The following is a 57,333-nucleotide window of genomic DNA, read 5'->3' on the forward strand; positions in this document are numbered from 1 at the left end:
GTCCTGCTTTGTTAAAAGAGTGGTTGGATCGCGTGCTTGGTAAAGGCTTTGCGTTTGGCGATGGTTGCGCTCTGAAAGGGAAATACTGGCGCAGCGTGATCACCACGGGCGGCAAAGAGGAAGCATTCAGTACTAAAGGCTACAACAAATATCCGTTAGAGCAGATTCTTCAGCCATTTGAGTTGACTGCGGCACTGTGTCAAATGCATTGGCTGGAACCACTGGTTCTGTATTGGTCACGAAATGTCTCCGATATTGAGCGTTATGAGCATGCAGAGCAGTATCGTCGATGGTTGGGTGATCCTTTGAAAGACTGGAACGCAGCAAACGAACAGGGAGTTCAGCATGGCAGTCACCAGTGAGTTTCTTCAAAGCAGTGTGGTGTTCCTTTCCGCCGCTGTTATCGCTGTGCCTCTCGCGCAGCGATTCGGGTTGGGATCAGTGCTGGGCTACCTGTTAGCCGGTGTCTTGATTGGCCCATGGGGGTTAGGGCTGATCAGTGATGTAGATGCCATTTTGCACTTTGCTGAGCTCGGGGTGGTATTGCTACTGTTCTTAATTGGCCTCGAATTGAACCCCAAAAAATTGTGGCAGATGCGAGGGCCGATTCTAGGACTAGGTGGCGCACAGGTTGTGGTGACCACATTTGTTATCGGCAGTATTGTCAGTTTGTTCGGGCTGAGCATGCAAGTGAGCTTGGTGATTGGGATGGGACTGGCGCTGTCTTCAACCGCTATTGCTCTGAGAGTGATTGAAGAGCAAGGGCTGAATGGCACGGAAACGGGGCAGTCAGGCTTTGCCGTTCTTCTGTTTCAGGATATTGCCGTCATCCCGATGTTGGCGATATTGCCCCTTTTAGCAGGTGGGCAGACAGGCGGTGATTGGTTGGATGTATTGACGGTGCTGGGCAGTGTGATTGCATTGCTGATTGGAGGCCACTTCTTGCTACGCCCTTTGTTTCGGTTCGTCGTCATGAGTGGCGTGCGTGAGCTATTTACCGTTGCAGCTTTATTGGTTGTTCTGGGCATTTCGGTTGTGATGCAGAAGCTGGGCTTATCGATGGCGCTTGGCACCTTTCTGGCTGGTGTACTACTGGCGGAAAGTGAATATCGTCATGAGTTAGAGATAGCTATCGAGCCTTTCAAAGGTTTGCTGCTCGGATTGTTTTTTATCGCGGTTGGAATGGCGGTGAACCTTGGCTTACTGGCGCTACAACCCTTAGAGATCCTCGCTGCGGTTGTGGCGTTGGTATCAGTGAAAGGGTTGGCTCTTTACGCACTGGCGCGTGCTGCTCGAGTGAGAACAAAAGCACGTAGCCGTATGGCGGCCATCTTGAGCCAGGGCGGTGAATTTGCCTTCGTTATTTTTACCGCTGCAAGTCAGGAAGGTATTTTATCCCAACAACAGGTCGCTTTTTTGTTGGTTGTGGTCAGCTTATCAATGGTGACCACGCCTCTACTGTTGATGGGGCAGAAGAAGTGGTTTGCTCACACGCTTAACCAAGAAGAGGAAAGTGTCACCAGTAATGTGATCGACCGCCGTCCACGGGTAATCATCGCAGGGTTTGGTCGTTTCGGTCAGGTCGTCGGGCGCTTAATGTATGCCAACAAAATTAAAGTGACCGTCTTAGAAAGTGATGCGAGCCAAATTCATCTGCTACGTAAATATGGTTACAAAGTGTTTTATGGCGATGCAACCCAGATCGATTTGCTGCGTGCAGCAGGCGCGGATAAAGCGGAAGCGCTGGTGATTTGTACTGATTCGCCAGATGAAGTCATGGCGATTGTTGACATCTGCCGGGCACATTTTCCCAAACTCAAATTGCTTGCTCGTGCCCGAAGCCGGGTTGAAGCCTACCAACTGATGAGCCATGGTGTGCAAAATTACTCGCGTGAAACCTTCTTAGGGGCACTGGACCTTGGTCGCCAGACGCTTGTAGAACTCGGTATGCACCCATATCAAGCAAAGCGGGCAGAAGCACATTTTCGTAAGTTAGATAATGCTATGCTTAAAGACTTACTGCCTCAACACAGTGAAGATAAGAAACTCGCTCAAAGAGCGAAAGAAGCTCGTAAAGAGTTGGAAGAAATTTTTGGTCGTGAAATGGAAAGCGATCATCAGTCGCCCAATCATTGGAAGTAGTACTTGAACTTAGGTTCAGGATAAGGAAATAGCGTGAAAATTAAAAAACGTTTTATTGCTGGTGCAAGTTGTCCACAGTGCAGCCAGCAAGATACCCTACGCTGGTGGATAGAGAACAACATTGAGTTGGTAGAGTGCGTTGAGTGTGATTATACAGAGCAGCGTAAACCGCAATCTGTAGAGAAAAATAAACACTCAGGGCAGGAAATGATTGGGATTTTTAAGCCGGAGTAATTGAACTTCGATAATAGATCCCCATAATACACCCTATCAACTCAGTACTTAACCCCGTTCAGGTTAAGTCAATTAATCTCTCTGGAGTTAGTATGAAAATCGAAAAGAACGTTGTTGCAAGCCTTGCATATAAAGTAATGTTGGAAGACGGTGTTGTTGTTGATCAATCAACGACTGAAGCACCTCTTGATTACCTTCACGGTCACAACAACCTAATCACAGGTCTTGAAAAAGAACTTGAAGGCAAAGTGGCAGGCGACAAGTTCTCTGCAACTGTAGCTCCTGAAGATGCTTACGGCGAGCACAACGATGCGCTTGTTCAACGCGTTCCTGCAGAAGTTTTCCAGGGTGTTGATCAAATTGAAGTGGGTATGCGTTTCCTAGCGGATACTGACCAAGGTCCAATCCCTGTAGAAGTAACAGAAGTAGACGGCGAAGAAGTAGTTGTGGATGGTAACCACATGCTTGCTGGTCAAACACTGACGTTTGAAGTTGAAGTGGTAGCAACTCGCGAAGCAACGGCAGAAGAGATCGAACACGGTCACATCCACCAAGGTGGCAGCTGTGGTCATGACCATGATCACGACCACGATCATGAAGGCGGCTGTTGTGGTGGCGGTAGCTGCGGTTCTCACTAATTCGCAGTTAACACTTTCTAGATTCTGAATAAAAAGCGCAAGTTGATCGTCAACTTGCGCTTTTTGTTTATCTGAGGTTTAGTACTGGCTAGTTAATTCAGCCGTTAGGAACGTTATGAACAAACCATTTTCCATTGCCATCCATGGTGGTGCGGGCACGATATTGCGTGAACAAATGAATGATTCACTGCAACAGGCTATTTTGACGGATTTGGAAAATGCGGCCAAAGCGGGTCATCAGATGTTGGCGAAGGGCGGAGCGTCACTTGATGCGGTCGTTGCAGCAGTAAAAGTGCTGGAAGACTCCCCTCACTTCAATGCTGGTAAAGGGTCAGTGTTAACCCACAATGAAATGGTTGAGATGGACGCTTCGATCATGGATGGCAGCAATTTGGCTGCTGGTGCGGTGGCGGGCGTAAGGCATATTAAAAATCCTATTGAGCTGGCTGGTGATGTGATGCAAAAGAGCGATCATGTTTTACTGGTTGGCGAGGGGGCTGAAATCTTTGCCTTTGAGCATGGACACCAATATACCGAACAAGATTACTTCTTTACCGACCGACGTTACGAACAGTTGATCTCGATGCGAGAGAAAGGGGAGTTTGCGCTTTCTGAGTCTCGTTTTCCGGATGATCGTAAACACGGAACGGTCGGTGCGGTTGCTTTGGATCAGCATGGTAACTTAGCGGCGGCGACCAGCACTGGTGGAGTGACGAACAAAAAATACGGTCGGATTGGTGATTCAGCGCTGATCGGCTGTGGAACCGTGGCTGAAAACGGTGTGGTTGCGGTTTCTACCACGGGCATGGGCGAGTTCTTTATTCGTAAACGCGTCGCAGAAGATGTGGCGGCTCGGATACGCTATCTCAAAGAAGATGTACATACTGCGTGTGAGGCCGTGATTCAGGGCGATCTGAAAGCCATGGGTGGGGAAGGTGGTTTGATTGCTATTGATGCCGAGGGAGAACTGCATTTTGCGATGAACAGTTCCGGCATGTACCGGGCGGGCATCAACACTCAAGGCGAGTTGAGTGTAAAAATCTATGCGGATGAATAGCCTTTGGAATAGAGCACAAAGAACAAAGCCCAGACTAGGGCTTAAATCCGCTCGCTTAACGGGCGAGCGTCATACTAAAAGTCCCCGTCATCCTGAAGAGCGACGAAGGAGCGTGATTCAGGATCTACTTACCGAGAGTGTCAGTGTTCAAGGTGCGAATTTCTGCTCATAGTGTGCAGGTAGTAGATTCCTGATGTCGCTTATGCTCCTCGGAATGACGTAGGGGACTGAAAATTTATGATTAAGTATTAGTAGTGTGGTGGTGGTGGCTCATTGGCTGGATCTTCCATATTTGATGAATCCATATTTTTCACTTTGCCTACCACGTATTTCATCTGATCTTGCATCTTAGTAATCAGCAATTGCTGCTGAGATAATGCGGCGTTCAGATCTTCAATCGTCTGTTCTTGGAACGCAGCCTGACACTCAAGGTCATTAACGCGCGCTTCCAGTTGCTGAATAAGTTTTTCTGTCATGATCCGTTCTCTAGCTGCCAAGCCTGGGCGATACCTGCAGAAGTGGCAGTAATTACACGTTGTTTGGAATCAAAGGCAGCATCATACACGACCGCACGAGGAGGGCGAGTATCTTTTTTCGGCTCGACTTCAAATCCATCAACCCGTTTACCGCTTTGAGTATCCCACACGGACACGCGACCGGATGGGCTGCCAGTGACCAGTTGCGAGCCGTTATCAGAGAACCTTGCGGTGGAGAATATCAGTTGACGGGACCAACTGCTCAACTCTGACACTTTTTCACCAGTCTCTAAATTCCAGATAATGGCTTGGTTGCCGCCATCCGAGCTCATCGCCAGTTTCCCGTCGCGTTGCAAAGCTACTCGCACCACTCGTTGTTCATGTTCAAAGGTGCGCAGAATCTGGCCTGATTCGGTATCCCAGAGAAAGGCTTTATAGTCATTTCCACCGGTCAACGCAAACCGGCCATTGGGAGATATCGCCACTGTGTTGACTTTTTCTTGATGAGCAAGGAACTCCAAACGACGCCCGGTGACTAAGTTGACATAAATCGCTTTACCGTTTGAAAGGCCAAGCAGCACTTGTTCACCATCGCTGGTGAGAGCAATGTCGCGAATCAAAGCATCTGAAATTGACCAAAGCCCTTTAGCTTGTGTCCAACCGAGATCCCAGACAGCAAAGTTCATCTGACCAGCGGTCACCGCATAACGACCATTGTCTGAGATGCGAATGTGGGAAACGACATTCGCATCAGCATCCAGTTCGCCCAGATTAGCTAACTGTTCATTTTGCTCAAGGTCCCACAATATCAAGTGATCCACATGAGAGTAGAGTAGGGCGAATCGGCCATCTCGGCTCAGTGCAAAACTGGTTGACCCTTGCGGTTCAAGGGGCCAGCGTTGCACCTCATGTTCGGTAAAAAAGCAACCATTTAACGTGGTGATGACAATTAAATATAGGAATAAATGAGAAATTCTTTGCATCACATCTAATAATCCAGTTTGTGTCTTAAGACATATAGCTAGTATATTGGTATAACGATTGTCTTCACTAGTCTCATAGAAGAATTGTGCACAACAACCAATGGCTAAGCCATTATTGGGAGAATTTAATGAAATCAGTTTTAAAAGTGTCGCTACTTGCTGCAACAGTAATGCTAGCGGTAGGCTGTCAGAAAGAAGAAACAAAAGCAGAAGAAGCTGCACCTCAAGCTGAGCAAGTTCAAGCAGAAACTGGCAAAGCAGTTCACTTTAAAACCGACGATGACAAAGCGGCGTACGCAATTGGCGTTTCATTTGCTAACTACCTAAGCACTAGCATCGAGAAACCAAGCGAAATCGGCATCGACCTAAACAAAGACCTTGTTCTTAAAGGTATTGAAGATGTATTCAAAGGCAACGCTGAGCTAAATGAAGAAGAAACTCGCGCAGCGCTAGAATCTCTGGATAAGCGTGTAGCAGACAAGATGCAAGCGCAAGCGGCTGAGAAATCGGCTGCAGCTAAGAAAGCTGGCGATGATTTCCGCGCTGAGTTTGAGAAGCAAGAAGGCGTAGTGAAAACGGAATCTGGCTTGCTTTATCAAGTGATGACGCCTGCAGAAGGCGAGAAGCCAAAAGATACTGACACCGTACAGGTTCACTACAAAGGGACACTGACTGATGGTACTCAGTTCGACAGCTCTTACGATCGTGGCGAGCCAGCAACGTTCCCGCTAAATCGTGTTATCCCGGGTTGGACAGAAGGCGTTCAGCTAATGCCAGTGGGTTCTAAATTCAAGTTCGTTATCCCGCCAGAGCTAGCTTACGGTGACCAAGACACGCCGAGCATTCCTGCTAACTCAACGCTAGTATTCGAAGTTGAGCTGCTAAAAGTAGAGAATGATAAAGCTGAGTAATCAGAACAACTCAGACTAAGTTATTGAAAAAGGTCCGTTTAACGGGCCTTTTTTGTTCTAGGTCACTAGTTGGAGAGTTTGCTAGGTTGACTTTCAAATTTTCTGATAAACTTACACCAATTTGTTGATTTTTCGCTCGAAGGCTTATGACAACTACAGAAACAATAAATGCGGAGATGTTGCTTGAAATGGAGTCCGTTAACGTGATGCCATTTACTGAGCACGATAAAATCATCTTGAGGTCTTATGAAGCGGTCGTTGATGGTATTGCCAGTCTGATTGGTCCGTTCTGTGAAATCGTTCTTCACTCTCTGGAAGATCTGAATACCTCTGCGATTAAAATTGCCAATGGTGAAAATACTGGCCGTCAGGTTGGTTCACCTATCACAGATTTAGCACTGAAAATGCTCAAAGACATTGAAGGCTCTGAGCGTAATTTCTCTCGTTCGTACTTTACGCGTGCGAAAGGCGGCGTGTTGATGAAGTCAATCACGGTCGCTATCCGTAATGGCGAGAACCGTGTTATTGGCTTGCTATGTATTAACGTCAATCTGGATGCGCCATTCTCGCAAGTGTTGCAATCTTTTATGCCAACACAAGAGGCCAAAGAGGCGGCATCATCGGTGAACTTCGCCAGTGATGTTGAAGAGCTGGTGGACCAAACGGTTGAGCGAACAATAGAAGAGATCAATGCGGACAAGTCGGTATCAAACAACACCAAGAACCGTCAGATCGTAATGGAACTGTACGACAAAGGTATTTTTGATATCAAAGATGCGATTAACCGCGTAGCAGATCGCCTGAATATCTCTAAGCACACGGTCTATTTGTACATTCGTCAGCGTAAAACTGAGGACGAAACCGAGTGAGTGGATTAACTTACACTCTGCTTGTCAATGGCCCGGTGTACGGTAGCCAGTCTGCCCGCAGCGCCTATCAATTTGCCAAAGCGGTGGTTGAGCAAGGGCATACGGTAGTGAGTGTGTTTTTCTACCAAGAGGGCGTGAGCAATGGTAGCGCACTGAGTGTACCTGCCAACGATGAATTCGATTTGAATAAAGCATGGCAAGTCTTCGCTGAGGAGCACAGCGTGCGCCTTGAAACTTGCGTGGCAGCGGCATTGCGTCGCGGCATTGTGAGTGAAGAAGAAGCCAACCAGCACGGCTTAACTCAACACAATTTAGCGCAAGGTTTTACTCAGGCAGGATTAGGCAGTTTAGCCGAAGCCATGCTAACCCAGGACCGAGTGGTGCAGTTTTGAGCCAGTTAACTTATTTATTTCGTAGCGCGCCTCACGGCCAGTCTGCTGGACGAGAGGGGGTTGATGCCCTGCTTGCCGCTTCCGCCTATTGTGAAGACATCAGCGTGATATTTATCGGCGATGGTGTTTACCAGCTTTTGCTAGGGCAAGACCCATCGGCCATTTTAAGCAAAGATTACGCACCCATGCTTAAGTTGTTTGATCTGTATGATATCGAACAAGTGTTCGTTTGCTCTGATTCACTAGCGCAGAGAGGGGTAGCACAAGCTGACCTGGTCATCGATGCACAGGCGTTAACGCTTGAACAAGTAAAACAGAAACTGCAACAAGCAGGCAAACTACTGTCATTCTGAGGGCGTCATGTTACATATCATCAAAACCGTCTCTGCCTTAGAAGGTGCTGTGACACTGCTTAGTGAGCAAGACGACGTACTACTCATTGAAGATGCCGTGTACGCTGCAAACCCGCAGCATCAAGCTTTCCACTACGTTAAGAGCGCCGCTGTCTTCGCTCTAGAGAGCGATATTCAAGCCAGAGGTCTGGGGAATCGCATCAGTCCTTCCGTTACCGTAGTGACCTATACTGGCTTCGTTGAATTGACCGTAAAACAAGATAAATCCCTTACTTGGGATTGAACGTGAATTACTGTCGATAAAGGTTTACGGACTAATTACCCCAATTGAACAAAAAAGATTCGTATATTTCTTGACACACCTCTCACTGCTGCATAGAATTTTGCGTCCCTAAATGCCAATGGCAATTAGGGCTAGATTTTTCACAAAGCTTACTTTCAAGTAAATCAGGAGCTAGTTAATGGCAACTATTAACCAGTTGGTACGTAAGCCACGTGCAAAGCAAGTTGTTAAAAGCAACGTGCCTGCACTAGAAGCGTGCCCACAAAAACGTGGTGTATGTACTCGTGTTTACACTACTACACCTAAAAAACCTAACTCAGCACTTCGTAAAGTTTGTCGTGTTCGTCTGACAAACGGTTTCGAAGTTACTTCGTACATCGGCGGTGAAGGTCACAACCTTCAAGAGCACTCAGTTGTTCTAATCCGTGGTGGTCGTGTTAAAGACCTTCCAGGTGTGCGTTACCACACTGTTCGCGGCGCACTAGACTGTGCTGGCGTAAATGACCGTAAACAAGGTCGTTCTAAGTACGGTGTGAAGCGTCCTAAGTCTTAATGCGTCTTTTCTTATAAAGAAAGCGTTAAGTAAGGCCAAACACTTATTTTCAATTTAAATTTTTTGAAAAAACTGAAAAGTTTTGGATAAAACCTGAAGAAGACAACGGAGATAAATCCATGCCACGTCGTCGCGTCATTGGTCAGCGTAAGATCCTTCCAGATCCAAAATTCAAATCTGAATTGCTGGCAAAATTCGTTAACATCCTAATGGTTGACGGTAAAAAATCTACTGCAGAGAAAATCGTTTACACTGCACTAGATGCTATGGCTGAAAAGTCTGGTAAAGACCACTTAGCTATTTTTGAAGAAGCTCTTGAAAACGTACGCCCTGCGGTAGAAGTTAAATCTCGCCGTGTTGGTGGTTCAACTTACCAAGTACCTGTAGAAGTTCGTCCGGTTCGCCGTAACGCACTTGCTATGCGTTGGTTGGTTGAAGCTGCGCGCAAGCGTGGTGAAAAATCTATGGCTCAACGCCTAGCTGCTGAAATGCTAGACGCGTCTGAGAACAAAGGTACTGCGGTTAAGAAACGTGAAGACGTTCACCGCATGGCTGACGCAAACAAAGCGTTCGCTCATTACCGCTGGTAATACCTTTTCAGTGCTGCAAGGTTCCTTGCAGCACTTTTTTAGTTCCTATGCTTATGCTAGGAACTATTGCTATATCTAAGGGATAGCAATTTTAGCTATAGCAATAGTCCCTATCGCTAATAAGAGGATTCAATCGTGGCTCGCAAAACTCCTATCGAGCGCTACCGTAACATCGGTATCTGTGCTCACGTAGATGCAGGTAAAACAACCACTACTGAACGTATTCTGTTCTACACTGGTCTGTCTCATAAAATCGGTGAAGTTCACGATGGTGCAGCAACCATGGACTGGATGGAGCAGGAGCAGGAGCGTGGTATCACTATCACTTCAGCTGCGACTACGACATTCTGGCGTGGTATGGAAGCACAATTCCCAGAGCATCGCGTAAATATCATTGATACCCCTGGACACGTTGACTTTACTATCGAAGTAGAGCGTTCTCTTCGTGTACTTGATGGTGCTGTGGTTGTGTTCTGTGGCTCTTCTGGTGTTGAACCTCAGTCTGAAACTGTATGGCGTCAAGCGGACAAATACCACGTTCCACGTATGGTGTTTGTGAACAAGATGGACCGTGCAGGCGCAGACTTCCTACGCGTTGTGGACCAAATCAAAAATCGTCTTGGTGCGAACCCTGTTCCAATCCAGCTTAACGTTGGTGCGGAAGATGAGTTCAGAGGTGTCATCGACCTTATCAAGATGAAAATGATCAACTGGAATGAAGCCGATCAAGGCACTTCGTTTACTTACGAAGACATCCCAGCTGACATGATCGAGCTTGCTGAAGAGTGGCGCAACCATATGGTTGAATCTGCTGCAGAAGCTAGCGAAGAGCTGATGGACAAGTACCTTGAAGAAGGTGAGCTGACTGAAGCTGAGATCAAACAAGCATTACGTACTCGCACACTAAATAACGAAATCGTACTGGCCACTTGTGGTAGTGCGTTTAAGAACAAAGGTGTTCAAGCGGTGCTCGATGCAGTGATCGAATTCTTGCCATCACCAGTCGATGTTCCTGCTATTAAAGGTGTCGATGAAAGAGAAAATGAAGTTGAGCGTCACGCTGACGACAACGAACCGTTCTCTGCGCTAGCGTTTAAGATCGCGACTGACCCATTTGTGGGTACGCTTACTTTCATGCGTGTTTACTCTGGTGTAGTAAACTCAGGTGATGGTGTCTACAACTCTGTAAAAGAGAAGAAAGAGCGTTTTGGTCGTATCGTGCAGATGCATGCCAACAAGCGTGAAGAAGTTAAAGAAGTTCGCGCTGGTGATATCGCCGCTGCTATTGGTCTGAAAGACGTAACCACAGGTGACACTCTGTGTGACCAGAACCACAAAGTGATTCTGGAACGCATGGAATTCCCTGAGCCAGTTATTCAGATTGCTGTAGAACCTCGTTCTAAGGCAGACCAAGAAAAAATGGGTATCGCGCTGGGTAAACTGGCTGCGGAAGATCCATCATTCCGCGTGGAAACGGACGACGAAACAGGTCAGACTCTGATCTCTGGTATGGGTGAACTTCACCTGGATATCATCGTTGACCGTATGAAACGTGAATTCAGCGTTGACTGTAACGTTGGTAAACCTCAGGTTGCTTACCGTGAAACCATTCGTGGTAAAGCGGAAGTGGAAGGTAAGTTTGTTCGCCAATCAGGTGGTCGTGGTCAATACGGTCATGTCTGGATCAAACTTGAGCCTTCAGAACCTGGTGAAGGTTTCGTATTCGTAGACGAAATCGTGGGTGGTGTGGTTCCTAAGGAATTCATCAACTCGGTATCGAAAGGTATCGAAGAGCAAATGAATAGTGGTGTTCTAGCGGGTTACCCTGTACTAGATATTAAAGCTACACTATTTGATGGTTCTTACCATGATGTAGACTCAAGTGAGATGGCGTTTAAGATCGCTGGCTCAATGGCATTCAAGAAAGGTGCACTAGAAGCGCAGCCTGTGATTCTGGAACCAATGATGAATGTCGAAGTAACCACTCCGGAAGATTGGATGGGTGACGTTGTTGGTGACCTAAACCGTCGTCGCGGTATTATCGAAGGTATGGACGAAGGTGTGGCTGGTCTGAAGATCATCCGTGCTCAAGTGCCACTGTCTGAGATGTTTGGTTATGCAACTGACCTGCGTTCTGCAACTCAAGGCCGTGCGTCTTACTCTATGGAGTTTCACGAGTACGCTGAAGTGCCGAAAAACTTCGCAGATAAAATTATTGCAGAGCGTGGTTACTAATTGACGACTGAACGGCAAAAAGTTTACGACTTTTTGCCAGATCAAGCCGTCCAAATATTGCGCTAACGGGCGTTGGCGCATAAAATAACAATTTCTGGCGCGTCGTCGATCAATAATGATCGCGGCGAATCATAACTAGGAAGGAACACGATCGTGTCTAAAGAAAAATTTGAACGTACGAAACCGCACGTTAACGTTGGTACTATCGGCCACGTTGACCACGGTAAAACAACTCTAACTGCAGCTATCTGTACTACTCTTGCTAAAGTTTACGGCGGTGTAGCTAAAGACTTCGCATCTATCGATAACGCTCCAGAAGAGCGTGAGCGCGGTATCACAATCGCAACTTCTCACGTTGAGTACGACACTCCAACTCGTCACTACGCACACGTTGACTGTCCAGGACACGCGGACTACGTTAAAAACATGATCACTGGTGCTGCTCAGATGGACGGTGGTATCCTAGTTGTTGCTGCGACTGATGGCCCAATGCCTCAAACTCGTGAGCACATCCTACTAGGCCGTCAGGTTGGTATCCCATACATCATCGTATTCATGAACAAATGTGACATGGTTGACGATGAAGAGCTACTAGAACTAGTAGAAATGGAAGTTCGTGAACTTCTATCTGAGTACGATTTCCCAGGTGATGACCTACCAGTTATCCAAGGTTCTGCACTAGGCGCACTAAACGGCGAAGAGCAGTGGGAAGCGAAAATCGTTGAACTAGCTGAAGCGCTAGATTCATACATCCCAGAACCAGAGCGTGCAGTAGACCTACCGTTCCTAATGCCTATCGAAGACGTATTCTCGATCCAAGGCCGTGGTACTGTAGTAACTGGTCGTATCGAACGTGGTATCCTAAACGTAGGTGACGAAGTTGCTATCGTAGGTATCAAAGACACCATCACTACTACATGTACTGGTGTTGAAATGTTCCGTAAGCTTCTAGACGAAGGTCGTGCGGGTGAGAACGTTGGTGCACTTCTACGTGGTACTAAGCGTGACGAAGTAGAACGTGGTCAAGTACTAGCTAAGCCAGGTTCAATCACTCCACACACTAAATTCGAATCAGAAGTATACGTACTGTCTAAAGATGAAGGTGGTCGTCACACTCCATTCTTCAAAGGCTACCGTCCACAGTTCTACTTCCGTACAACTGACGTAACTGGTGACATCACGCTACCAGAAGGCGTAGAAATGGTAATGCCAGGCGACAACGTACAAATGACTGTTGAGCTAATCGCACCAATCGCAATGGACGAAGGTCTACGTTTCGCGATCCGTGAAGGTGGCCGTACAGTAGGTGCTGGTGTTGTTGCTAAGATCTTCGACTAATTCTTAACGAATTAAACGAAATCTCGCACGTTTCTTCATTTTGAAGAAAACGCAGCAGAAAAAGGGAGGCTTTGGCTTCCCTTTTTCATATCTGCTGTTTAATTCAGTTATAAGCAGAGAAAAAACGATCAAAATTTTTCTTTCCTTAAAACAGGGCCTTACGCTGCTATCCTTATCCTCATTTCGTCGCTTAGCTCTAAGTGATTGATCCTTTCTCATTCTTCGAAGATTTATATAACCAAATGTTCTGAAATGAGCATTCAATACGACTGGTAACAAGAACCATTCTTGTTTATATTGTTTTTTCGATGGTTATTATTTGTGGGTCTTAAGTATGTTTGTATGTCTTTGTCATGGTATTTCTGACAAGAAAATTAGGAAGTTGGCTGTTGATGAAGGCATAACGGATATCAGGGGGATAAAGCGATGTACAGCGCTGGGTAGCCAATGCGGTAAGTGCATCCGACAAGCCAAAGAGATTTTAGCGGAACACTACATAGAATTAAAACAAGCCAGCTGATCACACTAATACTTCGCTGAAAGCGCTGCGCCTTTTGACACCTTCTCATTTGCTTCTACATTTATATGAAGCCTAAAAAGAGGAGGGGCTAGTCAATGAAAGGCGATCCAATCATATTACAACATCTCAACAAAGTGCTCGGCAACGAGCTTGTCGCTATCAATCAGTATTTTCTTCATGCCCGTATGTACAAAGACTGGGGTTTAAAACACCTAGCTGATAAGGAATATCACGAGTCTATTGATGAAATGAACCACGCTGACCACCTGATTGAACGAATTCTGTTTTTAGAAGGTTTACCTAACCTGCAAGATCTCGGCAAGTTGATGATCGGTGAAGATACCAGAGAGATGCTCGAATGCGATCTTAAATTGGAAATGGCGGCGATTCCCGATCTAAAAGACGCGATCGCTTATGCAGAAGATATTCGAGACTACGTTTCACGTGATTTGTTTCAGGATATTCTCGAAGATGAAGAAGAACACGTCGATTGGCTTGAGACTCAGCTTGGTTTAATCGAGATGTCTGGTATCGAGAATTATCTACAAGCGCAGTATGTCGATGAGGAATAATCTCGACTATCTCAACGTTGTGTTTAAAATCTGACTGTTACAATAGTGCACCTGACTTAAAAGTTGGGTGCTTTTCCTGACTATCTGGTCTAATCTCTTTTAATATCGATTTTTTAAGGATATTGCTCGCAATCTTACCTATGAAGATTGACCTCTATCCATTAGAATTTATTCCCCCTTACCTAAAAATAAAAAGAGAAACGCCCTCATGTCTGAAGACAAAGCAGTAACTCCAGAAGAAGAACAACGCCAACGAGCTCTTGACTATCATGCATACCCAACCCCAGGGAAGATTGCAGTCGAGCTAACAACACCTGCAGAAACCGCCGGTGATCTTGCTTTGGCCTATAGCCCTGGTGTGGCTGAGCCTGTACGCGAAATCGCGCAAAACCCTGACAATGTTTATAAATATACCGCGAAAGGTAATATGGTTGCCGTTATTTCTAACGGTACCGCTATTCTAGGTTTGGGTAACTTAGGTCCACTTGCTTCTAAACCCGTTATGGAAGGTAAAGCACTCCTGTTTAAGCGCTTTGCTGGACTTGATTCCATTGATATCGAAGTAAAGCACCGCACGATCGACGAGTTCGTTAATACCGTAGCAAGCATTGCTGATACCTTTGGTGGTATTAACCTTGAAGATATTAAAGCGCCAGACTGTTTCGAAATTGAAAAGCGTCTTATCGAGCGTTGTGATGTACCTGTATTCCACGATGACCAACACGGTACTGCAATCGTAACGGCCGCTGGCATGCTGAACGCAATTGAACTGCAAGGTAAGAAGCTTGAAGACTCTACGATCGTGTGTCTTGGTGCCGGTGCGGCTGCAGTAGCGTGTATGGAACTACTGATCAAATGTGGCGCGATGCGTGAGAAGATTTACATGTTGGATCGTAAGGGCGTGATTCATACTCGCCGTGATGATCTTAACGAGTACAAAGAGTTATTCGCCAATAACACCGACAAGCGTACTTTAGAAGATGTGATTGAAGGTGCTGATCTGTTCCTTGGCGTATCAGGTCCAAACCTGCTTCCACCTGAAGCATTAAAATTGATGGCGGATAAGCCAATTGTTTTCGCATGTTCAAACCCAGATCCTGAAATTAAGCCAGAGCTTGCACATGAAGTTCGCGATGACTTAATTATGGGTACAGGCCGTAGTGATTACCCGAACCAGGTAAACAACGTACTGTGTTTCCCATTTATTTTCCGTGGTGCGCTTGATGTGCGCGCAAGCGAAATTAATGATGAAATGAAACTTGCGGCGGTTGACGCTATCCGTCAATTGGCGAAAGAGCCAGTACCAGAATCGGTACTGAAAGCGGCAGGTGTCGATAAGCTCGAGTTCGGCACTGACTACATTATTCCAAAGCCAATGGATGCGCGCTTATTACCTCGTGTTGCCAAAGCAGTGGCTCAAGCGGCGGTTGACTCTGGTGTTGCCCGTATTGAAATGCCAGAAAACTACATGGCAGAGTAAGGCTTACACAATTAATGATGTACAAAAAATGGGACGCGATGGCGTCCCATTTTTTTATGTCATTTTCTATTCTTGGAGCCTAAATAACCGTTTGGTGTATCCAGTGCGCTCCAAATTACTCTTCGTCAAACGACTCAAATTCAATGCCCATTTCGGTCATCAGAGCTTTTGCTTCAGTCGGAATATCGTCAGGGCGATCTTTACGAAGGTCTTCGTCCGTTGGAAGTGGCTGACCCGTATACGCATGTAGGAATGCTTCGCATAAGAGTTCGCTGTTGGTTGCGTGGCGTAAGTTGTTGATCTGACGACGAGTACGTTCATCAGTTAGCACTTTTAAAACTTTCAGCGGGATAGATACAGTGATTTTTTTTACTTGTTCGCTTTTCTTTCCGTGCTCAGCATAAGGGCTAATGTATTCGCCATTCCAGTCAGCCATTGCGTACCTTCATTTATGTAATAGGTTAAAAATAATATAGGAGCTGATTTTAGCTGCATTTACTGCCATAAGCAAAGACATATAGACGTCTAGAAGTGTTGACGTCTTAATTTTTGACGAGTAAAGTGACAGGAATAGTAAGGAGTGTGCAATTCATTGAATCTGACCATTTAGATATAGCGCATTCCCATTTAGAAGTCATCACCTGTGAAAGGATACACTCATGAGCATCCGTAAGCCTGCAACTATTGCCGTACGCACTGGTATTGAGTCTGACACTCAATACCATGCTGTCGTTCCACCAATCTACCTTTCGACGAACTACGGCTTTCCTGCATTTGGGGAAGTGCCTAAGTACGACTACACACGTTCTGGCAACCCAAACCGTGGATTATTAGAAAGTGCTTTGTCTGAGCTGGAATCTGGCAAAGGAGCTGTGATCACTAACTGTGGTACTTCTGCACTGAACTTATGGGTATCTGCTTTTATTGGTCCTGATGATGTTATTGTTGCTCCGAACGACTGTTATGGTGGTACTTACCGCCTGTTTAACACTCGTGCTAACAAAGGTGATTTCAAGGTGCTGTTTGTCGATCAAACTGACGAACAAGCGCTGGATGAGGCATTAGCGCAAAAGCCAAAACTGGTTCTGCTAGAAACCCCATCTAACCCTCTGGTTCGCGTGGTGGATATTGCTGCGGTCTGTGAAAAAGCGCAGCAAGTTGGCGCATTAGTTGCTGTAGACAATACCTTTTTGACACCGGTGTACCAGAAGCCTTTAGAACTAGGTGCTGACTTTGTTATTCACTCTACAACGAAATACATCAATGGCCACTCAGATGTGATTGGTGGTGTGATTATCGCTAAAACGGAAGGGCATGCAGAAGAGTTAGCCTGGTGGGGCAACTGTATTGGTGCTACAGGCACACCGTTTGATAGCTACATGACGCTAAGAGGACTTCGTACGTTAGGTGCGCGTATGCGAGTGCATGAAGAAAGCTCACAGCAAGTTCTGGCTTATTTGCAGAAGCAAGCTTTGGTGGCAAAAATTTATCATCCAAGTCTACCAGAGCATCCTGGTCACGAAATTGCTAAAAAACAACAGTCTGGTTTTGGCTCCATGTTGAGCTTTGAGTTTGCGGGCTCATTTGAGCAGCTGAAAGTTTTTGTTAAAGAGCTTCAGCTCTTCTCACTGGCTGAATCTCTAGGCGGGGTAGAAAGTTTAATTTGTCACCCAGCATCAATGACGCATCGTGCGATGGGTGAAGAAGCCTTGGCTGAAGCAGGTGTATCACAGCAATTACTGCGCCTTTCTGTCGGGCTGGAAGATGCGCAAGATCTGATTGCCGACCTAGAACAAGCTTTCACTAAATCTGCACAGCAATAGGAGTTAATAATGACTGTACAACGTCAGCTACACAAGTTTGGTGGTAGCAGCCTGGCAAACCCAGAGTGTTACTTACGTGTAGCGGGAATTCTCAAAGAATACTCGGCAGAAAATGACTTGGTGGTGGTCTCTGCGGCAGGCAAAACAACCAACCGCCTGATTGAGTTCCTTGAAGGTTTAGAAAAAGATGGTCGAATTGCGCACGAAGCTTTGCAGAGCTTGAGACAGTTTCAAATCAGTCTCATTGAAGAGTTATTAGAGGGAGAAGCTCAAGAGCAGCTACTTGCCTCCTTACAAGATGAATTCAGTACACTGGCAGAGCTGACCTCTCCACTGACCGAAGCGCAAAAGGCAGCAGTATTAGGCCACGGAGAAGTATGGTCTTCTCGATTGCTGGCTGCTTTACTGACGCAAAAGCAACTACCTGCTGTAGCACAAGACGCACGAGCATTCCTACGCGCAGAGGCGGGTACTCAACCAGAAGTTGATCGTGCTCGTTCATACCCGCTTATCAAAGAAGCGCTGGCCCAGCATAGTCACAAACGTGTGATCATTACTGGCTTCATGGCACAAAATGATAACGGCGAAACTGTTCTGCTTGGCCGCAACGGTTCAGACTATTCTGCGACGGTGATTGGTGCGCTTGCCGAAGTGAGCACAGTGACGATTTGGAGTGATGTGGCTGGTGTTTATAGTGCAGACCCTCGTTTGGTATCAGATGCATGCTTGTTACCACTATTAAGGCTGGATGAAGCGAGTGAGCTGGCTCGTTTAGCTGCACCTGTACTACACAGTCGTACACTACAGCCTGTGGCGCAAAGCACCATGGATCTGAGCCTGAAATGTAGTTACCTTCCTGAGTCTGGTTCGACTCGTATTGAGCGAGTTCTGGCTTCTGGCCGTGGGGCGAAAATCATCACTTCACTGGATGACGTGTTATTGGTTCAGCTTTCATTTGCACACGGGCATGACTTTGAAAAAACACAGAGCGATGTGCTTGAATCTTTAAAACGCGCTCAGTTAGAGCCGCTTGCTTTTGAAGCTCAGCCTGAGCAGCAAACATTACGACTGGCGTACACGGCAGAAATTGCTGGTGGTGCGCTTAACTATTTGCAGGAGTCTGATCTGGATGCACAAATTCATCTCACTGAAGGCTACTCTCTGATTGCTGCCGTAGGTGCGGGTGTAACAACCAATGCCAATCACTGTTTTGGCTTCCAGCAAAAGTTAAAACACGCCCCGGTAGAATTTATTTCTGAGACGGAATCTGGTTTAAGTCTGGTGGCAGTACTACGTGTCACTGATACCGAAGAATTGGTACAAACGGTTCACAGCCAGTTGTTTCAGGCACAAAAGCGCGTTGCTGTCGCATTATGCGGCAAAGGCAATATTGGTTCGAGCTGGCTCAATCTATTCGCTTCTCAAAAGAGTGAACTAGAGAAACGTCATGGCATGAGCTTCGACCTTGTTGCCGTGGTTGATAGTCAAAAGTATTGGTTTGATAGTCAGGGTATTGATGCATCTGGTGTTTCAGCACGTTTCAATGACGAAAGTATTGCAAACGATGGCTCTTGGTTACCGCGTCTTGGTGCTCTACAGGACTACGATGAGGCCGTCGTCCTTGATGTTACCGCCAGTCAGGAACTCGCCAAATGCTACGTTGAGATTGCTCAGCAGGGTATTCACCTGATCTCCGCGAACAAGGTAGCGGGATCGGCAGATAGTCAGTACTACCATCAGGTACAGGATGCATTTGCTAAAATTGGACGTCACTGGTTGTATAACGCCACAGTAGGGGCAGGATTACCAATCAACCATACGGTACGTGACCTTCGCGAGAGTGGCGATGAGATTATCGCACTATCTGGCATTTTCTCCGGAACGCTTTCATGGCTCTTCCAACAGTTTGATGGCTCAGTGCCATTCAGCGAGTTAGTGGATTTAGCCTGGCAGCAAGGATTAACAGAACCAGACCCTCGCTCTGACTTAGATGGCTCTGATGTGATGCGTAAGCTGGTTATTCTGGCGCGTGAATCTGGTCTGGATATCGAACCGGGAAGCGTAAAGGTAGAGTCGTTAGTTCCTGAAGAACTGCGCGCGCTGAGCTTAGATGAGTTCTTTGATAATGCCGCGCTGCTGAGTCAGACTCTGCAAGAGCGTTTGACTAAAGCGCAGAAAAACGATCAGGTACTGCGTTATGTTGCGCGTTTAGAAAAAGATGGCAAAGCGACTGTCGGTATTGAAGCCTTGTCCCGTGAGCATGCACTAGCGAACTTACTGCCGTGTGACAATATTTTTGCAATCGAGAGTAAGTGGTATAAAGACAATCCGCTTGTTATCCGTGGCCCAGGTGCTGGACGCGAAGTTACGGCGGGGGCTATTCAGTCCGATCTAAACCGTCTTGCCGGACTGTTTTAATCTGTTCTGAGTCTCTAAAAACCTCGGAATCCATCCGGGGTTTTTTATTCCTTTCTTGGTGCCATACTTAAATTCAGAATTGTTATTAGCCTAGTATTCCAATGGATAAACATTAGCCAATAATCAACTTGAACTATCCTCATCATTAACGTGAAAAAAATTCATAATCACAAGGTTGACATTAAATCGTATTCAATACATTCTGTAGACATATAGACGTCTAAACGTCGATTTGAGAATTTGATTTCGTGGCGGGTTGCCACAGGGAGAGTAAGATGGGTTACACGCACGCAGGCCATATCGATGCCTTAAACCAGAATATCGCTGAATTGTCAGACAATATTAATGTTTCGTTTGAGTTTTTTCCGCCAAGTAATGAAAAAATGGAAGAGACGCTATGGAACTCTGTGCACCGTCTAAAAGCGCTTAAGCCTAAGTTTGTTTCTGTTACTTATGGAGCTAACTCTGGTGAGCGTGACAGAACTCATTCCATCATTAAAGAAATCAAATCAGAAACAGGCTTAGTGGCAGCACCGCACCTGACTTGTATCGATGCAACTCGTGAAGAGTTGATTGATATTGCGGATGACTACTGGAACAACGGAATCGAAAATATCGTCGCACTGCGTGGTGATATTCCACCAGGTGGCGGCGCACCTGATATGTACGCATCTGATTTGGTTGAGTTACTGAAATCTCGTCATGATTTCGATATCTCAGTGGCGGCTTTCCCAGAAGTGCACCCAGAAGCCAAAAGTGCACAGGCTGATCTGCTGAACCTCAAGCGTAAGGTGGATGCGGGTGCGAACCGAGCGATTACTCAGTTCTTTTTCGATGTGGAGTCTTACCTGCGTTTTCGTGATCGCTGTGTTGTAGCAGGCATCGACGTAGAAATCGTACCGGGTATTTTGCCAGTCTCTAACTTTAAACAGGCGTCTCGTTTTGCTGCGCAGAATAACGTAAAAGTGCCAGGCTGGATGAGAAAACAATTTGAAGGTTTGGATGATGATCCAGTTACTCGTCAATTAGTGGGTGCTAGTCAGGCAATTGATATGGTGCGGGTACTGAGCCGCGAAGGTGTGAAAGATTTCCACTTCTACACACTCAACCGAGCTGAGATGACTTACGCGCTGTGCCACACATTAGGTGTGCGCCCTCAGGTTGCAGTCTAATTGTTGATAGATATAAGAAAGGCTTGCCATCGGCAAGCCTTTTTATTTTAAGTCATGGGCTGTTTGTTATGGACTAGCCGATAACTTCAAGCTCAGTTAGCACTTCTTCTGCCCACGTAATCCATGTTTCGCGCAGCAGTAGATTACGGCGTAGTGTCAGGCGCTCCAGACGTGCTTGTTTATCCAGAGTAGACGGCGTCGCGTAGTAAGCAGCTTCAATTTCTTTGTAGTGAGAAACCAGTTTACGTGACTCTTCAACCAGTTCAGACAGTTGCTCACGGAAAGGTGCTGCAGGTTGCACTGCACAAGCCATCAGCTTCGCTGAGAACTCGTCACGTACGGTTGGGTGTGCCGTTGGCTGATCAAACCATTCACCTAGTGCACTACGGCCCGCGTCTGTAATGGAGTAAACTTTACGGTCTGGTTTTCCTTCTTGAGGCTCTAATACGCAAGTAACCAGCTCTTTCTCAGCCATTTTATTAAGCTCTCGGTAAACTTGCTGGTGGCTTGCTTTCCAGAAGTAACCAATGCTCGCTGAGAATTCTTTTGTGATATCGTAACCGGTTGCATCGCGGGTGCTAAGCACAGTTAAGATTACGTGTGGTAATGACATGTCTTCAATCCAAATGGTCAATAAACTTGTAAACAAGCTACTTATACTTTCAGCTGCGCTCTTAATGGCACTTGAGTTTTTTATGTATAAGTAGCACCAACAAATGTTGGTCCTGTCACCTTAAAGCCGTTTATCACCTAGAAAGATGGGGAGAACCCATCGAGACTGGAGCTAATATGATTGGATTTATGCGCTCTCAGTAGGCGAGTAGTATATAAATAATAAGCATGAAGTGGAATACTAGGAAAGAATAACACCAAAAAACTAATATAATACTCAGTAATGTATTTATGTAGTTATTTATTCTGATTACTTGGTTGTTTTTGGCTTTTATTTGGGGTATTTATCTGGTTAATTGCTGTTCAAATGGATTGATATAAGAAAGGCCGAGCGATTGCTCAGCCTTTTATATCATATTTTGTTACTTTCAACAGGTTAATTTAGCCTGTGTTACGCATGCCTGCCGCGATACCCGCAATAGTCACCATCAGTGCTTCTTCAAGTTCTGCTGAAGCTTCCTCATTTTGACGCGTACGATACAGTAACTCTGCTTGAAGCATGTTCAATGGCTCGACGTAGATGTTACGTAGGCGGATGGACTCTAGACCCCATGGGTCATGTTGCATCAAGTTTTCGTTGTTTTCTACATTCAGCACCGCTTTGATGTCTTTCTGCAGTTGCTCACGTAATCTTTCGCCTAATGGACGAAGTGATTCATCAACCAAGCGCAGGTCGTAGTAGCGAGAGATATCGATGTTACATTTTGAGTAGACCATTTCTAACATGCCAAGGCGTGTTGAGAAGAATGGCCACTCACGACACATTTCTTCCAGTAGCGCTTGGTGACCTTTGTCTACCGAGTACTGAATCGCTTCACCTGCCCCCAACCATGCTGGTAGTACCAAGCGGTTTTGGCTCCATGAGAAGATCCATGGAATGGCACGTAGACTCTCAACGCCACCTTTCGGGTTACGCTTAGCAGGGCGCGAGCCCAGAGGTAGTTTGCCTAGCTCGAGTTCAGGTGTTGCCTGGCGGAAGTAAGGTACAAAATCTGGTTCGCCGCGAACAACGCTACGGTACGCCTCACAGCTTACCTGAGACAGTACTTCCATGAGATCGCGCCACTCTTGTTTTGGCTCTGGTGGCGGTAGCAGGTTCGCTTCCAGAATGGCACTGGCGTATAGGTTGAAGCTGTTTACAGCAACGTCAGGAAGACCTAGCTTAAAGCGAATCATCTCACCCTGCTCGGTCACACGTAGACCACCTTTAAGGCTCTTTGGTGGCTGAGACAATAGAGCTGCATGTGCAGGTGCACCACCACGACCAACGGTACCACCGCGACCGTGGAACAATGTCAGTTCAACGCCTTCCTCTTCAGTTACTTTAACTAAAGATTCCATCGCATGGTATTGAGCCCAGCCTGCAGACATAACACCGGCATCTTTTGCTGAGTCAGAGTAGCCGATCATGACCATTTGGTGGTTTTGGATAAAGCCACGGTACAGATCGATGTCCATCAACTGTTTGATGACCGATTCTGCGTTGTTCAAGTCTTCCAGAGTTTCGAACAGAGGACAAACATCCATGCGGTATGGGCAGCCAGATTCTTGCAGCAGTAAGTGAACAGCAAGAACGTCTGATGCGGTACGTGCCATAGAGATCACGTAAGCACCGAACGCTTCACGAGATTGTGCAGCAATGATTTTACAGGTGTCCAAAACCTCTTGAACCGGTTCAGATGGTTCCCAGTCACGAGGTAGAAGCGGACGTTTAGAAGCCAGTTCATTGGTCAGGAAAGCAATTTTGTCTTGCTCGCTCCATTGCTGGTAGTCGCCAATGCCAAGGTGGCGGGTCAACTCAGAAAGTGCATCGGCGTGACGAGTACTTTCCTGACGGATATCCAGACGAACTAGGTGAACACCAAACGCTTTTACTCGACGTAGGGTATCCAGCAAAGAACCATCTGCGATAACGCCCATGCCACACTCGTGTAGCGACTGGTAACACGCGTACAGTGGATCCCAAAGCTGTTCTACTTTTTGTAGTGGTGCTTTGATGGCCAGCTTCTGACCATTGATCTTCGCATCAAGAATATCTTTGGTTTCACTAAGCAGAGAGCGAAGCTGTTTGAGGAGAGCACGGTATGGTTCGTGTTGATCATCTCCAGCCATTTCACGAACTTGATCATTACTTACTGTCATCGACAGTTCGCTGATCAATTCATTGATGTCATTCAGGTAAAGATCCGCCGCTTTCCAGCGAGACAGAAGCAGAACCTCACGCGTGATGCTATGAGTAACAAATGGGTTACCGTCACGGTCACCGCCCATCCAAGAGGAGAAATGCACCGGACGTGCGTCGATTGGTAAACCTTCGCCAAGATAAGATTCCAGACGATCGTTCATCTCGCGTAAAAACTCAGGGACCGCTTCCCACAGTGAGTTTTCTACTACCGCAAAGCCCCATTTCGCTTCATCAAGCGGCGTTGGGCGTTGTTGGCGGATTACGTCTGAGTGCCAGCTTTGTGCAATCAGCTGCTCCAGGCGACGTTCAGTTTTCTTGCGCTCTTTCGATGAAAGGTCGCTTAACTCTAGCTTTGATAAACACTCGTTGATTTTCACCAGCTTATTAATCATGGTGCGGCGAGTGATTTCAGTTGGGTGAGCTGTCAGTACCAGTTCAATATTCAGATCACGTACAGCCTGAGCGGTATCAAGCTTGCTAACATCGTTTTGTACCAGCTTAGAAAATAGCGAATTGATCGCGTCTGGTTCACAGATATGCTCGTCACAGTGACGTGAAATCGTATGGTATTGCTCAGCAATATTCGTGAGGTTTAGAAATTGGTTAAACGCACGGGTTACTGGGGTCAGTTGCTCATCAGGAAGGTGTTTAATTTCTTCGATCAAGCTTTCTTTGTCTGCTTGATTTCCTGCTTGGGCTGATTTGGATAATTTACGAATGGTTTCCACTTTCTCGAAGATCTCTTCGCCATGGGCATCGTGAATGGTATTACCCAGTAAGTGGCCTAACATGCGCACATTGCTTTTGAGTGCGGCGTATTTCTCGTTCATTGTCGTCCTGCCTCGTAAAAAAACTACATCCATTGTTCTTATTAAGACACCAATCTAGCGAAAAGGACCAGTTATAGTCAAATAAAGCCGACTATGTTTGTAATTATTCCGCTTCTCTCCTGATTTAGAGCAAAGTTGCAGTGCCCACGGCACAATAAATGAAAATTAATTACAAAATAACAAGTTAAGTAAGTGTTGATCGTGAGTTAAGTGTTAAGAAAAAAGAACAACCTGTACTGCTCATCGGAGCTGTACAGGTCAAATGTCTTTTTACTTTTCTAACAACAGTATCTGACCATGGCTTTAGACAGTACATCAATGGTCGGGTCAATAAAATCAAAAGCCAGAAACTCGTCCGGTTGATGGGCTTGATCGATAGACCCTGGACCAAGCACCAAGGTTGGACACAACTCTTGTAGAAATGGCGCTTCTGTACAGTAGTTTACCGTTTGAGCACTGGTTTCACACAACTCTTCTACACCACCAATGAATGGGTGATCATGCGGGCATTCGTAACCTGGAATGGATTCGTGCAGAGGGATTATCTCAATACGTCCTGGCCATTTGGCTTCCACTTCTTTTAATGCACCACGCAACATGTTCTCTAGCCCATCTAAGCTAATGCCAGGTAATGGGCGAACGTCGTAATGCAATTCACAGCAGCCACAAATGCGGTTTGCGCTGTCTCCACCGTGAATATGGCCGAGGTTCAATGTTGGGCTAGGGATGGCAAATCCAGGATGGTGGTACTCTTTAATTAACTTATCACGCAACTGCATCATGGCAAACATCACTTCATGCATGATCTCAATCGCGTTGACACCAAGTGCCGGATCTGATGAGTGACCAGATTTACCCGTGACTCGAATGGCGTTAGCAACGTGGCCTTTGTGGCCGCGAATTGGAACCAGGCTGGTTGGTTCGCCAATAATGCAGTAGTCCGGTTTGAAAGGCGCATTAGCGGTAAAGTGTCTGGCGCCCAACATTGTGGTTTCTTCATCACAGGTCGCGAGTACATAAAGCGGCTTCTTCTGTTTACTCCAGTCGACTTTCTTAACGGCCTCATAAATGAAAGCAAAGAAGCCCTTCATATCTGCTGTACCGAGACCGTAAAAGCGATTGTCTTTTTCAGTCAGTTTATGTGGGTCAAAGTTCCAGCGCCCTTCATCAAATGGCACTGTGTCGCTGTGACCGGCTAAGAGAAGACCACCTTCGCCTTCGCCCATACGTGCGATCATATTGTGTTTGCCTGGTTCGACTTCGACCACCTCAACACTGAACCCAAGATCTTTGAACCAGGATGCGAGTTTCTCAATAACTTTCGCATTGCCTTGGTCCCATTTTGGGTCGGTGGAGCTGATTGAAGAGGTACTGATGAGTCCTTCATAGACCTCTAGAAACGTTGGTAATTGCATGGATTCTTCAAATCTCCTATTGACAGACAGAGCACAAAACTGTAAAACACATATTAAATCATATTTAATGAATAAAAAATCAAAATATAGCAAAAATTAAATATGAATAGTCACTTGAGCCTTTAAGTTTACGGATGTTATAGAATGCTAAAAACGACGATTATCGGAGCCAGCGGTTACACCGGCGCAGAGTTAGCTTTAATGGTTAACAAACACCCAGAACTCACGCTATCAGGTTTATACGTTTCCGCCAACAGTGTAGACGCAGGAAAAAGTATTGCCCAGCTTCACGGCAAGTTAGCTGGCGTTATCGATATGCCAGTGAATCCGTTAACCGATCCAAAACAAGTGGCTGAAGAATCTGATGTGGTGTTTTTAGCAACAGCACATGAAGTCAGCCATGATCTCGCCCCAATTTTCCTTGAAGCCGGATGTCAGGTATTCGATTTATCGGGTGCCTTCCGTGTTCAGAGTGAAGGCTTTTACGACACTTTCTATGGTTTCAAGCATCAATTTAACAACTGGCTAGAACAAGCGGTGTACGGCTTAGCGGAGTGGAACTTCGAAGCAATTAAAAACACTCCTTTGGTTGCGGTAGCTGGCTGCTACCCAACAGCATCGCAATTGGCAATTAAGCCCCTTCTTGAAGGCGGTTTAGTAGATACTCAACAGTGGCCAGTGATTAACGCGACGAGCGGTGTATCTGGTGCGGGCAGAAAAGCCTCAATGACCAACAGCTTCTGCGAAGTGAGCTTGCAACCCTATGGAGTATTTAGCCATCGTCACCAACCAGAAATCGCGCAACACTTGGGCTGCGATGTGATTTTCACTCCTCACCTTGGCAACTTTAAGCGCGGTATTCTTGCCACGATCACAATGAAGTTGTCTGCAGGTGTGACTGCCGAACAAGTGACCCAGGCGTTCGAACAAGCTTATCAAGGCAAGCCTGCTGTTCGTCTTAAAGGCGATGGTATTCCACGTATTCAGGATGTTGAAAATACGCCTTTCTGCGATATCGGCTGGAAGGTGCAGGGCGAACACGTCATCGTGATGTCTGCCATCGACAACCTACTCAAAGGTGCATCAAGTCAAGCGATGCAATGTTTAAATATTCATTACGGTTACCCAGAACTGACAGCGTTGCTGTAGTCGTTGATAGAGGGAAAAGCAATGACGCAAACCAATCAAGCGCCATTAGTCATTAAGCTAGGCGGTGCAGCTTTATCTTGCAAGAAGACCTTGAGCCAACTTTTTGGTGCCATCGCGGCCTACCAGAGTTCGGCACAACGACAAATCGCCATCGTTCATGGCGGTGGCTACTTGGTCGATGAGTTAATGAGCAAGTTGCAGCTCGAAACCGTAAAGAAGCACGGATTACGCGTGACGCCATACGATCAAATTCCAGTTATTGCCGGAGCACTAGCGGGTACAGCAAACAAGCTGCTACAAGGGCAGGCTATTGCCGATGGTCTGAATGCTGTGGGTCTGAGCTTAGCGGATGGCGGTTTATGTCAGGTTGAAGAACTCGATCCAGAATTGGGCGCGGTAGGTAAAGCCTCTCCGGGTGATTCAACACTTGTCCAAGCGATCTTAAACACCGGCGCACTGCCAATCATCAGTTCAATTGGCCTGACAAAAGAAGGTCAACTGATGAACGTCAATGCAGATCAAGCGGCAGTCGCGGTTGCTGGTGCACTGGATGCGGAGTTGGTTCTTCTTTCTGATGTAAGTGGTGTTTTGGATGGCAAAGGTCACTTGATCAAAAGCTTGTCTGAAAAAGAAGCCGATGCATTGATCGATGGTCATGTGATCACTGACGGCATGATCGTTAAAGTTAAAGCCGCTTTGGAGGCTGCCAATGATCTTGGTCGTCCTATCGAAGTCGCAACCTGGCGCTACCCAGAGAAGCTGGAGCAGCTATTTGCTGGTCAGAGCATTGGTACGCAATTTCTGCCTCAATAACGTTGCAGTAAAGAATTTAAAGAATGAAACATTAGGAAGTAGTTGGCACTGACCGCCGAGAGCAGAGCCAGTTAAATTTGGAGAAAAAAATGAGCAAAGTGAACGTAAATAAAGTAGTAGTCGCATACTCAGGCGGTCTAGATACTTCAGTAATCATCCCGTGGCTAAAAGAGAACTACAACTGTGAAGTTGTGGCGTTTGTCGCTGATGTTGGCCAAGGCGCAGAAGAACTAGAAGGCATTGAAGAGAAAGCGAAAGCATCAGGTGCATCTGAGTGTTACATCGCTGACCTGAAAGAAGAAATGGTAGCAGAGTATGTCTACCCAACGCTAAAAACAGGCGCTTACTACGAAGGTAAATACCTGCTAGGTACTTCAATGGCGCGTCCAATCATCGCGAAAGCGCAGGTTGAAGTCGCGCGTAAAGTTGGCGCTGACGCACTGTGTCACGGTTGTACTGGTAAAGGTAACGACCAGGTTCGTTTTGAAGGTGCGTTTGCAGCGCTAGCACCGGATCTGCATGTTATCGCGCCTTGGCGTGAATGGGATCTAGTAAGCCGTGAGCAATGTCTGGATTACCTGGCTGAGCGTAACATTCCTTGTTCAGCATCTCTGACTAAGATTTACTCTCGTGACGCAAACGCATGGCACATCTCAACCGAAGGTGGCGTACTGGAAGACACTTGGAATGCGCCAAACGAAGATTGCTGGGTATGGACCGTTGATCCAGAGCAAGCGCCAAACGAAGCTGAATACGTGACGCTAAAAGTTGAGAAAGGTGCAGTCGTAGCGGTAGATGGCGAAGCAATGACGCCATACAATGCGCTAGTTTACCTAAACGAGAAAGGTGCGAAGCACGGTGTTGGTCGTATCGATATCGTAGAGAACCGTTTGGTGGGTATGAAGTCTCGTGGTTGTTACGAAACTCCGGGAGGCACCATCATGATGGAAGCACTGCGTGCCGTTGAGCAACTAGTGCTAGACAAATCATCATTCGAATTCCGTGAAGAGCTAGGTCTTAAAGCTTCTCACCTTGTGTACGATGGTCGTTGGTTCACGCCGCTATGTAAATCAATCCTAGCGGCTTCAGAAGAGCTTGCTCAAGATGTGAATGGCGAAGTAGTTGTTAAGCTATACAAAGGTCAGGCAACGGTGACTCAAAAACGTTCTGACAACAGCCTGTACTCAGAAGAGTTCGCAACCTTCGGCGAAGACGAGGTTTACGACCAAAGCCATGCTGGTGGTTTCATCCGTCTTTACTCACTATCAAGCCGTATCCGCGCTCTGAACAGCCAGAAGAAATAACAATTTTTCATCTCAGATTAAAAAGACCTGCCATTGATTGGCAGGTCTTTTTGTTTCTAACGAGTTTTTATGTGTATGAAACTAAATTATCGTGAATAGATATGTAAAAATATTGAATTTATACTTTATTTTTTCTCTAAATTGCCGTAACGTTGGCCTATAACAAAAAGTGAGCGAATGACGATCAATTTAGTCATCACTAATTTGAGCATATTAGAGTAAGCAATAGTCATCAGGAGATACGCAATGGCATTATGGGGCGGAAGATTTACCCAAGCAGCAGATACCAGATTCAAAGATTTCAACGATTCGTTGCGTTTCGACTACCGATTGGCTGAGCAAGATATCGTAGGCTCAATTGCATGGTCTAAGGCACTGCTGTCTGTCGATGTGCTATCGGCAGAAGAACAGCAGAAGCTTGAACTCGCTTTAAACGAACTGAAGCTTGAAGTCATGGAAGACCCGCATCAGATCCTCGGCTCTGATGCAGAAGACATCCACTCTTGGGTTGAGCAGCAACTTATCGGTAAAGTGGGTGACTTAGGTAAAAAACTTCATACTGGCCGTTCACGTAACGATCAGGTCGCTACCGACCTTAAGCTGTGGTGTCGTCAGCAAGGTCAGCAATTATTGATTGCTTTAGATCGTCTGCAGTCGCAAATGGTTCACGTGGCTAAGCAACACCAAGGCACGGTACTGCCAGGTTATACTCACCTTCAGCGTGCACAGCCTGTGACCTTCGCGCACTGGTGCCTGGCTTACGTTGAAATGTTCGAACGTGACCACTCTCGTTTGAGTGACGCCCTGCAGCGTTTAGACACCTGTCCACTGGGTTCTGGTGCACTAGCGGGTACAGCTTACCCAATTAATCGTGAGCAGCTGGCGCACAATCTTGGTTTCCACCGTGCGACGCGTAACTCGCTGGATTCGGTATCGGACCGCGACCATGTGATGGAACTGATGTCAGTAGCTTCTATCTCGATGCTGCACCTTTCTCGTCTGGCTGAAGATATGATTTTCTACAACTCAGGTGAGTCTAACTTCATCGAGTTGGCTGATACGGTGACTTCTGGCTCATCATTGATGCCACAGAAGAAAAACCCAGATGCACTTGAGTTAATCCGTGGCAAAACTGGCCGTGTTTACGGCGCACTTTCTGCGATGATGATGACCGTTAAAGCGCTGCCTCTGGCTTACAACAAAGACATGCAGGAAGACAAAGAAGGTTTGTTCGACGCATTAGATACCTGGAACGATTGCATGGAAATGGCAGCGTTGTGTTTCGATGGTATCAAAGTCAATGGTGAAAGAACGCTGGAAGCGGCAAAGCAGGGTTATGCGAATGCGACTGAGCTGGCTGATTACCTTGTTGCGAAAGGCATTCCATTCCGTGAAGCTCACCATATTGTTGGTGTAGCCGTAGTCGGCGCGATTGAGAAAGGCTGCGCGCTTGAAGAGCTGTCTTTAGAAGAGCTGAAAGTATTCTCTGACGTTATTGAAGACGATGTGTATGAGATTCTTACTATCGAGTCTTGTCTTGAAAAACGTTGTGCGCTTGGCGGTGTGTCACCACAGCAAGTGGCTTATGCGGTTGATCAGGCAGACAAACGTTTAATTCAGCGTGATAATGCGGCAGTTAAAGTACGTCCTGCGCGTCTGACTGACATCGAGACGCTAGAAGGTATGGTCGCTTACTGGGCTAACCTGGGTGAAAACCTGCCACGCTCTCGTAATGAATTGGTGCGCGATATTGGCTCATTTGCGGTCGCAGAGCATCATGGTGAAGTCACTGGTTGCGCTTCATTGTACGTCTATGACTCTGGGTTAGCCGAGGTTCGCTCGCTAGGAATTGAAGCAGGTTGGCAGGGCCAAGGGCAGGGCAGTGCGATTGTGAACTACCTGGTGGAAAAAGCCCGTCAAATGGCGATCAAAAAAGTCTTTGTGTTAACCAGAACACCTGAGTTCTTTATGAAACAGAACTTTGTACCGACTTCGAAATCTCTATTACCGGAGAAAGTACTGAAAGACTGTGACCAGTGCCCTCGTCAACATGCGTGTGATGAAGTCGCGCTGGAGATCAATTTGGTCGAGCAGTTGATCCAGAAAAGTTATGTAGCATAAGTGGTCGATCGTTTTAGCATTCAATAACATAACTGAGTGGCGATATCGTTACATAAGTATTTGCTAAAAAAATCGTAAAAAGATGGAACCTTTAAGAGGAAGCCGGGTCTATTAAAGTACCACTGCTTTTTCTTAGAAGAATCTAAGAGAGCCCCAGAATCGATATTGATTTTGGGGCTTTTTTCTATCTGTAATTTGAGTGGCGCCGGACTTTATTCTGTTTGTCACGTCGACGTTGCCGCGGCAAAATGACAAAGCGCACTATTGCTGTTTACGGCGTTTACGTTAGCGACTTAAATACACCTGCAAAATTATGTTTGATTAAACCTTGAAGCACGTTATTGTCGTACTATTTTTAGTCACTTCAAAATAGGAAATTTATAATGTCGACAGAATTTAAAATGGCACTCACTGTTGCTGGTGGTTTTTTCACTATCGGGCTTACTGCTATTGTTCTTGTTAGTCGCTATGCCATGATGGCCGCTTAAATAGAGAAAAGCCTCGTCGATGACGAGGCTTTGTTTTTGATCTTACGTCTGTTTAGCCCAAGTAGGTTTCTAGCTCTTCGCTGCCGCCTATGAGTCGGCCACCAATGAATACCTGAGGTACAGTAGTACGGCCAGAAATCGCGCGTAGGCTTACTGTCGTTGCATCTTTACCCAGGATCACTTCTTCATAGTTAAGCCCTTTATCAATCAGGTTCTGCTTCGCTTTCACGCAGAATGGGCAACCTGGCTTGGTGAATACTGTGATGGATTCCTGCGTCTTGTAGTCAGGAGCAATGTAGTTGAGCATCGTATCTGCATCTGACACTTTAAACGGGTCGCCAGGCTCATTAGGTTCAATAAACATTTTTTCAATCACACCATTTTTCACTAACATGCTGTAACGCCAAGATCGCTGACCAAAGCCAAGTTCACTTTTATCAACCAGCATTCCCATACCCTCGGTAAACTCACCATTGCCGTCTGGAATGAAGGTAATGTTTTCCGCTTCTTGTTCTTGCTTCCAGGCGTTCATCACAAACGTGTCATTGACCGATACACATAAAATTTCATCCACGCCGTGCTCTTTAAATACTGGAAGCAGTTCGTTGTAGCGAGGCAAATGGCTTGAAGAACAAGTCGGAGTAAATGCGCCTGGTAAACTGAAGACGATGACGGTTTTATTTTTGAAAAGCTCATCCGTGGTGAGATTCACCCAATTGCCGTTTTGACGAGTTGGGAAAGTAACTTGTGGGATGTTTTGACCTTCTTTAGAGATAAACATTGTATTCCTTATAATTCTTTTTAGTTGTGAGCGTTTAGTTCGTGTCTGTTCTGCTTGATTAAGCTTATTATGATAAAAATCTTTTGATAGCTGTAATCGTTTAGTGTTATGGTTTCGATAGGTGTTAACTATCACTAAATAGAAGCGAATCGTGTGTTATGAATATTAGGGACTTTGAGTACCTCGTCGCGCTTGCAGAACATAAGCACTTCCGTAAAGCGGCAGAAGCATGTTTTGTCAGCCAGCCGACCCTTAGTGGACAAATTCGTAAGTTAGAAGACGAACTCGGAACAACGCTTTTGGAGCGCAGTAGCCGCCGTGTGCTGTTTACCGACTCTGGCTTGCAACTGGTGGATCAAGCTAAACGGATTTTAAGTGAAGTGAAAACGTTTAAGGACATGGCGAGCGGTCAAAATGGCGCAATGACCGGGCCGTTGCATATTGGTTTTATACCTACTGTCGGTCCTTACTTGTTACCTAAAATTCTTCCCGAGCTAAAAGTAGAATTTCCAGAGCTGGAGTTGTTCCTGCATGAAGCGCAAACTCAACAGCTGGTGCATCAACTGGAAGAAGGTAAATTGGACTGTCTGGTGTTAGCGTCAGTAGCAGAAACCGAACCTTTCAAAGAGATTGAAGTGTATAACGAGCCGTTAAGTGTTGCAGTGCCTTGCGATCATGAGTGGGCATCGCTGGATCAGATAGATATGATGTCACTTAAAGGGAAGACGGTATTGTCCCTCGGTGATGGCCACTGTTTAAGAGATCAGGCTTTAGGCTTCTGTTTTGCTGCAGGAGCAAAAGATGATGAACGATTCAAAGCTACCAGCTTAGAGACTTTACGCAATATGGTCGCCGCAGGTGGGGGAATCACATTACTACCTCAGCTATCACTGCCGCATGAGAAGCAGAAAGATGGTGTTAGTTACATTCCTGCGATAAATCCAACTCCAACACGTAAGATTGTGTTGGTATATCGTCCAGGCTCACCACTTCGTGCGCGTTTTGAAGCACTCGCGGCGAAGATCAAAGATATTCTGGCGAGTTACCCATCCTCTATTGCGGCGTAATTGCGCGAGTGGATTTTAGAAATAAAGCAGGGGAGCCAATGGCTCCCCTGCTTTATTTTGCAGTGTACACTTAGAACAGCTCTTCAGTTGTCCCACCACCGCTGGAATAAATACTGTCTTCGAGCAAGCTACCTGAATACTCCGTTGGCTCTGTGCCTTTCTCAAAGAATTCCATCATGGAACTACCGTCTACGTTGTCGGTCAGCATGCCGCTGCTACGATCAATACGCACTTGTACAATGTTATCGGGAACCTGTTTACTCTGCTCTGGCGTGTTTTCAAGCGCCACTCGCATAAAGTCGATCCAAGCTGGCTCGGCTGTTTTACCGCCAGCCTCTGCACCCGATACTTGGCCTTGACCGAGGTTACTGTTTACCGTAGCACGGCCAAGCGCTCTTGAGTGGTCGTCAAAGCCAACCCAGGCGACAGCCACGACCCCTGGTCCGTAACCATTATACCAGGCGTCTTTGGAGTCATTTGTTGTCCCCGTTTTACCGCCAATGTCGCGACGTTTCAACGATTGAGCTCGCCAACCTGTACCATTCCAGCCAGTGCCTTCACGCCAGTCACCACCCCCCCAAATATTGCTGTACATCATTTCACGCATCAAGAACGCATTTTCTTGTGAAATAACTTGTGGAGCATATTGTGGTTCATCACTTTCTAGCGAGTTGTCTGTTACGAAACCTTCAATCTCGACATCTTGCTCACCAAATTCACTCGCAAAGCGATTCTCGGCGTATTGTTCGACGACTTGTGGGCAGTTTTGTTTACAAACGCTCTTAGGGTTCGCTTTAAACAGTACTTCGCCAAACGCATCTTCAATCCGATCGACATAGAAAGGTTCGACATAGTAACCGCCATTGGCAAACACTGAATAGCCTTGCGCGACTTTCATTGGCGTCAAACTGCCCGCACCAAGGGCGATGGTTTCTGAGCGAGGGACATCGTTAATATCGAAGCCAAAACGCGTTAGGTATTGACGAGTCTCATCCAGCCCCACTTCACGTAAAGTACGAACTGCCATTACGTTCTTTGATTGAGCCAAACCGATACGAAGGCGAGTTGGACCGCCGTAAGTTGGAGGTGAGTTCTTTGGTCGCCATGCTGAGCCTGAGCCAGCGTCCCATTTGTTGATTGGTGCATCGTTGACGAGAGTCGCTAGCGTCAGCCCTTTATCGATAGCAGCAGAATAAATGAAAGGCTTGATACTTGAACCAACCTGACGCACTGACATGGTCGCACGGTTAAACTTACTGTGAATAAAGTTAAAGCCGCCTACCATTGACAGGATTGCACCATTTTCAGGGTTCATTGCGACAAACGCGGTATTGGCATTTGGAACCTGACTCAGTTTCCAGTTGTTTACTTTACTACCTTCGCCATCGTCAGGGCTAACCTCACGCACCCAAACTTGTTGACCTTCAGCGAGGATATCCTGCGCCGATTTGGGTGCTGAACCTTGACGCTTGTCAGTCAGGTATTTACGTGCCCAGTTCATTCCTGACCAAGGGATGGTTTGTTCCTGGTGGTTTTTCACCCATACCTGAGCCGTTTTCCCTGCTACTTTGGTTACAACTGCTGGGGAAAGGTCACCATAGGTTGGCTGTTTCTTAAGGTGTTGTTCAATTTGCTCGGTATCCCAAGCACTTTCGCCGCTTTGCCAAAGCGTTTTTTCAGCACCACGATAACCATGGCGTTCGTCGTAGGCGAGCAAGTTGTTTACAGCAGCGGTATTCGCGGCATCCTGAAGTTTTGAGTCCACCGTCATGTAGATATTCATACCAGACGTGTAGGCTTTTTCTTCACCGAACTCTTTCACTGCCCAAGCACGTGCTAACTCGGCAACATAAGGGGCTGATAGTTCGATCTCTGCGCTGTGGTAGCGCGCGACTATAAGCTCATTACGTGCCTCATCGTACTGCTCTTGAGTAATGTAATTCTCATCGAGCATACGCATTAACACGACATTACGGCGATTGGTTGCTCGCTCCAGTGAGTAAATTGGGTTCATGGTTGATGGTGCTTTTGGCATACCAGCTAACGTTGCGATTTCACTGAGAGTCAGTTCGTTGAGGCTTTTACCAAAGTAAACCTGCGCAGCGGCACCAAAACCATACGAGCGGTAACCAAGGAAGATCTTGTTGACGTAAAGTTCCATGATCTCTTGCTTACTCAGCAGTTGCTCAATGTGGATAGCGATGAAAATCTCTTTAATTTTACGCATCAGCTTCTTCTCGTTTGATAAGAAGAAATTACGTGCCAGCTGCTGCGTAATGGTACTCGCCCCTTGTTTTGCCGAACCAGAAAGCGCAACCACTAAAGCTGCACGCGTGATACCGATTGGATCGATACCTGGATGCTCGTAGAAACGGCTGTCTTCTGTTGCGATTAATGCATGAATCAAGTCTTGAGGAATTTCATCATAAGTGACAGGAATGCGACGCTTTTCACCGAACTGTGCGATCAGCTTTCCGTCTTGACTGAACACCTTCATAGGTGTTTGTAATTCAACGTCTTTTAGAGTTGCAACCTCTGGTAATTCAGGCTTTACGTATTGATAGAAGCCAAAAATAGTAGTGACTCCAAGAATTATGCAAATCAATGTTAATAAAAATAAACGCTTTATGAACTTCACCGGAGAATCCCTGATTGGTTGAGGCTGTGTAACGGCAAACCCTTGTACTCTTAGGTCAAAAATTTAGCACATAGAGATATTAACTCTTATTTGGGTGTTAATAACAACCTTTGCGCGAAGAAATTTCGGAGCGAGAGTAGAAGATGGATAAGCGAATCGTTACAGGCATCGATATAGGCCATAACAGCCTCAAAGCCGTCGTACTTAAACCCAATGGCGATCAATTCGCCTTACTGGGTTACAAAGAAATATTACTTAAGGAAGGTATTGTCGCTGAAAATAACACCATAAATCATCAAGAAATTGTAAATACCCTTAAACAGTTAAAAAAACAGCTGCCATTTGGCGCGAAAAAAGTAGCAATTTCAGTCCCTGATAATGCGGTTATCAGCAAAAAACTACACATTGAACAAAATACCGAAGAGAGCGAAATAGAGTTTGCGGTAGTGCAGGCTTTTTCTCATCAATCTCCTTTCCCAGTGGACGAGCTGAGCCTAGATTTTGTCCGCCTTGGTACCGAAGAAAGTTTACGAGGGCCTCATCACTACCAAGTATTTGCAACGCGTAAAGATGTCGTAGAAAGCCGGGTTGAGGCAATACACAAGTCTGGCCTTAAACCTGTCCTGATTGATGTTCATTCACAAAGCCTCGGACAGATATGGAAACTGGCGGCAGAGCGCTTCCCGGACAAAAGCAAGTACGGTTTACTCGATGTAGGTTGTCAGTCGAGTTCATTCACCATGTTCACCGAGCAAGGTGAGCTGTTCCATAAAGAGTTTGCCGGTGGAACGGGTTCTATTCAGGCTTCGACTACGGAAAACCCTCTTGCCGAAGAACAAGCAAAAACGAATCAGTTCAACCGTCAGGTGGTCGATCGCGTAAAACGCCAGATACAGCTTTATACATCCATTAACGGCTCACAAAACATTAAAGGTCTTTGGTTATCCGGCGAAGGGTCAACAACGCCAATGTTGGCTGAAGAGCTTTCACATCAATTAGCGCTTGAATGCGAGCTACTGAACCCGTTGGGCTTATTTGAAATGAACGTTGCCATACGCAAGCGCCGAGCGGCGGACTGGCCGCATTTTTCAACCGCCGCGGGTTTGGCAGTACGAGGTATTCAATGGTTAGGAGGTGATTGTGCTATATCGAATTAACCTATTGCCCTGGCGGGAAAACCAAAGGGAAGAACATCGTCGTCGTTTTGTTGGACTGATCATTTTAGGGGTGTTTTTTGCTGTTGGTATTCAATGGGGGATCGGCAAGTTTTATGCGTTCCAGCAAGACCAGCAGCAAGGCCGACTCGATTACCTCACTCAGTATATTGCAGAGCTTGAGCAACGTATTGAAGCAATGAAAATTGCAGAGCAAGAGCACAGCAAAATATTAGCGCGTTTGAAGGTGGTTGAAGGCTTGCAAAATGGTCGCAATAAAACCACCGAATTCATGAACCTGATGTCTGCTGTTATGCCCGAAGGCGTGTACGTCGATAAGATCAAAATGAATGATCTGGAAATAGAAATAGCGGGCATTTCTGACAGCACGCCTCGCTTGGCAACCATGCTCGATAACATGGAGCGTTCTGCAAAACTATTGGACGTTGAAATGCACTCCATTGTTCATGGCAAAGAGCGTTTCGGTAAAGAATTTCAGACCTTCAAAGTGTCTTTCATGTTTAAAGCGGTAGAGCAGGAAGAGGGCGGTCAGCATGGTTAATTGGCAAGATCTGGAAATGGATGAGATTGCTGAGTGGCCGCTAATTCCTCAGTTGATAGCCATTATTCTGTTCATTCTTCTACTCCAAGGCGCTGGTTATTGGTTTTACCTGATGCCCAAGCAAGAACGATTAAACGACCTCATTCAGCAGGAAGAAACACTCAAAGTTGCGTTACGAATTAAAGCCAACAAAGTTGCCGCATTACCTCAGCTGCAATCTCAGTTGGATGAGCTAAGCACGCGTTACGAATTGCTGTTGCGCCAATTGCCTGCTCAGAAAGAGTTAGCCACTATGCTGGCGTCCGTCAATGAGCTCGGGATAGACAACAAACTGACTTTCACCCGCATTGACTGGGGAGAAAAGCAGTCAGATCACTTCTTATATCGACTGCCACTAAATATCGAGTTAACCGGTGATTTTCATGACATCGGTCGCTTCTCACAAGCTATTGCGACCTTGCCGCGCATCATTACTTTTCAAGATGTGGCTTGGCAGCGCGTTAGCCAGGAAAGTGAAACGCTGCATTTCCGCGTAAGAGCGAACACCTATCAGTTCAAACCAGAGGACAAGGTAGATGAGAAATAACCCCTTGTTGATGGTTCTGATGGGCGCGTTGCTGGTGGGATGTCAGGCAAATGATGAGTCGTTAACGGACTTTATTCGTGATGTGGAAAACCAGGCAAGACGGGATGTTGAGAAGCTCAAACCAGCGGACAAGTACGTCGCAGTTGTCTACGAGCCGCAAATCATGAGAGCGCCTTTTGTATTACCCCAAGAAGCAACGATAGCGACTCAACCTATCGCGAGAAAGGATTGTTGGCAGCCGCGCTCCAGAGCACGTTCAGGCAAGTTAGAAAAATTCCCATTAAGCCAGCTACGTCTGAAGGGTGTAATAGGGATCGGTAGCAGCGTCACCGGGCTTGTACAGGGACCAAACGGAACGGTTTATAAAGTCGCTCCCGGCCACTACCTCGGACGTAACAACGGTAAGGTTAACCAAATTACCCATTCCTATTTGTTGATCGACGAAACACTGCCTGATGGTTTGGGGTGCTGGCAGAAACGTAAAGTGAAGCTGGCTTTGAGGTAGATAACTGCAACTATTTTGATATTGAGTGATGATGATGAGACAAGGACTTACACGTACACCAAGGGTACTCACAGGGCTCTTATCCTTTTGGTTAGTTATACTTTTCGCCCCTTTTGCTTTAGCTGAAGGTGGAAGCTCTAATACGTTAAAGAGCATCGACTTTCGAACCAATAAGGACAAAGACGCGGTGATTGCGGTGGAGTTGTCTTCACCGTCGGCGATTGTCGATATTAAGCGTGTTCAGGAAGGGCTCAGCATCGACTTGCTTAATACGTCAGTGAAAGATGATCAGCTATACCTCATTGACGTAAAAGACTTTTCAACCGTGGTGGACAGTGTGGAAGTCTTTCGGGACATTTCGACGACCCGTTTAGTCGCGCATATCAGTGATGACTACACTCACGATTACCGTTTGGCTGGACGCTATCTGGAAATCACGGTCAGTAAACTCAAACCTGATGAAAAAGTACTGGATAAGAGCATTTTAGAGAAAGAAGGTAAACGGATATCGATTAATTTCCAGGATATTCCGGTACGAAACGTCTTACAGCTCATTGCTGACTATAACAAGTTCAACCTGGTGGTATCAGACTCCGTTGAAGGCAATTTGACACTGCGCCTTGATGGTGTGCCATGGCAGCAGGTTTTGGACATTATTCTGCAGGTAAAAGGGTTAGATAAGCGTGTCGATGGTAATGTCATTCTTGTTGCGCCGACGGATGAACTTGACCTTCGAGAGAAACAGCAATTAGAAAAGCAGCAACTTGAAGAAGAAATGGGTGAGCTGTCGTCTGAAATCATTAAAGTGAACTTTGCTAAAGCGTCCGATATTGCTGAGATGATTAATGGTGAAGGCAATATCAGTATGCTCTCTGAGCGGGGTAGCATGACCATTGATGAGCGCACTAACTCACTGTTGATCAGAGAGCTACCGGAGAATATCTCGGTCATACGAGACATCGTCGAATCACTTGATATTCCGGTTAAGCAGGTTCAGATCGAAGCGAGGATTGTCACCGTCAGCGAAGGTAATATGGATGAGCTAGGTGTTCGTTGGGGGTTCTCTTCTATCAACGGCAATAATACGGTTGGTGGCTCGATTGAAAATAATCTGGCAACCATTGGTCTTTATGAAGGTGATGGAGAAGGCGGTAGCGTGGGAATTGATGATTTTCTTAACGTTAATCTCGCCGCTACTAACCCAAGCGCAACCAGTCTTGCGTTTCAGGTCGCTAAGCTGGGTTCTGACACTTTACTCGACCTGGAGCTGTCAGCTCTACAGCAGGAATCGAAAGCAGAGATCATCTCAAGCCCTCGTTTAATCACGACTAATAAAAAACCTGCCTATATAGAACAAGGCACAGAAATACCGTACTTAGAATCATCCTCGAGTGGTGCCACAACCATCACGTTCAAAAAAGCGGTGTTAAGTTTAAAAGTGACACCACAAATAACACCGGACAACCGTTTAGTGCTGGATTTAAGTGTCACTCAGGACCGGCCTGGGCAAGTGGTTAAAACGGGTACGGGCGAAGCGGTTACAATAGACACTCAGAGAATAGGTACTCAAGTCTTAGTCAACAATGGAGAGACGGTGGTACTTGGCGGCATTTTCCAACACAGTATTACCAACTCAGTGGATAAAGTGCCATTACTCGGCGATCTGCCGCTATTAGGTGCACTTTTCCGCAGAAGTTACGAAAAAGTTGGCAAAAGTGAACTGTTGATTTTTGTTACACCAAAGGTTGTTATTCAATAGCCATAAGTGAGCAAAAAGAAGATTAGATCAAAAATAAAGTTGCATTAGTGGCACCATGCTTGGATAATTTCGGGTCTTATCACGAATTATCTGTGAGGAATTGGTGCCACGAGCCTTGTAGAACAGCGGCTTAGCTGTGTTTTCTTGTGGCGATCTTATTGAATCAATGTTGTAAATTACTGCTAAACATGGCTGAGAAACGTAATATTTTCCTTGTTGGTCCTATGGGTGCCGGCAAAAGTACAATTGGTAGACACCTAGCACAGCAACTGCATATGGAGTTTGTAGACTCCGATACAGTGATCGAAGAACGCACTGGTGCAGACATCTCTTGGGTTTTTGATGTAGAAGGTGAAGAAGGCTTCCGTAAGCGTGAAGAATCGGTGCTTGAAGACCTGACGCAAGAGCAAGGCATCGTGCTGGCAACTGGTGGTGGCTCTGTAAAGAGCAAAGAAAACCGCAATCGCCTTTCTGCACGTGGTGTTGTTGTTTACCTAGAAACGACGATTGAAAAGCAACTTGCGCGTACTAATCGTGACAAGAAGCGTCCACTACTTCAAACGGATAGTCCCCGTGAAGTATTGGAGCAATTAGCTAAAGAACGTAATCCTCTATACGAAGAAGTAGCGGATTACACTGTTCGCACTGACGATCAGAGTGCAAAAGTGGTAGCCAACCAGATCGTAAAAATGCTAGAAGAGAGATAAGTATTTATCTTTTTTAATATTGGAGCACACCGATGGAACGGATTACGGTCAATCTAGCTGAGCGTAGCTACCCAATCTCTATAGGCGCCGGGTTGTTTGAGGACCCGGCGTACCTTTCTCAAGTTCTCTCAAACAAAAATGCAAAGCAAAAAGTGGTCGTGATCAGTAATGTCACGGTAGCCCCTTTGTATGCAGATAAAATTCTTAATCAACTAGAACAGCTTGGATGCAGCGCATCGTTGCTAGAACTGCCTGACGGCGAGAAGTACAAAAACCTGGATGTGTTTAATCAGGTAATGAACTTTCTGTTAGAAGGAAGCTATGCGCGTGATGTGGTTATTATCGCACTCGGTGGCGGTGTTATCGGTGATTTGGTTGGTTTTGCTTCTGCGTGTTACCAGCGTGGCGTGGATTTTATTCAGATTCCAACTACTTTGTTGTCTCAAGTGGATTCCTCGGTCGGTGGCAAAACCGCAGTCAATCACCCTCTGGGGAAAAACATGATTGGTGCGTTTTACCAACCAAAAGCGGTCATCATTGACACCAATTGCTTGTCCACGTTGCCTGAGCGTGAATTCGCGGCGGGTATGGCTGAAGTCATTAAATACGGCATCATTTATGACGCTGAATTCTTTGCTTGGCTGGAAGAAAACCTAGAACGTCTGTACGCGTTGGATGAAGAAGCACTAACTTACGCTATTGCTCGTTGTTGCCAAATTAAAGCGGAAGTGGTGGCTCAGGATGAAAAAGAGTCTGGCATTCGCGCGTTACTAAACTTAGGCCACACCTTCGGTCATGCGATTGAAGCTGAGCTTGGATATGGCAATTGGTTGCATGGTGAGGCTGTGTCATCCGGTACAGTAATGGCCGCCAAAACTTCCCTATTGCGTGGCCTCATTTCTGAGGAGCAGTTTGAACGTATTGTTGCGATTCTACGCCGCGCTAAGCTGCCCGTGCACACCCCAGAGAGCATGAGCTTTGATGACTTCATCAAACATATGATGCGCGACAAGAAAGTCCTTTCTGGTCAACTAAGGTTAGTTTTACCAACGGGCATTGGAACTGCGGACGTCATCGCTGACACGACTCAAGAAGTGCTGGAGCAAGCAATCGAGTTTGGTCGGAATATTTAACCTTGTAATGGCGCCTTTGGGCGTCATTCTTTTATGGATGTCAGGTTATTAAATGAGTGCTGCTCACGGTCTGGAATTAGACTCTCAAACTGAGCTTTTAGAGCGATTGAGGTTGTTAACCCACTTTGGTTCCAATCTAATTGTGATAAATGGCGATATTGGCTTTGGCAAATCCTGGTTGGCACAGCGATATCTTGAAGTGGGTGCCAGTAACAAAAACCAATGTTTGTTACTTTGTCATAGAAATCAAGATGATCTCCAGCATCGCATTCTCATATTGAGTCAACTACTATCAGAGTCGGTATTCAACCAAAAGGAGCCTTTGGTTGATACTCTGGAACGGGTATTGGGTGATGAGCGTTGTGATGTCGTCATTGTGGTTGATGATGCACAGTTGATGAGCGCTACCCTGATTTCAGAGTTATGGACACTTGTGTTGCAAGCACAGGAAAAGCCGAATTGGGTAATCAATGTCTTACTGTTCACGTTACCAGGTCAGTTAGAGGGTGTATTGTCGCGTATTAGTTACGGGCTGGAGATAAAACCTGTTGAGTTAGATATCGATATGCTGTCGGAAGTAGAAGCTCGTCGATTTTTCGAGTTTTTAGTTGCACGATATGTTGATGAACAAGCAGAAAAACGTGTTCGGGATGCATTTAAGAGAGTGGCTCCGATCCCGGGTGACATCATGGCATTAGGAGAGATGAAAGTGGAAAAAAGGATAATTATCCGCTCAATTGTCGCAAGCCCATTCAAAATTACCTTGGTAATCTTGTTGTTGCTATTACTCGTCGCTGGTGGTTATTGGTGGATGTTCAGCCAGCCGAGTCCAGATGATAGAGCGCAACAATTGACCGGAAACATTGAACAAACGGCGATTCCGACCCTATCAGAGACGGAAAGTGGCAGATTGATTACCGTGACGGGTGACTCTGCCAGTTCAGATTCTTATATTGCCAGCGATGACTCGGATTCGCTACCACCAAAGGTAACCGAAGAGGTGGCCAGTGTTGGTATCGATGACAAGCAGCAACGAGTCGTGATTGAATCCGATGTTGTCGATGCTTTGCTCGAAGGTAAAAATACAAAACAAGCGATTAGCGATAACAGTGAGGTCAAGGATGAAGAGCCTTCAACTTCGACTCAAGGTGAAACGAGCAGCTCCTTAATTAAAGTTGTAAAACCGGAGGACTCCTCCCAAGCTGCCAGCTCGGAATCACAAGCCACAGTGACTAAGCCCGCTGTTAAGTTTTCATTTGCTTATGAAGAGCTAAAAGCACTGTCTCCTCGCGCCTATACCTTGCAACTTGCTGCGATGACCTCGATGGAAGATGTACAGGCATTCCTTGATGAGTATCAGCTGAATAACAAAGTGCGCATTTATCCAACGGTTCGTAATGAAACGGAATGGTTTATCATCACTTATCGGGATTATCAGACGATTCAACAGGCTCGAGATGCCGTTGAAGCACTGCCAAACTCACTTAAGTCACTCAACCCATGGGCAAAATCGTTAGGCCAGGTACAGCGCGAAATCGAACGTGTGAAATAAACCTGAGCTTCGCTGAAAAATATGTTACATTCCGCAACCTTAATTTTGGGTCGATAGATAGAGCAGTAGATGAAAAAGCAACGAGCCTTTCTAAAGTGGGCTGGAGGAAAGTACGGACTGGTTGAAGACATCCAACGTCATTTACCACCGGCTCGAAAGCTAGTTGAACCTTTTGTTGGCGCTGGTTCTGTTTTTTTGAATACAGATTACGATCAGTATTTACTGGCTGATATCAACCCGGATTTGATTAACCTTTATAACCTGATTAAAGCGCGTCCTGAGGAGTATATTTCTGAAGCGAAGCGTTGGTTTGTGGCAGAAAACAACCGCAAAGAAGCCTACTTGAGTATTCGCGCTGAGTTCAATAAGACTGATGACGTGATGTATCGCTCACTTGCTTTTCTTTACATGAACCGTTTTGGTTTTAATGGCTTGTGCCGTTACAACAAAAAAGGCGGTTTCAATGTCCCGTTTGGGTCATACAAGAAGCCGTATTTCCCTGAAGCTGAACTGGAATTCTTTGCAGAAAAAGCCAAGAAAGCCACGTTTGTTTGTGAAGGCTATCCCGAGACGTTTCGTCGTGCGCGCAAAGGCAGCGTGGTTTACTGCGATCCACCGTATGCGCCGCTTTCAAATACCGCAAACTTCACCTCTTATGCAGGAAATGGTTTTACGCTCGATGATCAGGCTGCACTGGCCGATATCGCGGAAAGAACCGCCACGGAACGCGGTATTCCGGTACTGATTTCAAACCACGATACAACATTAACGCGTCGTTTATACCACGGAGCGGATTTGAGTGTGGTAAAAGTGAAGCGCACCATCAGCCGTAATGGCAGTGGTCGAAATAAAGTCGATGAACTGCTGGCACTTTTTAATACCCCTGATTCAGACAGCTCTGCTTCATAGTTCTCACACTATTTGTTCTAAATAGTGGATCTCCCCACTGGCTTCGGTAGAATTGCGCGCAAATTGGTTTGCTCGTCATTACTGAGGTCAGGTATGAAAGATTTTCTTATTGCTCCATCCATTTTATCCGCAGATTTCGCTCGTCTAGGTGAAGATGTAGAAAAAGTTCTCGCAGCGGGTGCAGATGTGGTGCATTTCGATGTTATGGATAACCACTATGTGCCAAACCTGACTTTTGGCGCACCTGTGTGTAAAGCGCTACGTGATTACGGCATCACTGCACCAATCGATGTCCACCTAATGGTTAAGCCTGTTGACCGCATTATTCCTGACTTCGCAAAAGCTGGTGCATCGATGATCACCTTCCACGTTGAAGCGTCTGAGCACGTGGACCGTACTCTGCAGCTGATCAAAGAGCACGGTTGCAAAGCGGGTGTAGTACTAAACCCGGCAACGCCGTTAGCGAGCCTTGAGTTCATTATGGATAAAGTAGATATGATTCTGCTGATGTCGGTAAACCCAGGTTTTGGTGGACAGTCTTTCATTCCTCATACTATGGATAAGCTACGCGCGGTACGTAAGATGATCGACGAGTCAGGCCGTGACATTCGCCTGGAAATCGACGGTGGCGTTAAAGTGGACAACATCCGTGAAATTGCTGAAGCGGGCGCAGATATGTTTGTTGCTGGGTCAGCGATTTTTGGTCAGCCAGATTACAAAGCAGTGATCGACCAAATGCGTGAAGAGCTATCTCAGGTAAGATAAGCGTTTTAACCTGCTGATTTGCAAGGCTGTCCAGTGAGTGACAGCCTTTGTTGTTTCTGGTTTTAGCGAAAAGAAAATATCCACCGCGCTGAGCAAATAATCACTTGCCTAATTTGCGCCCTTTCTGTACTATTCGTGCTCCTTAAACTCAGTCAATTATCTTTAGTTCCTTGCTTCCTCTGGACGACTGAGCCAATTGTGGAAGCTGAATAATCCGTAAGGAGCAACCCATGCGTCATTACGAAATCGTATTCATGGTGCACCCAGATCAAAGCGAGCAAGTTGCTGGCATGATCGAGCGTTACACTGGTTCTATCACTGAAGCTGGCGGTACTATCCACCGTCTAGAAGACTGGGGTCGTCGTCAACTGGCTTACCCAATCAACAAGCTTCACAAAGCTCACTACGTTCTAATGAACGTTGAAGCTGACCAAGCTGTAATTGATGAGCTAGAAACTGCTTTCCGTTTCAACGATGCAGTTCTACGTAACATGATCATGCGTACTAAAGCAGCGATCACTGAGCAATCTATCATGCTTAAGCAAAAAGAAGAGCGTGCTCCACGTCGTGAAGAGCGTTCTGAAGCTAAGCCTGAAGCTAAGTCAGAAGCTGCTGAGTAAGATTTGTTATGACCAATCGAATGGAGCTGAGCGGCACTATTGCCAAACCGCCCATTCGTAGTAAAAGCCCTGGTGGGATTGAACACTGTCGGTTTTGGCTAGAGCATCGCTCTACTGTTATCGAAGCTGATTTGCCGAGACAAGTTTATTGTCGTATGCCGGTTGTGGTCAGCGGGCTTGGGTCACAAACAATAACTCAGAATTTAGTACAAGGTAGTAACATTAAGGTAAGTGGCTTCGTTACTTATCAAACCGGCCGAAATGGCGTAGGAAAATTAGTGTTACATGCCGACAATATTACTCAAATTTAAGATCAGGAGATAGCCCATGGCTCGTTTCTTCCGTCGTCGTAAATTCTGCCGTTTCACTGCAGAAGGCGTACAAGAGATTGATTACAAAGACGTAGCAACTCTTAAAAACTACATCACTGAAGCTGGTAAAATCGTACCTAGCCGTATCACTGGTACAAGCGCTAAGTACCAGCGTCAACTAGCTCGTGCTATCAAGCGTTCACGCTACCTAGCTCTACTACCGTACACTGACAAGCATCAGTAATCGGTTCCGTTTATTAAGAAAGAGGATTAAGCAATGCAAGTTATTCTACTTGATAAAATCGGTAACCTAGGTGGTCTTGGCGATACAGTTAACGTTAAATCTGGTTACGCTCGTAACTTCCTTATCCCTCAGGGTAAAGCAGTTATGGCTACTAAAGGCAACGTTGAAATGTTCGAAGCACGTCGTGCTGAACTAGAAGCTAAAGTTGCTGAGCAACTAACTGCTGCTGAAGCTCGCGCTGAGAAAATTAACGCTCTAGAAGCAGTTGTTATCGCTTCTAAAGCTGGTGACGAAGGCAAACTATTCGGTTCTATCGGTACTCGTGACATCGCTGACGCTATCACAGCGGCTGGCGTTGAAGTTGTTAAGAGCGAAGTTCGCCTTCCTGAAGGTGCTCTACGTACAACTGGTGAGTTCGAGATCAGCGTTCAACTTCACTCTGAAGTTTTCGCAACTGTGAACCTACAAGTTGTTGCTGCTGACTAATTCAGTATCAAGACTAAATAATAAAAAGCACCTCTTCGGAGGTGCTTTTTTATGTCTGATGACTGGGCATGAACGGTAAATTAGTATTTAAAATACGAACAGCAAATTTACCGAGAAAATACTATCCGCTTTACTTAACCCCTCTGGCACTCTGTCGTGGTATTGACGCGAGTGAGTCAGTTTTAACGCAATGTCTTCAGTGATCGCATTGGTGGCACTGAGCTCGCTATCCAAGCTGGTATTGCTGCTACCTGTTACTAATGTCAGGTCCGCTGCGAAACTAAGGTTGTCCAACGCATGCCAAGTTGTGTTCAGGTTGCCACGAAAGATCCCTTCACGGACGATATCCGGAAAGACAATATCATCGTCATCTATTTCATCCAGATTAGGCTCTTGGTAGCGATAACCAGGACCCACCTCGACTTCTAATACGAGATCGTCCGTATAAGCGAACTGGTAACCCAGACCACCTGAAAGGGTATAATCTTTAAAGTACGCGCTATAGCGTGAATCCACGCCTTTAAAACTGCCGTACAAATAGGTTTTCGGGCCTAATTTATAGTCGCTCTGCACTGAATAAGTGGAAGAGCGTTTATCTTCTTCACCATCTTTATACAGGTTGTAGTATTTCCACTCCCCGTACGAACGATGTCGACCAGATATGTATTCAGCACTCAAACGAGCATTCAGGGAACGAGAGTCCGTGTTACCTGTGTGAGCTTGATACCCAAATTCCACTTCTGTTTGCAGTGGATCGGGCAGATCAATATTTTGCTCTGGTTGTACTGATTCATCAGCGTACGATGCTCCCATGCACAGTAGGCTAACGCTTAGTAACCAGTATCGGGACACATAAACCTCGAACGTAATAAAAAGGAGGGGCATGATACTGATACAGATGCTCGCTTCGGTCAATGGTAGGTTAAATTTTATTAGACCTGATTGGGATAACAAATGCTGGTAAAGGTCGTTATTACAGTGTTTATGCCGCTAAAATATCTGAGAAAGTAGGAGGTTATCGTACAATACTAACACCCTAACAGGTCTGATTATAAAAACGCCGATTGGTCGTATGCGCTCTGATTCTTAACAAGTAATTTTCGCTTCAAGGGAGCATCTCTGTTGGGTTAAGGTTATAATCTTGGGTCATTAGTAGTTATCGAGCAAAATCATGGCGGAAAACAGAAATCGCAAACCTTCAGACAGTCAGGTTGACGCAATCAAAGTGCCACCTCACTCACTAGAAGCAGAGCAATCAGTGATTGGTGGTCTCTTACTGGACAATGAACGTTGGGATACCGTTGCCGAGCGCGTTGTCAGCAGTGATTTCTATAGCCGTCCACATCGCCTTATTTTTGAAGGCGTGAAAACCATTCTTGAAGGCGGCAAACCACTCGATCTTATCACCTTGTCCGAGTATCTAGAACGTCACGAGCAATTAGATGATGTAGGTGGTTTTGCTTATTTAGCCGACTTAGCGAAAAACACACCGAGCGCAGCTAACATCAATGCGTATGCTGATATCGTTGCAGAACGCGCGATCGTTCGCGGCTTGATTGGTGTCGCTAACGATATCGCTGACGCAGGTTATGATCCGCAAGGCCGTAGTTCGGAAGATCTGATCGACTTAGCAGAAAGTAAAGTCTTCGCGATTGCAGAGTCTCGTACCAGTGAAAACGAAGGCCCGCAAAACGTCGACAACATCCTGGAAAAAACCCTCGAGCGTATTGAGCTGTTATATAAAACGCCACAGGATGGTGTGACAGGCGTCGACACTGGCTTTAACGATCTCAACAAGAAAACAGCAGGCCTGCAAGGCTCTGACTTGGTGATTGTCGCGGCGCGTCCATCGATGGGTAAAACCACCTTTGCGATGAACTTGTGTGAAAACGCTGCGATGCAGCAAGATAAACCCGTGTTGATTTTCTCGTTAGAGATGCCTGCCGAACAGTTGATGATGCGTATGCTGGCCTCCCTATCGCGGGTTGATCAAACCAAAATTCGTACTGGTCAGCTGGACGACGAAGACTGGGCACGTATTTCTTCTACCATGGGGATCCTGATGCAGAAGAAAAATATGTATATCGACGACAGTTCCGGTCTGACACCAACTGAAGTGCGATCTCGCGCTCGTCGTGTTGCGCGTGAACACGGTGGGTTGTCGATGATCATGGTCGACTACCTGCAGCTAATGCGAGTTCCTTCGTTAACGGATAACCGTACGCTGGAAATCGCCGAGATCTCTCGCTCTCTTAAAGCATTGGCTAAAGAGCTGAATGTACCTGTTGTGGCACTTTCGCAGCTAAACCGTTCTTTGGAGCAACGTGCCGATAAACGTCCGGTAAACTCGGACTTGCGTGAATCGGGCTCTATCGAGCAGGATGCCGACTTGATCATGTTTATTTACCGTGATGAGGTTTACCACCCAGATAGCGCATACAAAGGTACCGCTGAAATTATTATTGGTAAGCAGCGTAACGGTCCAATCGGTTCTGTACGTCTTACTTTCCAAGGCCAACACTCACGCTTTGACAATTATGCGGGTCCAGCATTCGACATTGATGATGAGTAATGCCATGAGCTACATGAAAGCCGCAAAGGCGTGTATTGATCTTTCTGCGTTGCAACACAATTTACGCCGAGTTAAAGCTCAAGCACCAGACAGCAAAGTGATGGCGGTGGTGAAAGCCAACGGTTATGGTCATGGTTTGCGTCACGTAGCAAAGCATACTGGTGAAGCCGACGCTTTTGGTGTCGCGCGTATTGAAGAAGCGCTACAACTGAGAGCTTGCGGCGTCGTGAAGCCGATTTTGTTGTTAGAAGGTTTTTATTCTTCGGGTGATTTACCTGTATTGGTGACCAATAACATCCAAACTGTCGTGCATTGTGAAGAGCAGCTGATTGCTCTTGAACAAACCGAGCTAGAAACACCAGTGGTGGTATGGCTCAAAATTGACAGCGGTATGCATCGACTGGGTGTACGCCCGGAGCAGTTTGATGAATTAGCTTCACGACTCAAAGCGTGTCCTAACGTGGCGAAACCGCTGCGTTACATGAGCCACTTTGGCTGTGCTGACGAGCTAGATAGTGAAATTACATCACAACAGATCGAACTGTTTAACTCATTGACGCAGGGCTGCCATGGCGAGCGTTCACTTGCGGCCTCGGCGGGGCTATTGGCGTGGCCACAAAGTCACCTCGATTGGGTTCGTCCGGGAATCATCATGTACGGCGTATCTCCGTTTGGGGATAAAACGGCACAAGATTTAGGTTACCAACCCGCAATGACCCTTAAGTCTCATCTGATCGCAGTGCGTGAAGTGAAAAAAGGTGAGAGTGTTGGTTACGGCAGTGCCTGGACGAGCGAGCGAGATACCAAAGTAGGTGTGATTGCGGTTGGTTATGGCGATGGCTACCCAAGAGGCGCGCCAAATGGTACACCTGTGTGGGTCAATGGGCGTAAAGTGCCTATCGCCGGTCGGGTCTCGATGGATATGCTGACCGTCGATCTTGGGCCGGGTGCGAAAGACAAAGTCAGTGATGAAGCGATTCTTTGGGGTAAAGAGCTACCCGTCGAGGAGGTGGCGAACCACATTGGCACCATAGCGTATGAGTTAGTGACCAAGCTAACGCCACGTGTCGAAATGGAATATTCAAAGTAACTTCCGGATAATACCAATTCAAGAATAGGGGCTAACCAATGCGTTAGCCCCTATTTTTTTATTCACCATTTATCGTAGCGATGATGCGACGGCTACCAGCAAAATCTCGGTGTTCACCTAAGTAAATGCCCTGCCATGTTCCTAATGCCAGGCGACCATCCTGAATTGGAATCGTCACACTGCTGCCAAGTAGTGATGCTTTAATATGGGCAGGCATGTCGTCATCTCCCTCATAAGTATGCTGGTAATAAGAGGCGCGCTCAGGAACATACTTATTGAAATGCGCTTCCATATCCATACGAACGGTGGGGTCAGCGTTCTCATTCAAGGTCAGACTCGCAGAGGTATGCTGAATAAAAAGGTGTAACAAACCTACTGAAAGAGTACTTATTTGCGGTAATTGTTGTTCAATTTCATCAGTAATCAGGTGAAAACCGCGACTTCTTGCTTTTAAATTGAGTGTTTTTTGCGTCCACATACGCGTTCCTTTGGACATTTCTAATTTGGCGTCTATTCTAATCCAATTAGAGCCTGTCATTACTTGATGATATTATTCTATACCTATGAATGAATTGTTCAAATTCAGGGCAGCTAACGTGACCTAACTCAATGTGAGGGTAAATGCTCTCGGTCATAATTGTTGCCTGAAAAAAAATTACAAAGACTTGTTTTGTGGCAAAACGCCCAAACATCTACATTTAAATTCTTTTTGCTAAATCGGGGATTCCGCAGTTTTCGCTAGACTGTAAGGAATGGAACCTACTGTAACATCGGGATAAAGACCATGTTGAAAAATATCAATCCAACGCAAACACAAGCTTGGAAAGCGTTAACAGCGCACTTCGAATCTGCACAAGATATGGATCTAAAAGAGCTGTTTGCTCAAGACGCGGATCGTTTTGACAAATACTCTGCACGTTTCGGCTCAGACATCCTTGTCGACTACTCAAAGAACCTCATCAACGAGGAAACTCTAAAGCACCTGTTCACTCTTGCTAAAGAGACTGAGCTGAAATCTGCAATCGAAGCGATGTTCAGTGGTGAAGCGATCAACCAAACAGAAGGTCGTGCTGTTCTTCACACTGCACTACGTAACCGCACTAACACACCAGTAATGGTTGATGGTGAAGACGTAATGCCAGCTGTGAACGCCGTTCTGGAAAAAATTAAGTCATTCACCGAACGTGTGATTGGCGGTGAATGGAAAGGTTACACTGGTAAAGCGATTACAGATATCGTAAACATCGGTATCGGTGGTTCTGACCTTGGTCCTTACATGGTGACGGAAGCACTGGCACCATACAAAAACCATCTAAACCTGCATTTCGTGTCTAACGTTGATGGTACGCACATCGTAGAAACACTGAAGAAAGTTGATCCTGAAACAACACTATTCCTGATCGCTTCTAAAACATTTACGACTCAAGAAACCATGACGAACGCGCATTCTGCTCGTGATTGGTTCCTGGAAACGGCTGGCGACCAAGCACACGTTGCTAAACACTTTGCTGCACTTTCTACTAACGCGACAGCGGTTTCTGAATTCGGCATCGATACAGACAACATGTTTGAGTTCTGGGACTGGGTTGGCGGTCGTTACTCACTATGGTCTGCAATCGGTCTTTCAATTGCGCTAGCGGTTGGCTTCGACAACTTCGTTGAGCTACTTGATGGCGCACACGAGATGGATAAGCACTTTGTCTCAACAGAACTGGAAAGCAACATACCAGTGATCCTTGCGCTTATCGGCATTTGGTACAACAACTTCCACGGCGCAGAGTCTGAAGCTATCCTACCTTACGATCAGTACATGCACCGTTTCGCAGCGTACTTCCAGCAAGGTAACATGGAATCAAACGGTAAATACGTTGATCGTGACGGTAATGCAGTGACTTACCAAACTGGCCCAATCATCTGGGGTGAACCAGGTACAAATGGTCAGCACGCGTTCTACCAGCTAATCCACCAAGGCACTAAGCTGATCCCATGTGACTTCATTGCACCATCAATCAGCCACAACCCTGCAAGCGACCATCATCAGAAGCTGATGTCGAACTTCTTTGCTCAAACAGAAGCGCTTGCGTTTGGTAAGTGTGTAGAGACAGTGAAAGAAGAGTTGGTACTTTCTGGTAAAAATGCAGAAGAAGTAGCGGCAATCGCACCTTTCAAAGTGTTTGAAGGTAACCGACCAACAAACTCAATTCTGGTTAAGCAGATCACGCCTCGAACGCTGGGTAACTTGATCGCAATGTACGAGCACAAGATCTTCGTTCAAGGCGTTATTTGGAATATCTTCAGCTTTGACCAGTGGGGTGTGGAGCTAGGTAAACAGCTAGCGAACCAAATCCTGCCAGAGCTGGCTGATGAGTCTCAAATCAGCTCACACGATAGCTCTACAAATGGTCTAATCAACGCATTCAAAGCTTTCAAAGCGTAATGCATGATTAGAATAAAAAAGGTCAGCAATTGAATTGCTGACCTTTTTTGTAAATCTTATATCGGTTGACTAGCAACCCATTGAGGTTCTATTCGAAACAAATTTCGATGAAAGCATTTCCCCATTGCGAGGCGAAAGGCATGATGATAATTGAACCTTCACACTTGTGACGAATAGTGTGACCTCGACCAGAGACCACAACTGGCGTTGCCATATCAAAATCAAATCCACTCTCAGCCAGAATTCGTTTTGCTCCGCCAGTCACCATGTTGGTGATCTCACCCACCATATCGGTCACTTCTTCATTGAGTCCGTTAGGGCGCTCACCAAGCATGTTTTGCATAATTTCCAGTGCTAACGCTTCATCAAAAGTAATTGACATTGAGCCACGAGTTTGAGGACCAACCATGCCGATCAAACCTGAAACATCTCCTCGTGCAATTTCATCTTTTTTGATTCGAGGCTTTTGAGGCTTCAGATCCAGAGAAGCCATAGTTTTTAGCACATTCATTAAGGAAGCTAAAAACGGGTTTACAAATTCAGCGCGCATATTGGTCTTCTATACTTATTCTTTCATTTCGGAAGCACAGGTCTGGCATTCACCATGTGTTTCAATAACTTGGTTGGTTAGTTTGAATCCATGCTTTTTAGCATTCTCGGCTAGCAAGGCGATCAAGCTCTCGTCTTCGAGTTCAACAACAGCACCACATTTATCACATATTAGTAATTGAAAAAAGTGCTGTTGGGTATTGAAAGAACAACAAGTTATAAAACTGTTGGTCGACTCCACCCGATGTATAAAGCCTTGTTCGAGAAGAAAGTCCAGAGCTCGATAAACCGTAGGGGGTTTAGCTTGTGGTTCACTTTCTTTTAGTTGCTCCAATAGCTCATACGCACTTGATGCACTGCGATTAGAACAGATCAGTTCAAACACACGTCGTCGCTGGGGAGTCAATCTTACTCCGCGCTCGGCGCAGATATTTTCAACTTGTTCAATGATTGTTGGGCTCAAACCTTTCACCATAACTATTGGAAGTGCTCTATTATAAATGGTTTCCATACAAAGTTCGTACAGAGATGTGTCATTTTACCTACTATCACTGCGAAAATCATGAATTAAAGCAAATCGCTCATCGCATAGTAGGGTACCTCATCACAGAATAGAGTGACCATACCGAAATTGTTTTTATTGGCCACTTTTTCTTTGCTCGTTGGACAATGCTCTCATCAGATGTGAAGTCGGTTTCGCTCCCAAGATCTTCTCGTTGAAACTGGCGCCTTGAGGTGAGTGAGTATACAATACCCGACTTATTTTTTGAGCGTACTGCTGCGCTCGACCTTGGTAATTTAAAAACGGGTGTTGAAATCATGACTCATTCTTGCAGGCTCTCTGTAGCGCCAATGTTGGATTGGACCGATCGTCATTGTCGCTACTTCCATCGCTTAATGACCAAAGAAACCCTGCTGTACACTGAAATGGTGACCACAGGCGCGATCATTCATGGAAAAGGAGATTTCCTGGCTTATAACGAAGAGGAGCATCCGTTAGCACTCCAATTGGGTGGCTCAAACCCGGAAGAGTTGGCTAAGTGCGCCAAGCTTGCTCAGGAGCGTGGTTATGACGAGATCAACCTCAACGTGGGTTGCCCATCTGATCGTGTGCAAAATGGTCGTTTTGGTGCGTGTCTAATGGCAGAACCTCAGTTGGTCGCAGACTGTGTAGCAGCAATGAAAGACGTTGTTGATGTACCTGTTACAGTAAAAACACGAATCGGTATTGATGATCAAGACTCTTACGAATTTCTGACCGATTTTGTTTCTCTTGTCGCTGAGAAGGGGGGATGTGAACAGTTCACTATTCACGCGCGCAAAGCTTGGTTAAGTGGACTTAGCCCGAAAGAAAACCGCGAGATCCCACCACTGGATTACCCACGTGCATACCAGTTGAAGAAAGACTTTTCTCATTTAACTATCGCTATAAATGGCGGGGTAAAATCGTTAGAAGAATCGAAAGAGCATCTACAACATCTTGATGGTGTGATGATTGGCCGCGAGGCTTACCAAAGCCCATACATATTGGCATCGGTCGATCAAGAGCTATTTGGTTCGAGTGCACCAGTGAAAAAGCGCAGCGAAATTGTGGAAGAGATGTACCCATACATTGAGGCGCAACTTGCAAAAGGCGCTTACCTTGGCCATATCACTCGTCATATGCTGGGTTTATTTCAAAGTATGCCAGGCGCGCGTCAGTGGCGTCGTCACATCAGTGAAAATGCACACAAGCCAGGATCTGGCCTAGAAGTGCTGCAAGATGCGTTAGCGAAGATTCCAAAAGAGCTGAATGTGTAAAATTCACCAGTGGTTGGTTAAAATTACCAATCAGAGAATGAGTAAGCCAGAGTGTAGAAATACCTCTGGCTTTTTTATTTTTATATATCAATGGATTATGTAAATTCATCCAAGTTGGCATGTTAACTGCTCTGTTATTTGAAAAATGTATGGAGAAGTAATTATGTTGGAACTGATCTTTCTTTTAGTCTTTGCGGCGACCCTATTAGTAACGGGCATCACAATGGTGACGGTATTCGCGGCAACAGGTATTGCTCTGGTTGTGATGTTTTTACTGGGGATGATTGGTGCTGTATTGAAGCTATTACCCTGGTTAATTGTCATCGCGCTCGGTATTTGGTTTTTCAAAAACGTGGTTGCGCAGCCCCGCTACAAGTAAGTGACTCGTTGAACTCATTGATTTAGTTGATGGAGGGGTATGAGAGTGTGGTATATTTCTACTCATACCCCAACTGTTGAATATCAGCTATCTCGGAGTACACACCACATGACAAATAAAGCGATCATCGCTTTAACAGCACTATCATTGGCAGCCACTTTTCCTGTTTTCGCTGAGTCTTCCGTCTACACCAAAGTTGGCGTAGACCTTTGGGCGGCAGATACAAAAGTTAACGAAGTCAGAAGAGATAACAGTACAACGGGCGTGCTCTATGTCGCCATTGAACATGACGTGAAATACGTTCCATACGCACGCTTGCGATATACCAGTATTGATGCTGATTACATGGGCTTTGATAAATTAGATCTGACACTTTACTACCAAGTGTTAGAGCATGATCTATTGCACTTTGATGCCGGGGTTACTTTCAGTAATTTAACTGATACGAAGTACATTGATGCTGGCACTTCTCCTCGTACTGAAGATTTTGATGATCTCATTTGGGCATGGTATGGCTACGCGGAAATAACCGTTCCAAATACCAACTTTGATGTGATTGGTGAAATGAACTTTGGTGACAGCAAAGGCATTAAAAGCACAGATCTAATGGCGGGAATTCAATACAAGCTGCCTTCACAAGAAAACCAATGGGCATTTCGCGGTGGCTATCGAGTAATAGACTTAGAATCGGAACAGTTTCTTTCCAGCTTA

Annotated in this window: 57 protein-coding genes (2 of these 57 cut by a window edge); 45 read left to right on the forward strand and 12 right to left on the reverse strand. The window is 46.0% G+C overall.

The window, feature by feature from the left end; translation table 11 throughout:
• From kefG to OO774_RS01395, 5 genes are all read left to right on the forward strand, one after another.
• Positions 1–362, forward strand: partial view of a glutathione-regulated potassium-efflux system ancillary protein KefG gene (kefG, locus tag OO774_RS01375; protein ID WP_264904086.1) — the 3' portion only. It extends 235 nt beyond the left edge of the window; the window shows 362 of its 597 coding nt (coding positions 236–597); its start codon lies off the left edge, out of view; the stop codon is at positions 360–362.
• Entirely contained in the window at positions 346–2,142 is a 1,797-nt protein-coding gene (gene kefB / locus OO774_RS01380; RefSeq protein ID WP_264904087.1) for a glutathione-regulated potassium-efflux system protein KefB, read from the forward strand. The genes kefG and kefB overlap by 17 nt, the downstream gene beginning before the upstream one ends.
• Before the next feature lie 33 nt (positions 2,143–2,175).
• Entirely contained in the window at positions 2,176–2,376 is a 201-nt protein-coding gene (locus tag OO774_RS01385; RefSeq protein WP_014233181.1) for a YheV family putative zinc ribbon protein, read from the forward strand.
• 92 nt (positions 2,377–2,468) lie between these two features.
• On the forward strand, positions 2,469–3,014 hold the full coding sequence (slyD, locus tag OO774_RS01390) for a peptidylprolyl isomerase (RefSeq protein WP_264904089.1): 546 nt from the start codon (positions 2,469–2,471) through the stop codon (positions 3,012–3,014).
• A gap of 115 nt (positions 3,015–3,129) precedes the next feature.
• A complete protein-coding gene (locus tag OO774_RS01395) occupies positions 3,130–4,071 on the forward strand; it encodes an isoaspartyl peptidase/L-asparaginase (RefSeq protein ID WP_264904090.1) in 942 nt (313 codons plus the stop codon).
• Between the two features lie 248 nt (positions 4,072–4,319).
• On the opposite strand, the gene OO774_RS01400 is transcribed toward OO774_RS01395, so the two are convergent.
• Both OO774_RS01400 and OO774_RS01405 read right to left on the reverse strand, forming a co-directional pair.
• A complete protein-coding gene (locus OO774_RS01400) occupies positions 4,320–4,547 on the reverse strand; it encodes a SlyX family protein (protein WP_264904092.1) in 228 nt (75 codons plus the stop codon).
• Positions 4,544–5,530 carry a hypothetical protein gene (locus OO774_RS01405; RefSeq protein ID WP_264906034.1) on the reverse strand — a complete coding sequence of 329 codons (987 nt, stop codon included), beginning with the start codon at positions 5,528–5,530 and terminating at the stop codon, positions 4,544–4,546. The genes OO774_RS01400 and OO774_RS01405 overlap by 4 nt, the downstream gene beginning before the upstream one ends.
• 128 nt (positions 5,531–5,658) lie before the next feature.
• Here OO774_RS01405 and fkpA point away from each other — a divergent pair, with 128 nt between their 5' ends.
• From fkpA to OO774_RS01465, 12 genes are all read left to right on the forward strand, one after another.
• Entirely contained in the window at positions 5,659–6,441 is a 783-nt protein-coding gene (gene fkpA, locus OO774_RS01410; protein ID WP_264904094.1) for an FKBP-type peptidyl-prolyl cis-trans isomerase, read from the forward strand.
• A gap of 146 nt (positions 6,442–6,587) precedes the next feature.
• The gene (locus OO774_RS01415; protein ID WP_264904096.1) at positions 6,588–7,310 is read left to right on the forward strand and encodes a transcriptional regulator; all 723 of its coding nucleotides are present in this window, start codon (positions 6,588–6,590) and stop codon (positions 7,308–7,310) included.
• Positions 7,307–7,702: a sulfurtransferase complex subunit TusD gene (gene tusD / locus OO774_RS01420; protein WP_264904098.1), complete on the forward strand. Its 396-nt coding sequence runs from the start codon at positions 7,307–7,309 to the stop codon at positions 7,700–7,702. The genes OO774_RS01415 and tusD overlap by 4 nt, the downstream gene beginning before the upstream one ends.
• A complete protein-coding gene (gene tusC / locus OO774_RS01425) occupies positions 7,699–8,055 on the forward strand; it encodes a sulfurtransferase complex subunit TusC (RefSeq protein WP_264904099.1) in 357 nt (118 codons plus the stop codon). The genes tusD and tusC overlap by 4 nt, the downstream gene beginning before the upstream one ends.
• Before the next feature lie 7 nt (positions 8,056–8,062).
• Positions 8,063–8,338 (forward strand): sulfurtransferase complex subunit TusB, encoded by a 276-nt coding sequence (gene tusB / locus OO774_RS01430; protein WP_264904100.1) that lies wholly within the window; start codon positions 8,063–8,065, stop codon positions 8,336–8,338.
• Positions 8,339–8,516: 178 nt separating this feature from the next.
• On the forward strand, positions 8,517–8,891 hold the full coding sequence (rpsL, locus tag OO774_RS01435) for a 30S ribosomal protein S12 (protein ID WP_004399892.1): 375 nt from the start codon (positions 8,517–8,519) through the stop codon (positions 8,889–8,891).
• A 119-nt stretch (positions 8,892–9,010) separates the two neighbouring features.
• Positions 9,011–9,481, forward strand: a complete 471-nt coding sequence (rpsG, locus tag OO774_RS01440) for a 30S ribosomal protein S7 (RefSeq protein WP_005382796.1) — start codon at positions 9,011–9,013, stop codon at positions 9,479–9,481.
• 135 nt (positions 9,482–9,616) lie between these two features.
• Positions 9,617–11,716: an elongation factor G gene (fusA, locus tag OO774_RS01445; RefSeq protein WP_264904101.1), complete on the forward strand. Its 2,100-nt coding sequence runs from the start codon at positions 9,617–9,619 to the stop codon at positions 11,714–11,716.
• 153 nt (positions 11,717–11,869) lie between these two features.
• Positions 11,870–13,054, forward strand: a complete 1,185-nt coding sequence (tuf, locus tag OO774_RS01450; protein ID WP_264903785.1) for an elongation factor Tu — start codon at positions 11,870–11,872, stop codon at positions 13,052–13,054.
• A gap of 334 nt (positions 13,055–13,388) precedes the next feature.
• Positions 13,389–13,574 carry a bacterioferritin-associated ferredoxin gene (locus tag OO774_RS01455; protein WP_264904102.1) on the forward strand — a complete coding sequence of 62 codons (186 nt, stop codon included), beginning with the start codon at positions 13,389–13,391 and terminating at the stop codon, positions 13,572–13,574.
• A gap of 95 nt (positions 13,575–13,669) precedes the next feature.
• Positions 13,670–14,146 carry a bacterioferritin gene (bfr, locus tag OO774_RS01460; RefSeq protein ID WP_264904103.1) on the forward strand — a complete coding sequence of 159 codons (477 nt, stop codon included), beginning with the start codon at positions 13,670–13,672 and terminating at the stop codon, positions 14,144–14,146.
• A 208-nt stretch (positions 14,147–14,354) separates the two neighbouring features.
• Entirely contained in the window at positions 14,355–15,626 is a 1,272-nt protein-coding gene (locus tag OO774_RS01465) for a malic enzyme-like NAD(P)-binding protein (protein ID WP_264904104.1), read from the forward strand.
• A gap of 115 nt (positions 15,627–15,741) precedes the next feature.
• Here OO774_RS01465 and metJ read toward each other — a convergent pair whose 3' ends face one another.
• Complete coding sequence (gene metJ / locus OO774_RS01470) at positions 15,742–16,062, reverse strand: met regulon transcriptional regulator MetJ (protein ID WP_014233166.1); 321 nt, start codon at positions 16,060–16,062, stop codon at positions 15,742–15,744.
• A 223-nt stretch (positions 16,063–16,285) separates the two neighbouring features.
• On the opposite strand from metJ, the gene OO774_RS01475 reads away from it, so the two are divergent.
• The 3 genes from OO774_RS01475 to metF all read left to right on the forward strand — a co-directional run bounded on the left by OO774_RS01475 (position 16,286) and on the right by metF (position 21,039).
• The gene (locus OO774_RS01475) at positions 16,286–17,449 is read left to right on the forward strand and encodes an O-succinylhomoserine (thiol)-lyase (RefSeq protein ID WP_264904106.1); all 1,164 of its coding nucleotides are present in this window, start codon (positions 16,286–16,288) and stop codon (positions 17,447–17,449) included.
• 9 nt (positions 17,450–17,458) lie between these two features.
• A complete protein-coding gene (locus tag OO774_RS01480; RefSeq protein ID WP_264904107.1) occupies positions 17,459–19,867 on the forward strand; it encodes a bifunctional aspartate kinase/homoserine dehydrogenase II in 2,409 nt (802 codons plus the stop codon).
• A gap of 275 nt (positions 19,868–20,142) precedes the next feature.
• Positions 20,143–21,039: a methylenetetrahydrofolate reductase gene (gene metF, locus OO774_RS01485; RefSeq protein WP_264904108.1), complete on the forward strand. Its 897-nt coding sequence runs from the start codon at positions 20,143–20,145 to the stop codon at positions 21,037–21,039.
• A gap of 73 nt (positions 21,040–21,112) precedes the next feature.
• Here the strand turns inward: metF and OO774_RS01490 are convergent, their stop codons facing one another.
• The 3 genes from OO774_RS01490 to argE all read right to left on the reverse strand — a co-directional run bounded on the left by OO774_RS01490 (position 21,113) and on the right by argE (position 26,141).
• The gene (locus OO774_RS01490; protein WP_182011520.1) at positions 21,113–21,652 is read right to left on the reverse strand and encodes a PadR family transcriptional regulator; all 540 of its coding nucleotides are present in this window, start codon (positions 21,650–21,652) and stop codon (positions 21,113–21,115) included.
• Positions 21,653–22,092: 440 nt separating this feature from the next.
• Complete coding sequence (gene ppc / locus OO774_RS01495; RefSeq protein ID WP_264904109.1) at positions 22,093–24,726, reverse strand: phosphoenolpyruvate carboxylase; 2,634 nt, start codon at positions 24,724–24,726, stop codon at positions 22,093–22,095.
• A gap of 278 nt (positions 24,727–25,004) precedes the next feature.
• Positions 25,005–26,141: an acetylornithine deacetylase gene (argE, locus tag OO774_RS01500; RefSeq protein ID WP_264904110.1), complete on the reverse strand. Its 1,137-nt coding sequence runs from the start codon at positions 26,139–26,141 to the stop codon at positions 25,005–25,007.
• Between the two features lie 144 nt (positions 26,142–26,285).
• Here argE and argC point away from each other — a divergent pair, with 144 nt between their 5' ends.
• The 4 genes from argC to argH all read left to right on the forward strand — a co-directional run bounded on the left by argC (position 26,286) and on the right by argH (position 31,528).
• Entirely contained in the window at positions 26,286–27,290 is a 1,005-nt protein-coding gene (argC, locus tag OO774_RS01505) for an N-acetyl-gamma-glutamyl-phosphate reductase (protein ID WP_264904111.1), read from the forward strand.
• A 21-nt stretch (positions 27,291–27,311) separates the two neighbouring features.
• On the forward strand, positions 27,312–28,103 hold the full coding sequence (argB, locus tag OO774_RS01510; RefSeq protein WP_264904112.1) for an acetylglutamate kinase: 792 nt from the start codon (positions 27,312–27,314) through the stop codon (positions 28,101–28,103).
• An 89-nt stretch (positions 28,104–28,192) separates the two neighbouring features.
• The gene (locus OO774_RS01515) at positions 28,193–29,407 is read left to right on the forward strand and encodes an argininosuccinate synthase (protein ID WP_264904113.1); all 1,215 of its coding nucleotides are present in this window, start codon (positions 28,193–28,195) and stop codon (positions 29,405–29,407) included.
• Positions 29,408–29,653: 246 nt separating this feature from the next.
• Positions 29,654–31,528, forward strand: coding sequence for an argininosuccinate lyase (argH, locus tag OO774_RS01520; RefSeq protein ID WP_264904114.1), 1,875 nt, complete (start codon positions 29,654–29,656; stop codon positions 31,526–31,528).
• A gap of 540 nt (positions 31,529–32,068) precedes the next feature.
• Here the strand turns inward: argH and OO774_RS01525 are convergent.
• Positions 32,069–32,797: a glutathione peroxidase gene (locus OO774_RS01525; RefSeq protein ID WP_264904115.1), complete on the reverse strand. Its 729-nt coding sequence runs from the start codon at positions 32,795–32,797 to the stop codon at positions 32,069–32,071.
• Between the two features lie 158 nt (positions 32,798–32,955).
• Between OO774_RS01525 and oxyR the strand changes: the two genes are divergently transcribed.
• Positions 32,956–33,864 carry a DNA-binding transcriptional regulator OxyR gene (gene oxyR, locus OO774_RS01530; protein WP_264904116.1) on the forward strand — a complete coding sequence of 303 codons (909 nt, stop codon included), beginning with the start codon at positions 32,956–32,958 and terminating at the stop codon, positions 33,862–33,864.
• Positions 33,865–33,934: 70 nt separating this feature from the next.
• Here the strand turns inward: oxyR and OO774_RS01535 are convergent, their stop codons facing one another.
• Positions 33,935–36,502, reverse strand: a complete 2,568-nt coding sequence (locus OO774_RS01535; protein WP_264904117.1) for a PBP1A family penicillin-binding protein — start codon at positions 36,500–36,502, stop codon at positions 33,935–33,937.
• A 143-nt stretch (positions 36,503–36,645) separates the two neighbouring features.
• On the opposite strand from OO774_RS01535, the gene pilM reads away from it, so the two are divergent.
• The 14 genes from pilM to rplI all read left to right on the forward strand — a co-directional run bounded on the left by pilM (position 36,646) and on the right by rplI (position 47,795).
• Entirely contained in the window at positions 36,646–37,659 is a 1,014-nt protein-coding gene (pilM, locus tag OO774_RS01540) for a type IV pilus assembly protein PilM (RefSeq protein WP_264904118.1), read from the forward strand.
• Complete coding sequence (locus OO774_RS01545) at positions 37,643–38,218, forward strand: PilN domain-containing protein (protein ID WP_264904119.1); 576 nt, start codon at positions 37,643–37,645, stop codon at positions 38,216–38,218. The genes pilM and OO774_RS01545 overlap by 17 nt, the downstream gene beginning before the upstream one ends.
• Positions 38,211–38,804: a type 4a pilus biogenesis protein PilO gene (gene pilO, locus OO774_RS01550; RefSeq protein ID WP_264904120.1), complete on the forward strand. Its 594-nt coding sequence runs from the start codon at positions 38,211–38,213 to the stop codon at positions 38,802–38,804. Before OO774_RS01545 ends, pilO begins: the two co-directional genes overlap by 8 nt.
• Positions 38,794–39,309, forward strand: coding sequence for a pilus assembly protein PilP (locus OO774_RS01555; RefSeq protein ID WP_264904121.1), 516 nt, complete (start codon positions 38,794–38,796; stop codon positions 39,307–39,309). The genes pilO and OO774_RS01555 overlap by 11 nt, the downstream gene beginning before the upstream one ends.
• A gap of 28 nt (positions 39,310–39,337) precedes the next feature.
• Complete coding sequence (locus OO774_RS01560; RefSeq protein WP_264904122.1) at positions 39,338–41,068, forward strand: type IV pilus secretin PilQ family protein; 1,731 nt, start codon at positions 39,338–39,340, stop codon at positions 41,066–41,068.
• A 188-nt stretch (positions 41,069–41,256) separates the two neighbouring features.
• Positions 41,257–41,775, forward strand: coding sequence for a shikimate kinase AroK (aroK, locus tag OO774_RS01565; RefSeq protein WP_014233147.1), 519 nt, complete (start codon positions 41,257–41,259; stop codon positions 41,773–41,775).
• Between the two features lie 32 nt (positions 41,776–41,807).
• Positions 41,808–42,908, forward strand: a complete 1,101-nt coding sequence (gene aroB / locus OO774_RS01570; protein ID WP_264904123.1) for a 3-dehydroquinate synthase — start codon at positions 41,808–41,810, stop codon at positions 42,906–42,908.
• Positions 42,909–42,960: 52 nt separating this feature from the next.
• Positions 42,961–44,460 carry an AAA family ATPase gene (locus OO774_RS01575; RefSeq protein ID WP_264904124.1) on the forward strand — a complete coding sequence of 500 codons (1,500 nt, stop codon included), beginning with the start codon at positions 42,961–42,963 and terminating at the stop codon, positions 44,458–44,460.
• Between the two features lie 69 nt (positions 44,461–44,529).
• The gene (locus tag OO774_RS01580) at positions 44,530–45,369 is read left to right on the forward strand and encodes a Dam family site-specific DNA-(adenine-N6)-methyltransferase (RefSeq protein WP_014233144.1); all 840 of its coding nucleotides are present in this window, start codon (positions 44,530–44,532) and stop codon (positions 45,367–45,369) included.
• Between the two features lie 93 nt (positions 45,370–45,462).
• A complete protein-coding gene (gene rpe, locus OO774_RS01585; protein WP_014233143.1) occupies positions 45,463–46,134 on the forward strand; it encodes a ribulose-phosphate 3-epimerase in 672 nt (223 codons plus the stop codon).
• A 230-nt stretch (positions 46,135–46,364) separates the two neighbouring features.
• Positions 46,365–46,754, forward strand: coding sequence for a 30S ribosomal protein S6 (gene rpsF, locus OO774_RS01590; RefSeq protein ID WP_041154705.1), 390 nt, complete (start codon positions 46,365–46,367; stop codon positions 46,752–46,754).
• A gap of 8 nt (positions 46,755–46,762) precedes the next feature.
• The gene (priB, locus tag OO774_RS01595) at positions 46,763–47,065 is read left to right on the forward strand and encodes a primosomal replication protein N (protein ID WP_264904125.1); all 303 of its coding nucleotides are present in this window, start codon (positions 46,763–46,765) and stop codon (positions 47,063–47,065) included.
• A gap of 16 nt (positions 47,066–47,081) precedes the next feature.
• A complete protein-coding gene (gene rpsR / locus OO774_RS01600; RefSeq protein WP_000090472.1) occupies positions 47,082–47,309 on the forward strand; it encodes a 30S ribosomal protein S18 in 228 nt (75 codons plus the stop codon).
• Positions 47,310–47,342: 33 nt separating this feature from the next.
• Positions 47,343–47,795, forward strand: coding sequence for a 50S ribosomal protein L9 (gene rplI, locus OO774_RS01605; protein ID WP_264904126.1), 453 nt, complete (start codon positions 47,343–47,345; stop codon positions 47,793–47,795).
• Positions 47,796–47,882: 87 nt separating this feature from the next.
• On the opposite strand, the gene OO774_RS01610 is transcribed toward rplI, so the two are convergent.
• Positions 47,883–48,647, reverse strand: coding sequence for a DUF481 domain-containing protein (locus OO774_RS01610; RefSeq protein ID WP_264904127.1), 765 nt, complete (start codon positions 48,645–48,647; stop codon positions 47,883–47,885).
• Positions 48,648–48,966: 319 nt separating this feature from the next.
• On the opposite strand from OO774_RS01610, the gene OO774_RS01615 reads away from it, so the two are divergent.
• Complete coding sequence (locus OO774_RS01615) at positions 48,967–50,367, forward strand: replicative DNA helicase (protein ID WP_264904128.1); 1,401 nt, start codon at positions 48,967–48,969, stop codon at positions 50,365–50,367.
• Positions 50,368–50,380: 13 nt separating this feature from the next.
• The gene (gene alr / locus OO774_RS01620) at positions 50,381–51,457 is read left to right on the forward strand and encodes an alanine racemase (protein WP_264906035.1); all 1,077 of its coding nucleotides are present in this window, start codon (positions 50,381–50,383) and stop codon (positions 51,455–51,457) included.
• 58 nt (positions 51,458–51,515) lie between these two features.
• Here alr and OO774_RS01625 read toward each other — a convergent pair whose 3' ends face one another.
• The gene (locus tag OO774_RS01625) at positions 51,516–51,935 is read right to left on the reverse strand and encodes a secondary thiamine-phosphate synthase enzyme YjbQ (protein ID WP_264904129.1); all 420 of its coding nucleotides are present in this window, start codon (positions 51,933–51,935) and stop codon (positions 51,516–51,518) included.
• A 306-nt stretch (positions 51,936–52,241) separates the two neighbouring features.
• Between OO774_RS01625 and pgi the strand changes: the two genes are divergently transcribed.
• Positions 52,242–53,894, forward strand: coding sequence for a glucose-6-phosphate isomerase (gene pgi, locus OO774_RS01630; RefSeq protein ID WP_264904130.1), 1,653 nt, complete (start codon positions 52,242–52,244; stop codon positions 53,892–53,894).
• Between the two features lie 88 nt (positions 53,895–53,982).
• Here the strand turns inward: pgi and OO774_RS01635 are convergent, their stop codons facing one another.
• Both OO774_RS01635 and zur read right to left on the reverse strand, forming a co-directional pair.
• Positions 53,983–54,444 carry a chemotaxis protein CheX gene (locus OO774_RS01635; RefSeq protein WP_264904131.1) on the reverse strand — a complete coding sequence of 154 codons (462 nt, stop codon included), beginning with the start codon at positions 54,442–54,444 and terminating at the stop codon, positions 53,983–53,985.
• Between the two features lie 15 nt (positions 54,445–54,459).
• On the reverse strand, positions 54,460–54,918 hold the full coding sequence (gene zur, locus OO774_RS01640; protein WP_264906037.1) for a zinc uptake transcriptional repressor Zur: 459 nt from the start codon (positions 54,916–54,918) through the stop codon (positions 54,460–54,462).
• Between the two features lie 344 nt (positions 54,919–55,262).
• On the opposite strand from zur, the gene dusA reads away from it, so the two are divergent.
• From dusA to OO774_RS01655, 3 genes are all read left to right on the forward strand, one after another.
• Positions 55,263–56,243 (forward strand): tRNA dihydrouridine(20/20a) synthase DusA, encoded by a 981-nt coding sequence (dusA, locus tag OO774_RS01645; protein ID WP_264906038.1) that lies wholly within the window; start codon positions 55,263–55,265, stop codon positions 56,241–56,243.
• 163 nt (positions 56,244–56,406) lie between these two features.
• Positions 56,407–56,622 (forward strand): envelope stress response protein PspG, encoded by a 216-nt coding sequence (gene pspG, locus OO774_RS01650; protein ID WP_014233132.1) that lies wholly within the window; start codon positions 56,407–56,409, stop codon positions 56,620–56,622.
• Between the two features lie 108 nt (positions 56,623–56,730).
• Positions 56,731–57,333, forward strand: the 5' portion of a protein-coding gene (locus OO774_RS01655; protein WP_264906039.1) for a TIGR04219 family outer membrane beta-barrel protein. 57 nt of this gene lie beyond the right edge of the window; 603 of the gene's 660 nt are visible here — the first part of the coding sequence; the start codon lies at positions 56,731–56,733; its stop codon lies beyond the right edge, outside the window.

This window comes from Vibrio sp. STUT-A11, from assembly GCF_026000435.1.
Taxonomy (GTDB): domain Bacteria; phylum Pseudomonadota; class Gammaproteobacteria; order Enterobacterales; family Vibrionaceae; genus Vibrio.

What these genes read in the sequence shown, in the direction of transcription:
- kefB (WP_264904087.1), top strand. Translation starts at nt 346, where the DNA reads ATGGCAGTCACCAGTGAGTTTCTTCAAAGCAGTGTGGTGTTCCTTTCC.
- slyD (WP_264904089.1), top strand. Translation starts at nt 2,469, where the DNA reads ATGAAAATCGAAAAGAACGTTGTTGCAAGCCTTGCATATAAAGTAATG.
- OO774_RS01395 (WP_264904090.1), top strand. Translation starts at nt 3,130, where the DNA reads ATGAACAAACCATTTTCCATTGCCATCCATGGTGGTGCGGGCACGATA.
- OO774_RS01400 (WP_264904092.1), bottom strand. Translation starts at nt 4,547, where the DNA reads ATGACAGAAAAACTTATTCAGCAACTGGAAGCGCGCGTTAATGACCTT.
- OO774_RS01405 (WP_264906034.1), bottom strand. Translation starts at nt 5,530, where the DNA reads ATGCAAAGAATTTCTCATTTATTCCTATATTTAATTGTCATCACCACG.
- fkpA (WP_264904094.1), top strand. Translation starts at nt 5,659, where the DNA reads ATGAAATCAGTTTTAAAAGTGTCGCTACTTGCTGCAACAGTAATGCTA.
- OO774_RS01415 (WP_264904096.1), top strand. Translation starts at nt 6,588, where the DNA reads ATGACAACTACAGAAACAATAAATGCGGAGATGTTGCTTGAAATGGAG.
- tusB (WP_264904100.1), top strand. Translation starts at nt 8,063, where the DNA reads ATGTTACATATCATCAAAACCGTCTCTGCCTTAGAAGGTGCTGTGACA.
- rpsL (WP_004399892.1), top strand. Translation starts at nt 8,517, where the DNA reads ATGGCAACTATTAACCAGTTGGTACGTAAGCCACGTGCAAAGCAAGTT.
- rpsG (WP_005382796.1), top strand. Translation starts at nt 9,011, where the DNA reads ATGCCACGTCGTCGCGTCATTGGTCAGCGTAAGATCCTTCCAGATCCA.
- OO774_RS01455 (WP_264904102.1), top strand. Translation starts at nt 13,389, where the DNA reads ATGTTTGTATGTCTTTGTCATGGTATTTCTGACAAGAAAATTAGGAAG.
- bfr (WP_264904103.1), top strand. Translation starts at nt 13,670, where the DNA reads ATGAAAGGCGATCCAATCATATTACAACATCTCAACAAAGTGCTCGGC.
- OO774_RS01465 (WP_264904104.1), top strand. Translation starts at nt 14,355, where the DNA reads ATGTCTGAAGACAAAGCAGTAACTCCAGAAGAAGAACAACGCCAACGA.
- metJ (WP_014233166.1), bottom strand. Translation starts at nt 16,062, where the DNA reads ATGGCTGACTGGAATGGCGAATACATTAGCCCTTATGCTGAGCACGGA.
- OO774_RS01475 (WP_264904106.1), top strand. Translation starts at nt 16,286, where the DNA reads ATGAGCATCCGTAAGCCTGCAACTATTGCCGTACGCACTGGTATTGAG.
- OO774_RS01480 (WP_264904107.1), top strand. Translation starts at nt 17,459, where the DNA reads ATGACTGTACAACGTCAGCTACACAAGTTTGGTGGTAGCAGCCTGGCA.
- metF (WP_264904108.1), top strand. Translation starts at nt 20,143, where the DNA reads ATGGGTTACACGCACGCAGGCCATATCGATGCCTTAAACCAGAATATC.
- OO774_RS01490 (WP_182011520.1), bottom strand. Translation starts at nt 21,652, where the DNA reads ATGTCATTACCACACGTAATCTTAACTGTGCTTAGCACCCGCGATGCA.
- ppc (WP_264904109.1), bottom strand. Translation starts at nt 24,726, where the DNA reads ATGAACGAGAAATACGCCGCACTCAAAAGCAATGTGCGCATGTTAGGC.
- argE (WP_264904110.1), bottom strand. Translation starts at nt 26,141, where the DNA reads ATGCAATTACCAACGTTTCTAGAGGTCTATGAAGGACTCATCAGTACC.
- argC (WP_264904111.1), top strand. Translation starts at nt 26,286, where the DNA reads ATGCTAAAAACGACGATTATCGGAGCCAGCGGTTACACCGGCGCAGAG.
- argB (WP_264904112.1), top strand. Translation starts at nt 27,312, where the DNA reads ATGACGCAAACCAATCAAGCGCCATTAGTCATTAAGCTAGGCGGTGCA.
- OO774_RS01515 (WP_264904113.1), top strand. Translation starts at nt 28,193, where the DNA reads ATGAGCAAAGTGAACGTAAATAAAGTAGTAGTCGCATACTCAGGCGGT.
- argH (WP_264904114.1), top strand. Translation starts at nt 29,654, where the DNA reads ATGGCATTATGGGGCGGAAGATTTACCCAAGCAGCAGATACCAGATTC.
- OO774_RS01525 (WP_264904115.1), bottom strand. Translation starts at nt 32,797, where the DNA reads ATGTTTATCTCTAAAGAAGGTCAAAACATCCCACAAGTTACTTTCCCA.
- oxyR (WP_264904116.1), top strand. Translation starts at nt 32,956, where the DNA reads ATGAATATTAGGGACTTTGAGTACCTCGTCGCGCTTGCAGAACATAAG.
- pilM (WP_264904118.1), top strand. Translation starts at nt 36,646, where the DNA reads ATGGATAAGCGAATCGTTACAGGCATCGATATAGGCCATAACAGCCTC.
- pilO (WP_264904120.1), top strand. Translation starts at nt 38,211, where the DNA reads ATGGTTAATTGGCAAGATCTGGAAATGGATGAGATTGCTGAGTGGCCG.
- OO774_RS01555 (WP_264904121.1), top strand. Translation starts at nt 38,794, where the DNA reads ATGAGAAATAACCCCTTGTTGATGGTTCTGATGGGCGCGTTGCTGGTG.
- OO774_RS01560 (WP_264904122.1), top strand. Translation starts at nt 39,338, where the DNA reads ATGATGATGAGACAAGGACTTACACGTACACCAAGGGTACTCACAGGG.
- aroK (WP_014233147.1), top strand. Translation starts at nt 41,257, where the DNA reads ATGGCTGAGAAACGTAATATTTTCCTTGTTGGTCCTATGGGTGCCGGC.
- aroB (WP_264904123.1), top strand. Translation starts at nt 41,808, where the DNA reads ATGGAACGGATTACGGTCAATCTAGCTGAGCGTAGCTACCCAATCTCT.
- OO774_RS01575 (WP_264904124.1), top strand. Translation starts at nt 42,961, where the DNA reads ATGAGTGCTGCTCACGGTCTGGAATTAGACTCTCAAACTGAGCTTTTA.
- OO774_RS01580 (WP_014233144.1), top strand. Translation starts at nt 44,530, where the DNA reads ATGAAAAAGCAACGAGCCTTTCTAAAGTGGGCTGGAGGAAAGTACGGA.
- rpe (WP_014233143.1), top strand. Translation starts at nt 45,463, where the DNA reads ATGAAAGATTTTCTTATTGCTCCATCCATTTTATCCGCAGATTTCGCT.
- rpsF (WP_041154705.1), top strand. Translation starts at nt 46,365, where the DNA reads ATGCGTCATTACGAAATCGTATTCATGGTGCACCCAGATCAAAGCGAG.
- priB (WP_264904125.1), top strand. Translation starts at nt 46,763, where the DNA reads ATGACCAATCGAATGGAGCTGAGCGGCACTATTGCCAAACCGCCCATT.
- rpsR (WP_000090472.1), top strand. Translation starts at nt 47,082, where the DNA reads ATGGCTCGTTTCTTCCGTCGTCGTAAATTCTGCCGTTTCACTGCAGAA.
- rplI (WP_264904126.1), top strand. Translation starts at nt 47,343, where the DNA reads ATGCAAGTTATTCTACTTGATAAAATCGGTAACCTAGGTGGTCTTGGC.
- OO774_RS01615 (WP_264904128.1), top strand. Translation starts at nt 48,967, where the DNA reads ATGGCGGAAAACAGAAATCGCAAACCTTCAGACAGTCAGGTTGACGCA.
- alr (WP_264906035.1), top strand. Translation starts at nt 50,381, where the DNA reads ATGAAAGCCGCAAAGGCGTGTATTGATCTTTCTGCGTTGCAACACAAT.
- OO774_RS01625 (WP_264904129.1), bottom strand. Translation starts at nt 51,935, where the DNA reads ATGTGGACGCAAAAAACACTCAATTTAAAAGCAAGAAGTCGCGGTTTT.
- pgi (WP_264904130.1), top strand. Translation starts at nt 52,242, where the DNA reads ATGTTGAAAAATATCAATCCAACGCAAACACAAGCTTGGAAAGCGTTA.
- OO774_RS01635 (WP_264904131.1), bottom strand. Translation starts at nt 54,444, where the DNA reads ATGCGCGCTGAATTTGTAAACCCGTTTTTAGCTTCCTTAATGAATGTG.
- zur (WP_264906037.1), bottom strand. Translation starts at nt 54,918, where the DNA reads ATGGTGAAAGGTTTGAGCCCAACAATCATTGAACAAGTTGAAAATATC.
- dusA (WP_264906038.1), top strand. Translation starts at nt 55,263, where the DNA reads ATGACTCATTCTTGCAGGCTCTCTGTAGCGCCAATGTTGGATTGGACC.
- pspG (WP_014233132.1), top strand. Translation starts at nt 56,407, where the DNA reads ATGTTGGAACTGATCTTTCTTTTAGTCTTTGCGGCGACCCTATTAGTA.